Origin of the sequence: Nitrosomonas nitrosa, from assembly GCF_003051105.1 — a bacterium.
Classification (GTDB): Bacteria; Pseudomonadota; Gammaproteobacteria; order Burkholderiales; family Nitrosomonadaceae; genus Nitrosomonas; species Nitrosomonas nitrosa.
In genome coordinates this window covers 57672-115342 of record NZ_QAOO01000005.1, presented here as the reverse complement: position 1 = coordinate 115342, position 57671 = coordinate 57672, and the positions used below count along the sequence as shown (strand labels likewise).

Sequence of the window (57671 nt, the reverse complement as noted above, 5' to 3'; positions counted from 1 at the left end):
GCTAGAATTTGTGGATGGAATTTCGGCACCCGGCAAATATGTCGAAATGCGTGCAGAGATGGATGTATTGGTTTTGATCTCGAATTGCCCGCAACTGAACAATCCCTGCAATGCCTACAATCCAACTCCGATCCGCTTATTGGTTTGGGATACACAAACCACTTGATGGCTTATCTCGTAAAGGAGTAAACGATGTTTAAAAAAGTGCTGATAGCCAATCGTGGCGCAATTGCCAGTCGCATTATCCGTACTCTGCGCCGAATGAAGGTAACAAGCGTAGCTGTTTATACCGAGGCTGATGCCTTATCGCGGCATGTAACCGAGGCAGATGAGGCTTATTGTATTGGCAGTGGTCTTGCAGCGGAGAGTTATTTGCGCACGGATAAAATATTGGAAATCGCACAACGCGCTGGTGCGCAAGCTATTCATCCAGGTTATGGTTTCCTCAGTGAGAAAGCCGATTTTGCAGAACAATGTGCTGCTCATGGAATATGTTTTATCGGCCCTACCCCGCAACAAATGCGCGCTTTTGGTCTGAAACATACGGCCCGCGCTTTAGCATTGGAAAACCGGGTACCGCTGCTACCCGGCACTGATTTGCTGGAAAGCCTCGACGTTGCCTGCCATCAAGCTAAGCATATTGGCTATCCCGTGATGCTGAAAAGCACTGCCGGTGGCGGGGGTATCGGTATGCGTCTTTGCTGGAATCAAGACGAACTAATCAGCGCCTATGAATCGGTTAAAACGCTTGCACAAAATAATTTCAAAGATGCAGGTTTGTTCCTGGAAAAATATGTCGACCGCGCACGGCATATCGAAGTGCAGATTTTTGGCGACGGAAAAGGTCAGGTCGTCGCATTAGGTGAACGCGATTGCTCGATGCAACGGCGTAATCAGAAAGTGATCGAAGAAACCCCTGCCCCCAATCTTCCTGCAGTACTGCGTGAATCCCTTCTGGAAACTGCCGTACGCCTGGGACAAGCGATCAGCTACCAATCTGCAGGTACTGTCGAGTATATTTATGATGCGGCTAATGGTCAGTTTTATTTTCTCGAAGTTAATACCCGTCTGCAGGTCGAACATGGCGTAACCGAAGAAGTCACGGGCATCGATTTGGTAGAATGGATGGTGCGGCAGGCGGCAGGCGATCTCCCACCGCTCGACACTTTCACGATCCAGCCAAGAGGTGTCTCCATTCAAGCAAGGGTTTATGCTGAAAATCCGGCAAAAGACTTTCAACCTTCCAGCGGCACATTAACTGCGGTCGATTTTCCTGCGACAGCCCGCGTAGAAACCTGGATCGTCCAAGGCGTTGAGGTCTCAGCATTTTATGATCCCATGCTGGCAAAAATCATCGTGCATGCGCCCACCCGAGAAAAAGCGATTGCCGATCTGCTGACAGCGCTCGATCACACCTCGCTTCATGGCATCGAAACCAACTTGGCTTATCTGAAACAGATTTTAGCCAGTACCGCTTTCCGCAGTGGCCAACCAAGCACGCAATTCCTCAATGGATTCCATTATCAAGCGTACAGCATCGATGTGCTGAATGCGGGCGTCCAAACGACGATACAGGATTATCCGGGGCGGATTGGCTACTGGAATGTAGGTGTTCCGCCATCTGGGCCGATGGATCATTTGGCGTTCCGCTTCGCTAACCGGTTGGTAGGCAATGCCGAAGGTAGCGCAGGGCTCGAAATCACTTTGGCAGGACCGACACTTCGTTTCAATTGCGACAGTATTATCGCTATCTGTGGCGCGCCTATCGAGGTTTCATTGGACAGCGAACCTTTATCCCAGTGGCAATCCCACTTCGTCAGAGCGGGTGCGTTACTCCAATTTGGCAAAATCAAACAAGTAGGTAGCCGAGTCTATTTGGCGATACAAGGCGGCTTTCTAGTGCCTGATTATCTTGGAAGTAAAGCTACTTTCACGCTCGGTCAGTTCGGCGGACATGCAGGCCGTGTTCTACGTGCTGGCGATGTTTTACATGTGCAGCCCGTGCAACCCACCAAGCCCCCTCTTTCACAGCACTTACCCCAGGAGTGGATTCCTCATTATACCGACCGTTGGAATATCGCTGTATTGTATGGCCCTCATGGTGCACCTGATTTTTTTACTAAAACGGATATCGAGCAATTTTTTACTGCGGAATGGAGAGTCCATCATAACTCCAGTCGCACAGGCGTGCGCCTGATTGGCCCTAAACCTAAATGGGCGAGAAGCGATGGCGGCGAAGCGGGTTTACACCCCTCCAATATTCATGACAATGCGTATGCGATTGGTGCAGTCGATTTTACTGGGGATATGCCCATCATCCTGGGACCGGACGGCCCCAGCCTGGGAGGCTTTGTGTGTCCAGCGACCATCGTTCAGGCTGAATTATGGAAAATTGGCCAACTTAAGCCAGGAGATAGTGTCCGGTTTTATCCAATATCGATAGAAGACGCACTTGCATTAGAAAAGCAACAAGATTCACTCATCCAGCATCTTCATATTGATAGCAGCGGCTCAATTCACCCGCCTTCAAGAAAAGAAATTGATCCCATTCTGCATCGTATTCCTGAGCAAGCAGGCCAAGTGCAAGTGGTTTATCGTCAATCGGGCGATAAATATCTCTTGATCGAGTACGGGCCGCCTGTACTCGATCTCAATTTGCGCTTTCGTGTCCATGCTTTAATGACTTGGCTCCAACAACGCATCGACGATGGCGAATTGGATGGCATTCTGGATCTGACTCCTGGCATTCGCTCACTGCAAATTCATTTTGATTCGTGCCGATTAGCACGCACGCGATTAATGGATATCTTGATTGAGGGGGAACGCCTACTTCCTCTGATCGATGACATGGAGGTACCCACCCGTATCATCCATCTCCCGCTATCGTGGGATGATGCCGCCACACGTCTCGCCATCGAGAAATACATACAATCCGTTCGCAGTGATGCACCCTGGTGCCCAAGCAATATTGAGTTCATACGCCGCATCAACGGCTTGGAATCTATCGAAGATGTTCAGCGCATTGTGTTTGAAGCTCGCTATCTGGTCATGGGACTGGGTGATGTTTATCTAGGTGCACCGGTTGCAACACCGCTCGATCCCCGTCACCGTCTTGTTACGACCAAGTACAATCCAGCACGTACCTGGACACCGGAGAATGCGGTGGGTATCGGTGGCGCTTATCTCTGCATCTATGGAATGGAAGGCCCTGGCGGCTATCAGTTTGTCGGCCGTACCGTACAAATGTGGAATCGTTATCGCCAAACGGCTGATTTTAAGGAGGGTAAACCCTGGTTATTGCGCTTCTTTGATCAGATCCGTTTTTATCCCGTAAGCGAAAGCGAACTGCTCGAACTGCGTAAGGATTTCATTTCTGGGCACTTCAAGCTACGTACGGAAGAAACGGTTCTCAATCTGCGGCAATACAATACCTTTCTGCAACAGCACGCGTCCAGTATCAATGCATTCAAAGCAAGACAGCAAGCTGCCTTTGAAGCTGAACGCCAACGTTGGGCGGAAAACAATCTAGCCCAATACATTGATGAAGACATATTGGAAGAAGCCGATACACAAAGCGAGCTTGATTTGCCGACAGGTGCACAAGCTGTCAGTTGTCAGGTAACGGGCACGGTCTGGAAGTTATTCGTCAAGGAAGGCGATCGGGTTGAAGCCGGAAAACCGCTCATTCTGATCGAATCCATGAAAATGGAATTTCCGGTTGATTCGCCTGTGACGGGGACAGTGCGCCAACTGCTCTGCAAACAAGGTAGCTACGTATCCGCTGGACAAGTATTAGTCATCGTTCAGGAATGAGGTGACACTATGGCAAAATTTATCCCGCTTGGAGATATTTCTTCTTTGTTGCAGCGCTACGCCAGCGGAGAAATAGCCCCCACAAGATTGGTTGAGATGATTCATGCGGAAATTCAGAACGATCCGAACCATGTCTGGATTTCCGTACTCCCGCTTGAATCACTGCGCTATTATGCTCGCCAGGTAGAAGTAAAGGACATGTCATCGCTCCCGCTATATGGCATTCCTTTTGCCATCAAAGACAATATCGATCTTGCCGAATTACCAACCACAGCAGCTTGCCCGGCCTATACCTACACGCCAACTCACAGTGCCATGGTTGTGCAAAAACTGATAAAGGCAGGTGCCATTCCTATCGGTAAAACCAATCTCGATCAGTTTGCCACTGGTTTGAATGGCACACGATCACCTTATGGTGTTTGCCGCAACGCTTTCAACCCTGATTACATTTCCGGTGGCTCGAGCTCAGGCTCAGCTGTTGCGGTTGCCAAAGGCTGGGTATGCTTCAGCCTCGGCACCGATACGGCAGGCTCCGGTAGAGTGCCCGCTGCATTCAATAATTTGATCGGCTACAAACCCACCAAGGGGTGGATTTCGACTCGAGGCGTGGTACCTGCTTGCCGTTCCCTTGATACTGTGTCGATTTTTGCTTTTACTGCCGCCGACGCCGCACGCGTCCTGATGATTTCTGCAGGCTACGATACTGAAGATATCTATTCCAGGCAAAAAGAAGCCTACGGTTTTGACTTTGCTGCAGCCTCCCATTTTCGCTTTGCTATTCCGCGCAAGCAACATCTGCAGTTTTTTGGTAACCAAGAAAGTGAGCGATTATTTACCGAAGCGGTTAGGCAACTTGAAACACTGGGTGGAAAAGCCATTGAAATCGATTTTGAGCCTTTTCTCGAAGCAGCCCGCTTATTATACGAAGGCCCCTGGGTCGCCGAACGCTATGCGGCCATTCAGTCGTTTTATGAATCGCAAAGCGATCAAATCGTTGCCCCGGTTCGTGAAATTATTGCTAAAGCGAAATGCTATTCAGCAGCGGATGCCTATAAAGGGCTCTATCAATTACGCAGTATCAAGCAGCACGCAGATGAAATCTGGAGGGATGCTGATTGCCTCGTCACGCCCACCGCGGGAACAATTTATCCCATCCCGGCAATGCTAAAAGAACCCATTCGTCTTAACACGCATCTGGGTTATTACACCAATTTCATGAATCTACTTGACTATGCTGCCATCGCTATACCAGTGGGTTTTCAGAATGACGGATTACCTTTTGGCATCACGCTGGCTGCCCCGGCTCATCAGGACGAGCCGCTCTTGCGCCTTGCACACGCTTTGCAACAGGCCTATTGCCTCCCTTTAGGTGCAACCGGTATTGCTTTCCCTATAAATAATGATTTTCCTGAATTACCTGACCCGAATCACGTACGTATTGCTGTTTGCGGTGCACATTTATCAGGCTTACCTTTGAATGAGCAATTGACCTGCCGTCAAGGCCGGCTGGTAAAAAGCACAACAACATCGGCAAACTATCGCCTTTATGCACTGCCCGGTAATCCGCCGCAACGTCCTGGATTAATTCGAGTCGATCATCATGAACAAGGTGTTGCAATCAAAGTGGAAGTTTGGGAATTGCCAACGCGTGAACTCGGCAGTTTTGTCACGGGTATCCCGGCACCATTGAGTATCGGCACGCTCACGCTGGCGGACGGCGAAATGGTTAAAGGCTTTCTCTGTGAGCGCTATGCTATCGGCAATGCATTGGATATCAGTCATTTTGGCGGATGGCGTGAATATCTCCAACAAATACCGGCACACTAAAAGCACGTAATCAACCCCTTTCGTTGCCGAGTCGTCATTGTAGGCTGATCAGCTAAAAGATTTGGCCGATTCATGTTCGATATATGATGCCGTGCGCTTCGCTACGCGAAACGCTCACTGAAAGTTAATCAGCACCCTGTAAATACATGGCTTTCGAAAAGCTAACCTACTATACTCATCGATAATTCCCTTTCAAATTTATTCTCAAGACAAGGAAATACGCATGATAGCCAGCATGACAGGTTATGCCATTACTTCCAAAGAAATTTCGGAAGGCTCACTAACACTCGAGCTCCGCTCAGTCAACAATCGCTATCTTGATATTCAATTTCGCTTGCCGGATGAATTCCGCTCATTGGAATCGGCCATGCGTGAAATGTTAGGCACGCAGCTGACACGAGGAAAAATCGATTGCCGATTAACTTTCACGCCCTATGTAAACCTAACCCTGCCTCAGCAACTTAATGAGCAGCTATTAGCTAAATTAATGAAACTAAATGATATGGTCAAATCGGCTCTTCCAGAGGCAAAGAATTTAACTGTGGCAGATATTCTTCGATGGCCCGGGGTAGTGAGAAGTGAGATTCTATCTACTAATGAATTGCACGAACCTTGCATGGAATTACTCAAAAATACTTTGCAGGAGCTTACCGCTGCACGCATTCGGGAAGGTGATAAACTTAAAAACATGCTGCTTAATCGCTTGCAAAAGTTACGGCAATTAACCACGGAATTATCGCCCCGTATTCCCGTCTTACTGGCCAATTTCCAGGAGAAACTCATCGCACGATTACAAGAAGCAAGAATAGATGCTAACGACGAACGTATTCGACAAGAACTCATCTTGTTTGCTAGTAAAATCGATGTGGATGAGGAACTGTCGCGTCTCCAGACGCATCTAGACGAGGTTGAACATACTTTACTCAAGGGCGGATGTGCGGGCAAACGCCTCGATTTTTTGATGCAAGAGTTGAACCGTGAAGCCAACACACTGGGCTCTAAATCGGTAGACGTGGAAGTCTCAAAAATTTCCGTAGAACTAAAAGTATTAATTGAGCAAATGCGCGAGCAGGTACAGAATATCGAGTAGCATGGCATGCTGATTGTTTCGGCACCCTACTGCTACGCATTTGAAGCCAGGCGAAAAATTACAAAAGAGCGATCTGTATGAAACGCGTCCCCGCACAGAACGCTGAAAAATAATTGAATGTTGCCTCAGCCAGATCTTAATTACAGAGATAGCGTTTAGATACCCTTGAACGATAAAAAACCATTTATAGGGGTACGTACGTCAGAACATACCAAGCTATTCATTTATTGTGCTTTTTAGCCTGAAACCAAGCGATTATCAATCGGTTATTCTAAATTGAAATTCACTTTATTTTTGAAGCTGTTTACCATACTTACGATTGAACTTCTCAACCCTACCAGCCGTGTCGACAATTTTTTGCTTACCTGTATAAAATGGGTGGCAGGCTGAGCATACCTCAACATGTAAAGGTTTGTTTAAGGTTGATTTGGTATTAAAAACGTTCCCGCAACTACATGTTACTGTTATTTCTTGATAATCTGGATGAATGTCTGCTTTCATAATAAACTAACGTCCCTAATCTCCATACTAATTTAAGGGTGGATTCCCACAAAGCCGCTTATTATGCTTCAATATAAAATATGAAGCAACTTTACGGATACTGATAACAACCCTGTTCATCTTTCGAGTTTCAATGTGAGTAAGAAGCTAGCAAGCCTTTTATACACGCCGCATCGAATCAAAGAAATCAGCATTGTTTTTTGTAGCTTTAATTTTATCCAGCAAAAAAGACATCGCATCCATTTCGTCCATGGGATAGAGCAGTTTTCGCAATATCCATATTTTCTGGAGGATTTCTTGCGGAAGCAGCAATTCTTCTCGACGAGTGCCAGAACGATTCACATTGATTGCTGGATAAATACGTTTTTCTGCCATACGCCGATCAAGATGGATTTCCATATTGCCCGTTCCTTTGAATTCTTCGTAAATCACGTCATCCATTCTCGAGCCTGTGTCGACTAAGGCAGTTGCAATAATGGTGAGAGAGCCGCCCTCCTCTATATTCCGTGCGGCACCAAAAAACCGTTTAGGCCGTTGCAATGCGTTCGCATCCACCCCCCCTGTCAATACCTTACCAGAGGCCGGTGCCACCGTATTATACGCACGCGCGAGTCGGGTAATCGAATCAAGCAGTATCACGACATCTTTTTTATGCTCAACGAGGCGTTTAGCCTTTTCGATTACCATATCGGCTACTTGAACGTGCCGCATGGCGGATTCGTCAAATGTTGATGAAATAACTTCACCCCGAACCGAGCGGATCATTTCTGTAACTTCCTCCGGTCGTTCATCTATCAGCAATACCATCAAGATGACGTCAGGATGATTCGCAGCAATGGAATGTGCAATATGCTGCAGCATGACAGTTTTACCCGATTTCGGACTTGCCACCAGCAGGCCGCGCTGCCCTTTTCCGATAGGCGCAATCAGATCAATTATTCTTCCTGTGATATTCTCTTCAGACTTGATATCTCTCTCGAGTACAAGGCGTTCGGTTGGAAATAAAGGTGTCAGATTCTCGAATAAAATTTTCCGTTTGGAATTTTCGGGAGGCTCATTATTGACTTTGTCAACCTTGACTAATGCAAAATAACGCTCACCATCTTTAGGTGGACGAATCTCTCCATCAACTGAATCACCGGTATGGAGATTAAAACGCCTTATCTGGCTCGGTGAAATATAAATATCATCGGGTCCAGCCAGATAAGACGTATCTGGAGATCGTAAAAAACCAAAACCATCTTGCAAAATCTCTAGGGTTCCTTCACCAAAAATACTTTCATTCTTACGCGCTTGATTTTTTAGCAAGGCAAAAATCAGGTCTTGCTTTCGCAAACGATTTGCGCCTTCAATTTCATTAGCAACTGCCATTTTTATTAATTCAGAGACGTGAAGGCTTTTAAGATCGGATAAACGCATGAGGAAACTCGTAAAAAGATAGAGAAAAGAATAAAGATGCTAAACACTCAGAATGAAGAGTATTGCCAAATGGGAAAAAGGGAAATATCGATACGGTAGATAGCTCTTATAAGTATAAACTTACTCGAGCCAGTTTATGGGCAAACCAAATAATTTTACAGATGACTATCAATAAATGCTGTCAATTGCGACTTTGAAAGCGCCCCCACCTTAGTCGCTTCGATATTACCATTTTTGAATAGCATCAAAGTGGGTATTCCTCGAATGCCATATTTTGGGGGTGTGATTTGATTCTCATCAATATTAAGTTTCGCAACTTTCAGTCGGCCATTATATTCATTTGCCACCTCATCTAAAATCGGTGCAATCATCTTACACGGCCCACACCATTCCGCCCAATAATCAACTAAAACAGGTAATTGTGATTGTAATACTTCCGCTTCAAAAGTTGCATCTGTAATATAGTGAACGTGCTGACTCATGAAATCCCCATTCAAATTTAATATTTAATAAATTGGTCATTGGCGCAATTCGCCAATGAAATTATGATTCGGTCAGAATCGACAGCTGATCAAACAAAAGCTGAAATTGAAATGTGTAACTCGCGATTGTTATACTATAGAAAATTCCTGCAAATGGGAAGTATTGTCGTACACTAGATACCCAATCATATAAATCTATTAACGATCAGCTCAGATTTTCAGAACCCACCCGAATTTCTTATCGCCTTAACCTTACCTTATTTCCAAGACTAGCTTAATAATCAACTTATCAATAGAATCCATGCTTAGTTAAATGAGATCATGCCGCAATATCCATTAACTGAATAACTCTTTCCATGCGAGGCGAGGCAAGTCATCATGCAATTTATACAGCGTAATAAACTTCTACGTTTTATTCTTGCCACATTCATCGGTATCATATCGGTATCCTGGAGTACGGCATTTGCTTCGGCTACACTCCGTCCAGAAATCAAGCATTTTATTGATGAAATGGTTACAGAGCATGGTTTTATTCAATCGCAACTTGAAGCTATCTTTGGCCAGGTTCAATTCCAGCCTGCTATCATTAAATTAATTTCTACGCCCCCTTCATCTATTTCCTGGAATCAATATCGCGCACGTTTTGTCAATGCTCAGCGTATCAAAAATGGTGTCAGTTTTTGGAATGCGCATGCGCAAAAGCTTCAACAAGCAAGCCAGACATTTGGCGTCCCTGAAGAAATTATCGTGGCGATTATCGGTGTCGAAACAGCTTACGGCGCCACGACCGGCAATCACCGTGTAATTGATGCACTTACCACGTTGGCATTTGATTATCCAAGACGCGCAGAATTTTTTAGAAGTGAGCTAGCGCAATATTTACTCCTTGTTCGGGAGCAAAACTTTGATTTATTTAGTCTCAAAGGTTCCTATGCGGGCGCAATCGGCATCCCCCAATTTATGCCTGGAAGTTACCGGCGCTATGCAATCGATTTCGATGGCGACGGAAAAATTGATCTCACGACCAATACCGCAGATGCGATTGGAAGCGTGGCTAACTACCTTAAAGAATATGGATGGGAAGCTGGCGGACCCATTATTACTCGCGCACATGTTGGCGTAATGAGCGAATTTTATCAAGAAATTTTACAAGCGGGTATTGAGCCCATTCATCCAATCAAAAAGCTTCGACAAGCGAATATCATACCGCTGAAAAAAATAGATGAAGAGCGTTTAGCAACGCTTATAGAATTAAAAGATGATGATAACATGCAGTACTGGCTTGGATTCAACAATTTCTATGTTGTTACGCGCTATAATCGCAGCACTTTCTACGCCATGTCGGTTTTGCAACTAGCGGACGCAATCCGTTCGGCACGAAATGCAAAAAAGTAATTTCGAAACTTTTATATGCGCTATTACTTACCACGATTTAACCAAGCAGCCTACCTTAGCTGGTTAGATTTGTACAAAAAGTTGCTGTGCAAGGCTCGCACGCGATTCGGCGGACGAAGGGATTTCAGCTAATCGGTCAATATATTCGAGGCGTTTTTGTATACCCTGCCCATTCGCAATTTGAATCGATAATCCCGGTCTTGCATTGAGTTCTAATACCAATGGTCCCAATTTCTGATCCAATACAACATCGACACCGAGGTAACCTAATCCGACCAATTCATAGCATTGCGCCGCCAGGGTGAGCAGCTTATTCCAATGAGGAATCTGAAAACCACTGATACTCGCACCGGTATCTGGATGATGTTCGACAGGACGATTTTGCCAAACAGCCCGCGTCGTGCAGCCCGTTGTCAAATCAATGCCCGCACCCACTGCACCTTGGTGCAAATTAGCTTTGCCATCTGACATTCGCGTAGGCAAGCGAACCATCGAAGCAACAGGAATGCCTCGGAAAACGATCGTACGAATGTCAGGAACGCCTCGATAACTGATGGGTTCAAATATGGGATCAAATTTGACTCGATACTCGATGAGCGCTTGATCAGGTTGCCCACCTAAACTGTACATCCCGCTCAGAATATTGGAGATATGGTACTCAAGCTCCTCTTCAGTCAACAAGTTTCCATTGTTATATTGGTACCGGTCATTGATGCGCCCTACGATCACAGCAATACCGTTCCCTCCTGATCCATGCGCTGGCTTGATTACAAAATCCTGATGCCCACGTACGATCTCAGGAAGGCTGGCAATATCATGTTCGATCTCGATGACGCCATACAAATCGGGCACTGCAATACCGGCAGCAATGGCTAATCGCTTGGTATGTAATTTATCGTCGACTAAAGGATATAACGCACGTTGGTTATAACGTAAAATATAATCAGCATTTCGGCGATTGATCCCAACGATACCCGCTCGCTTTAGCTTCAGCAGAGTTTTAAACATATATCATCACTTGGCAAGCGCTCTAAATCGCCAAAGCTCCATCAATCGATATCCTGAGTAGCGACCAAATAGTAACGTAGCCGCCAAAACAAGAAGCAGTAATTCCGGGAAAACGAACAATAAATGCTGCATAGCATCTATATTCATGACAAGATAACCAATCGTTGCCACCAGTAAACTGCCTATTCCTTGCTTAAATGCTTCTGCTGGCCCAGCTTCTTCCCACGTCAAAGACATTCTTTCAATTGTCATTGTCATGATAACCATTGGAAACAGCGCAACCGACAAGCCCATTTCCAAGCCTAGTTTATGCATGATGACGCTGGTGCCTGCCATGATCAACACCACCAAGGTCAACACCGATGCCAATCTTGGGATAAGTAATAATTTCAATCGATCGACGTAAGCGCGCAACAACAGACCTAGCCCAACAATCAAGCAAAACAAGATGATTCCCCAAGCTAATTCGGTTTCCCGAAAAGCCAGAGCGATCAATACAGGCATGAATGTCCCAAAAGTTTTTACGCCAATCAAATTGCGCATCAACACCACGACAAAGGCACCCAATGGCACCACGAGCAGCACTTTGTATACATTTTGAGTCTGCACTGGCAATGAGTACAAAGAAAACTCCATGATGCGCGACCCTTTTAACGCTGCACGCGACTCCGCGATATCCACCAGCTCACGCAGTGTTTTCGCAACAGAGAATTGAAGGCTCATTTCGCTTCCACCCTCAATAGAAAAAGTCTTTTGGTCACCATATTGCCAGACAACAAAATTTGCTGGTAAACCTTCCTGGCCATCTTTAATATTAAGTGTACGCCATTGACTGCCATCATAAACCTGCAGCCAAGATTCCAGTTCTGTATAGCGTTTACCATCCTCCAGACGAAGTCCTTGAATAATTCTTGAAGGAATACGCGCACCTGCCAGTATCCAACTGATATTTTTAGCAAGATTACGCGGACTACCAATATGTTCAAGTAACAAACTTAGCTCAGGGGCGGGAGGAGAAGCATTTAATTGTTGAATGACTTGTTGAGCGAAAGTTACGGTATCGGCTGAATGCTGGCGCGCTTTATCGAGTAAACCTTTAATCACCAGAACAAAATTTTCAGGATAATTGGGAGCTGAGGGATAAGCAGGTGGCTTGTCAGATTCGGTTACTTTGTTCCCTTCATCGTAAATTACGGCACGATAAAATAATAGCTGTTTTTCTTGCGCACGCCGCTTTGCCCATAGGGCGACTCGCCCATTTTCATCTTGCTCGATCGCGAGCCCATAATTAGCACCGACAAAATCCTCTGCGATAATCGAATAGCCAGGAGGATTGAGTGGAAGTGGTAGGCTTACTTTGATACCCGTGTCAGGTTTTGCTCGAAAACTGATTCGCGCTTCGACATTCCAAACCTCTGCCTGTTCAGATGAGGTAAGCGGCAACCCTAATGTTGTTACTTTATAATAAAATAAGCCCAGCCCAGCCGCGCAAAGTGCTATCACCAAAACAAATAAATGGAGTTGTCTCATTCAGATATTACCGGTTCACCCAGCGGATCACTTTTTTTCTTCTTTTTCTTTACATGCCCGCAATCTGCTTTACCTAGATAAGCCTGCCCTGAATCGACTAGCGCAAAGCCCGCAAGTGCTTTACGGCCTAGTAGGATCGGGTAATTAAGCGCCCGGCGGTCGATAAGATTAAACTCGACATTACGCACCTCATTCGCAATACAGATATCCATGGTTATGACTGGTCGCTCTTGTGAGATTCCGTTATGTCGTTTGATTTTAAGTGTACGGAGTACGGGACGTTCAATTTCGATAGTACGATGGGGTTTATCCTTATCGGTTCTGAAATCGAGAATGAACCGGACCCAATCTTTATTCCCTTTCTTGAAGAATTGCGTATCGCGCGCACTCATCGATGATGTATTCGCCCCTGTATCCAAGCGGGCACGCATTTTCAAACCCCATGGCTCTAATCGCATGGGCTCAACCCATCCAAGAATATGTTGAGGCTTAGGAAGATCAGTTTTCTCACTACTCGATACGGTGTCACTCACAATCAACAAAGTAACCAATAAAAAAAAGCAAAACTGTCCCCTATTGATTTTTATCATCAGACGATCCGGGATTATTTGATCAAAACATCAATATTATAGTATCAATAAGCTATGGCCCACCATGTTTTATTTTTGTCAGAGCGCGATTAATGGAGCGGGTGAAGGGAATCGAACCCTCGTCTTAAGCTTGGGAAGCTTCTGCTCTACCATTGAGCTACACCCGCATGCTAAAATAGGCCGATAAAAAATATCGCTATAAAGTTTACCTTACGCCAAGTCTTTTTTAAATGATACAGCTCATCATTAATGGTCAGCCCCGACATTTCGACAACCTGCTTAATCTCCAGCAGCTTCTTGAACAAATGTCATTACAGAATAAGCGTCTTGCTGTGGAACGGAATGGCGAAATCGTGCCACGCAGTCAATTCACAGAACAGCCCTTGTTTGACGGTGATCGACTTGAAATTGTAGTTGCAGTAGGCGGAGGATAAGCGTTCTCGCTTACCTCAAACACTATCAACCTTATTTTAGCTTTCTCTACGGCTTACGATACTCGGTAAAAACTCTTTCCATGGATGATTTCATTATAGCTGGCAAACGTTACAGTTCCCGTCTTTTAGTCGGCACTGGTAAATATAAAGATTTCAATGAAACACGAACCGCTATTGAGGCCAGTGGCGCACAAATCATCACTGTGGCTATTCGCCGTACCAATATCGGTCAAAGTCCCAGTGAACCCAACTTGCTCGATATTTTACCTCCTACCCAATATACCCTATTACCCAATACTGCCGGTTGCTACACCGCTGATGAAGCCATTCGCACCTTAAGGCTTGCGCGAGAATTGCTTGATGGACACTCTTTGGTAAAACTCGAAGTTCTGGGAGACGCCAAAACGCTATTTCCGAATGTGGTAGAAACCATTAGAGCAGCAGAAATCCTTGTCAAAGAAAATTTTCAAGTGATGGTCTATACCTCGGACGATCCGATCGTTGCCAAGCAATTAGAAGAAATTGGTTGCGTTGCGATCATGCCGCTGGCATCATTGATCGGCTCAGGTATGGGCATTCTCAATCCATGGAATTTGCAAATCATTATCGACAATACGCAAGTTCCTGTATTAGTCGATGCTGGTGTCGGCACTGCCTCAGACGCAGCAATCGCGATGGAATTAGGTTGTGACGGCATTCTGACAAATACGGCTATCGCTTGCGCGCAAAATCCGATTTTGATGGCCCAAGCGATGCGAAAAGCAGTTGAAGCAGGGCGCGAAGCCTATCTTGCCGGTAGAATGGCAAAAAAACTTTATAGCGCAAGCCCCAGCTCACCAGCTGAAGGCATACTACCTGCACAAGCCAAGTAATTGATTATTTGCACCCATTAAAAACTCATTCTAGTTGCACGTTACTTTGACATCATCACGTTCTATTCGCAGTTTTGTGATTCGTCAGGGTCGATTCACAAAAGCACAACAGCATGCTTACGAAACATGGTTTCCTCAATATGGTATCCCCTATTCTGAGGAACCAATTGATCTCATGCAGATTTTTGGGCGTAATGCCCCCAAGATATTGGAGATCGGCTCTGGCATGGGGGAAGCCACCGCAGTCATTGCTAGACAGCACCCACAAAATGATTATCTCGCTATAGAAGTCCATACACCTGGTATCGGCAGCCTTTTAAACCAAATCAATCAGCTCGGTTTAACCAATTTACGCATTATTCAGCATGATGCCGTCGAAGTTTTGCAATCCATGTTGCCCAATGAATCGTTAGATGGTGCACATATCTTTTTCCCAGATCCCTGGCCTAAGGCACGCCATCATAAGCGTCGCTTAATTCAACCCGCTTTTATTGCGCTTTTAAGTCAGCATCTGAAAACAGGGGGGTATCTCCATATCGCGACTGATTGGCAAGACTATGCTGAACAAATCCTATCCGCGCTAACAAACGAAACATGCCTAGTCAATACGACAAATGATTACGCGGCCCGCCCAGATTATCGTCCCCTCACAAAATTTGAGCAACGTGGTTTACGGCTCGGACACCCTGTCTGGGATTTAATTTTCGTCAAAAGATAGTCTTTTTTAATCTATTCTTCTTTTTTAAATTCTTTGTAACATTGCCGTTAAGGTAAGTTAATCAAGAAAATTAAAAGGAAAACAGTCATGGATATCGTTATCTATATTTTTCTTATAGCTACCATCATTGTGTCGGTCTATAGCATATTGATTTATAACAGCCTAGTAGATCTAAAGCACAGTGTCTCGCAGGCCTGGTCCAATATCGATATTTTGCTCAAACAGCGCCATGATGAACTTCCTAAGCTGGTTGAAACCTGCAAGCAATATATGGGCTTTGAACAGGAAGCACTCAAGCAGATCATCTCAGCGCGGGCACGCGTTGCGCAGGCAAGGGAAGCAGGTGATATCGGCGCACTTGGCCTCGCCGAAAACATGCTAAGAACAGGCTTAGGTAATCTTTTCGCGGTAGTGGAGGATTATCCTGAACTCAAAGCCAGCGAAAAATTCCAGCACTTACAAGCGCGCATCACCCAATTGGAAAATAGCATCGCTGATCGCCGTGAATATTACAACGAGGCGGCGAAAATCAATAATGTACGTATTGAGCAATTTCCAGACGTCATTATTGCCAACTGGTTCAGGTTCAAGCCACGAACATTACTCGAATTCAGCGATGCCGATAAGCAGGATGTCGATATGAGAAAATTATTCAGCTAGCGTTCTGTCAAGCTGTGTACAATTTTTCTACCCAACTCGCTGTTGAAGAATTTGAGCTAGCGCTCGTAGCATCTGTCCTAGCTGCTTTGATCAGCTTCTATTTTTTCTACCGCAGTTGGAAGCGATTACGCTTCATTGAAAATACGCCCACTGCAAAACTGCGTTCAGCGCACCAGGGCTATATCGAAGTGGAGGGCAAGGGACAATGTATCGATGGTCAGCTTATTTATGCGCCCTTATCCAACCACCTCTGTATTTGGTATCACAGTAAAATCGAGCGCAAAGAAACCTTTGTTCATAAGGGCCGTACACAGTCTCGCTGGAATCTCATCTATCAAAATACCAGCCCGCATCAGTTTAAATTAACAGATGGAACCAGTAGTTGCTTTGTTGATCCTACTGGCGCAGAAATACATAGCAATGAACAATTGGTATGGTATGGCGACAACGAATGGCCCACATTGACCAAAATACTGGCAAGCCAATCTATCCTACTGAGCAGTTTTAACCGCTATCGATACAGTGAAAAACTCATCCTACCCGGACAATCGCTTTACATTATCGGTCAATTCACGACGCTCTCTGCGGTCACTCGCCAGTCAGTTCGTGATGCCATGTACCAACTGATCACCGATTGGAAACAAGATCCAGCGCAACTACTGAAGCGCTTCGATAGCAACAAAGACGGCCAAATTGATCAACTGGAATGGGAAGCCGCGCGCCAACAAGCTTTTGAACAAGCGCAAACAATCTATCATGAGCAGGCCATGGAACCGGATACCCATCTCATGATGAAGCCCACGGACAACACACGCCCTTTTATTATCTCGATCCATTCACAAGCACGTCTTATCAAAAAATATCGCTATTATACCTACGCAGCTTCAACTGCATGTTTAACGGTAATGGGCTATATGCTATGGCTCATCCATGCGTACGAATAATTCTCTATACCCATCCGCTTCCATGCGCATGAAATCGTATGCGACCCAACGGGTTGCGATACAATTACATTTAAGCTCTTGCCATCCATTTTTATAGCAATAGCATGCATGAATGTTTATACAGTTGACGTGTACAGGTAATTAAATGACCAGAATTGTAAAATGTATCAAGTTAGGACGAGAAGCCGAAGGCTTGGATTTCCCGACCTTTCCAGGAGCGCTAGGAAAACGAATTTATGAGAATGTATCCAAAGAAGCTTGGAATCAGTGGATTCAGCATCAAACAATGTTGGTTAATGAATATCGGCTCAACCTTGCCGATATTAAAGCGCGCAAATATCTAACAGCTCAAATGGAAGCTTATTTTTTTGGAGAAGGCGTAGCTCAGCCCGCGGGATATGTTCCGCCCGATAAAAAAGAGGATGAGTAAACCAACATCAGATATGCACCCTTGATCAATCGCCCTAACACTTAGTTAGTGAGACACACGAAGACAATCGAATATGCCTGACTCAGCCAATGTGACAGACTTGACGCGCTCAACTCATTTTCTTAACCGAGAATTGAGTCAGATCGAATTCAACCGGCGTGTGCTTGCTCAAGCTGAAAACAAAGATACGCCATTGTTAGAAAGGCTTCGCTTTCTCTGCATCGTCAGCAGCAATTTCGATGAATTTTTTGAAGTGCGTGTTGCGGGACTAAAAGAGCAAATAAAACTGGATACGCCAGGTTTTGGGCCGGACGGTATGCTCCCACGTCAGACTTTCAAATTGGTTGCCGAAAAAACGCATCAAATCATTTCACGCCAATATCAATTACTGAATGAAAGTATCCTGCCTGAATTAGCACTCCATGGTATCCGCTTCCTACGCAGAAGCGACTGGAATGATGCCCAGCGTGAATGGATTAAAGCTTTTTTCTTTCGAGAGCTGATGCCTATGCTCACGCCCATCGGATTGGATCCGTCCCATCCTTTCCCGCGCGTTCTGAATAAGAGCCTTAATTTTGCAGTTGAGCTGGAGGGAAAGGATGCGTTTGGCCGCAATTCCAGAATGGCCATAGTCCAGGCACCCCGCATACTGCCGCGCATCATCCGGCTCCCACAAGAAGTCAGTACCGAAGAATATGATTTCATTTTCTTATCCTCGATCCTGCATGCGCATGTAGGGGAATTGTTTGTTGGCATGCAGGCAATTGGCTGTTTCCAATTTAGGGTAACCCGCAACAGCGATTTGTTTGTAGATGAGGAAGAAATCAAAGATTTAAGAATTGCCTTACAGGGCGAATTACCTCAGCGCCATCTTGGTAACGCTGTCCGCCTTGAAGTAGCGGATAATTGCCCACCGCATATGTCTGAATTCCTTCTCGGACAATTTGGGCTTACGCAAGAGGATTTATATCAAGTCAACGGACCGGTCAACTTAGTCCGTCTTATGCAAGTCCCAGGGCAAATTGATCGCCCCGAGCTTAAATTCCCATTGTTTATTCCTGGGCTGCCCTTTTCTACGCAGAAAAAGAAAATCTCCGATATTTTCCACATGATTCGGAAGAACGATATTTTATTGCATCATCCGTTTCAGTCTTTTCAACCGGTCATACAATTTATCCAGCAGGCTTCCATTGACCCCGATGTTGTCGCCGTCAAGCAAACTGTCTACCGAACAGGCTCGGACTCGACCGTAATGGAAGCATTGATTGCAGCCGCCAGCAGAGGAAAAGAAGTGACCGTCGTCGTTGAATTGTTGGCACGCTTTGACGAAGAAGCGAATATCAATTGGGCCGGTCGCCTTGAAGAAGTTGGCGCACATGTCGTCTATGGCATTGTAGGGCACAAAACACACTCTAAAATGGCAATGGTGGTTCGACGGGAGGAAGGCAAACTTCGTCGCTATGCACACCTAAGCACAGGTAATTATCACCCAGGAACAGCCCGGCTCTATACTGATTTTGGATTGCTCACCTGTCATGAAGAAATCTGTGCGGACGTCAATGAAGTTTTCTTGCAACTGACTAGCCTAGGCAAAGCCAGCAAATTAAAGCATCTGTGGCAATCCCCTTTTAGTCTTCATAGTCAGATCTTAACTGCAATCGGAATTGAAGCGGCAAATGCCAAAGCAGGTAAACCGGCCGCTATTATTGCCAAAATGAATGCACTGCTGGAACCCAACATTATTCAGGCATTGTACTCAGCTTCGCAAGCAGGGGTCAAAATTCAATTGATCATCCGTGGCGCGTGTGCTTTACGTCCAGGTGTTCACGGTTTGTCGGATAATATAAAAGTGCGTTCCATCATTGGCCGCTTCCTAGAACACACACGAATTTTCTATTTTTGCAGCAATAATAACCATAATGTGTATTTATCCAGCGCTGACTGGATGGATCGAAATTTCTTCCGTCGAATTGAAATTTGCTTTCCTGTTTTAGATCCACGGCTAAAGAAACGTGTCATCACCGAAGGACTGAAACCCTACCTTAGAGATAACACACAAGCGTGGGAAATGAATGCGGAGGGCCATTACAAGCGTAAATCCGTGCGCCCCAGCAGACGTTTCAGCGCTCAGGAAACGTTACTCACAAAGCTTGCTGCTGCAAAACAATACTAGACTACTGAGGCCAGAATGAATGCCTAAAGAGATCGAGCTCAAACTATCCTTACCCGCTCACTGCGTAAAGCACTTGTTGCATATACCGTTGCTCGATAACTTGAGTATTTCTGCACCGCCCCGACAAAAGTTACATACAGTTTACTATGACACACCTGAGTTAACCTTAAAGAATCAGCGTTGCGCACTTCGTCTACGCCAATCTGGCAATGTATGGATACAAACTATTAAGACCGAGGGCAGTGCTGCATCAGGATTGCATGAGCGTGACGAATGGGAGGTACCCTTAGCCGGCAATCAACTCGATTTCTCGCAATTAAGCGACCCTGTTATACCGAAGTTTTTCAGTGATCCAGCCTTACGTGAACAGCTCCGTCCAATATTCAGGACCGAGTTTACTCGTCAGATACGCATACTTCAGCCCAATAAATCCGATCAAATCGAATTATGCATCGATCGCGGTAAAATTATCACCGATCATTTAAAAGAGCCTTTTGCTGAGATTGAGCTTGAGCTGAAAACGGGTAACCCTGTCGCATTGTTCAAATTTGCGCTGCTACTTGCTCAATCGTTTACATTCCCAATTAGACTGGAAAATAGGAGCAAGGCCGAACGAGGCTACAGTCTCTATACCGGACATCAGACACCACCGGTAAAGGCGCAACCCATTGTCCTCACGGCAGATATGGATCCAACAGAAGCTTTTGTCTTAATTGCTCGGAACTGCCTAGCGCATTTGACCAAAAATGAGCAGGGTACGTTAGCCGGTGACGATATCGAATACCTTCATCAAATGCGCGTTGCGCTACGTCGGCTCCGCTCAGCTTTTGATATTTTCTCCTCGGTACTCCACGATCCAGAGCCTCTTGTACACGAGCTGAAATGGCTAACCCGCCAGTTTAATCCGGCTCGCGATTGGGATGTATTCGTTATGGAACATCTCTCGTTAATACAGAAAAATTTCGCAAAACATTCCGGTATATTATCGATCAGGAAAGTTTGCGAAAAGCTGCGGCAATCGCACAATAAAACCGCATGTTACAGCATTCGCTCAAAGCGTTATTTAGAATTAATATTACAACTCAATCTATGGCTTGCCGAATTACTCCCCTACTCGATCCAATTGAGCGCGCAGCAGCGTGCCAAAACCACGTTGAAAAAATTTACCACTTCATTGCTGACCGAACGCCATGAACACATCCTTGGTGTCTGCCAGAAAATTGAGGAACTAGACGCATCTTCGCTCCATGCATTACGTATCAGTATAAAAAAACAACGTTATGCCGTTGATTTTTTACAGACACTTTACTCACCGAAAGCAGCTAAACAATATATAAAGACATTGTCTACATTACAAGATATTTTAGGCGCACTTAATGACAGCACAACTATCAACAAGCTCCTGGGAGAAATCCCTAAATCAAAAGCAAATACACTAACAATTCGTGAAGCGATAGGGATTATTCTAGGTTGGAATAAACAGCAGATACGGCAAAAGAAAACAGAATTGAAGCATGCACTGCCTGCTTTCTGTAATAGCTTACCTTTCTGGAGAACCCACAAAAAATATATCTGCATCTAACAAAATGATAAATGCAGATATCCTTATAGCAGGTAAGGCTGCTGTGCTAGATGACACTGAAATGTTCAGTTATTGGCCAGCAGCCTAGTTGCTTATTTTTGACAGTAATCAGGTAATGATGGGGTCCAATTCACCTTTTGCATAACGATTGGCCATTTCATCCAACATTATCGGCTTAATTTTGCTCGCTTGTCCTGCACTACCAAAGGCTTCGAATCGTGCTTTACAAATTTCCTTAGCCGCAGCTGTTGCATCCTTCAAGAATTTTCTTGGATCAAATTCACTCTTATTTTTTGCCAGATGGCGGCGAATTGCGCCTGTCATCGCAAGTCGTATATCCGTGTCGATATTCACTTTTCGCACACCATACTTGATACCTTGCTGGATTTCTTCCACAGGCACTCCGTAGGTTTCTTTCATTTCGCCGCCGTATTCACGGATAATTTCAAGCCACTCTTGCGGAACTGAGCTTGAACCATGCATCACTAGGTGTGTATTGGGAATACGTTTATGAATTTCTTTGATACGCTCGATCGCAAGAATATCTCCTGTTGGCTTCCGCGTAAATTTATAGGCGCCATGCGAGGTGCCAATTGCAATGGCAAGCGCATCTACACGCGTTTTTTTCACAAAATCAGCGGCTTGCTCAGGATCGGTCAGTAATTGATCGTGTGATAGCACACCTTCAGCACCATGGCCATCTTCTGCTTCGCCCATTCCTGATTCGAGCGAGCCAAGACACCCTAATTCACCTTCAACAGAAACACCGACAGCATGCGCAATTGCCACTACCTTAGCCGTGACATCGACGTTATATTCGTAAGATGAGGGTGTTTTTGCATCCTCTTCGAGAGAGCCATCCATCATGACACTCGAGAAACCACTCCGAATCGCATTAACGCAAACTGCGGGCGAAGCACCATGATCTTGGTGCATTACAATGGGAATATGAGGATAGGCTTCTACCGCGGCCGCAATTAAATGACGCAAGAAAGGTTCGCCTGCGTATTTCCGTGCACCAGCCGAGCCTTGCATGATTACCGGGCTGTCGCATTCAGCAGCGGCTTGCATAATTGCATGGATTTGTTCAAGATTATTGACATTAAATGCGGGTAGTCCATAACCATTTTCTGCTGCATGATCTAACAGCTGTCGCATTGATACAAGTGCCATTTAGGTCTCCTTAAATTTTATTTTTTGTATCTGATTTATCAAAAATGCACATATTAATAATAGCTTTTCTTTCAGTAGAAAACCCATGAATTATAGGAAAAACAATGCACAATCAAAACTAAACACTCGCCGGTACCGAACCCACTTCAACATTTTCAGGTTCATCTGGTTTTTTGTGATTCCCTACCCTAACAATTTTCATCGTGTTAGTGCCACCCGCAATGCCAACGGGCTCGCCTATTGTCATAACGATCAAATCACCATCACGCACGGCACCGCGTTTAAATAATTCGTCTTCCGCCATATTGAGGATAATCTCTGGCTCAAATACATCCTGACCAAACTCTATGGGATATACACCCCGAAACAAAGTCATTTTACCAAGTGTGTCCTCTTGTGGGCTTAAAGCGAATATAGGTACTTTCGAGCTTCTTCGTGACATCAATAATGCCGTTACCCCGCTTTGAGTAAGTGCTGCTATTGCACGAATTTTAAGTCCCCCCGCCGTATACATGGTAGCCCGGGCAATTGCCTCTTCGATACTAACCGGCTGGGTTTCGGGTGAACGTCTCAGCATCTGGTTGACCGTGTACTCTTTTTCTGCTTCAAGACATACTCTTGCCATCGCCTCAACTGACTCAACCGGGTATTGCCCAGCAGCAGACTCAGCAGATAGCATCACAGCATCGGTTCCGTCTAATACGGCGTTGGCGACATCAGACACCTCGGCACGTGTAGGAATCGGATTAATAATCATCGATTCCATCATTTGCGTTGCAGTCACGACGAGCTTATTCTTGGTACGTGCTGAACGTATCATCCGCTTCTGTAATGCCGGGACTGCCGCATCCCCCACTTCAACCGCTAAATCACCCCGCGCAACCATAATGGCATCGGACGCATCCAAGATATCGTCCAAAGCCAAAATAGCTTCTGAGCGCTCGATTTTTGCCATGATAAGACTATTCCCTCCCGCCTCTTGCATGAGGGTCCTGGCTTGTCGTATATCCTCTCCAGAGCGGGGAAAAGAAACTGCCAAATAGTCCGCTTTCAAAGCAGCTGCAGTTTTGATGTCTTGCAAGTCTTTATTTGTCAGGGCGGGTGCGCTCAACCCTCCCCCTTTGCGATTAATGCCCTTGTTATTTGATAACACCCCACCTTGTTTGACTTGACAAAATATTTCGCTCCCAACCACTTTGGTGACATTGAGTACAATCCGTCCGTCATCGAGCAGCAAAGTTGCGCCTTCTTCGACATCGTTGGGCAATTCTTTGTAATCAAGCCCTACCCGCTCCTCGTTACCCAATTCACACTCGGCATCAAGTATAAATTCGTCGCCCACTTTTAACCAGATCTTACCATGATCAAATTTACCAATACGGATTTTGGGCCCTTGCAAGTCAGCCAACACCCCTATCGTACACCCTGTCGCTCGGGCAAGGTTACGAGTAAGATCTGCGTAAGCGATATGTTCTTCTCGGGTACCATGAGAAAAATTGATTCTTACCACGTTCACTCCGGCAAGAATCATATTTCGCAAAACAGATGGGTCACTGCAAGCGGGTCCCAGTGTTGCGACGATTTTCGTTCTTCTAATCATTCCTGAAATAAACTTTCAGCCTAGCTGCTAGCGTGCGCGCATTTCCAAAATTTCAACGGCTGGCAGTTTTTTTCCTTCTAAAAATTCAAGAAAGGCTCCCCCTGCAGTCGAAATATAGGATACTTTGTCATAAATATCATATTTTTGAATAGCGGCGATCGTATCGCCTCCCCCGGCCAAAGTAAACGCTTTCGTATCAGCAATGGCTTTTGCTATGGTACGAGTACCCTCGCCAAACTGATCAAACTCAAACACGCCAACAGGCCCGTTCCAAACGACCGTACCTGCCTTCATAATAATATCAGCCAGTTCCTGAGCACTTTTTGGTCCAATATCGAAAATCATGTCGTCATCCGAAACTGCATCAGCATCTTTTAATACGGCAGGCTCATTTGCATCGAATTTCTTACCGACTACAACATCAACAGCAATCGGAATAGTTGCATTACGCTGTTTCATTTTTTCCATCAGTTGCTGCGCGGTAGGAACCAAATCATCTTCACACAAAGACTTACCTACGTTTTTGCCGGATGCCTTTAGAAAAGTGTTGGCTATTCCGCCTCCCACCACAAGCTGATCTACTTTCTCTGACAATGACTCCAACACAGTCAATTTAGTGGATACTTTTGATCCTCCCACAATCGCAACCATAGGTCGCGCGGGACTCAGCAGCGCTTTAGTCAAGGCATCCAATTCTTCTGTCAGCAGTATGCCTGCGCAGGCGACTGGAGCATATTTCGCGATTCCATGGGTCGATGCTTCGGCTCGATGTGCTGTCCCAAAAGCGTCCATTACAAATATGTCACACAATTTGGCATAGCGTTGGGCCGTAGTATCCTCATTTTTCTTCTCGCCTTTATTGATACGGCAATTTTCCAAGATGACCAGTTCACCTTGCGCGACTTCAAACCCACCATCGACCCAATCTTTGATCAACCGCACTGGCTTGCCCAAGCGATCGGCAATATTGTCGGCAACGGGCTTAAGCGAATTTTCCTCACTCCACACCCCTTCCTCAGGGCGCCCCAAATGAGAAGTCACCATGACTCTTGCGCCCCGGTCCAAACAATATTTTATAGTAGCCATTGATGCAGTAATACGCGCATCCGATGTAACCTTGCCCTCTTTGATAGGTACATTGAGATCAGCGCGAATAAAAACGCGTTTATCTTTCAAATCCAGGTCGATGAGTTTGATAACAGACACAGTCACTCCAATACAGACGCTAATTTAACGGGAATAGCTTGACAATCTCGTCTCGGTCGATTGCATGCTATCTCAAAGGAAAAAATATTACCCACAAGGCATAAAGTAAGAGCTCGTTAATTTCCAGAACAAAATCATCACCGCACTCGGTATCCGTTTCTTGATACCCTAAAAAGAGACTTTACTCCAAAAATTCCTGCTCTTACTTTAAGTTTGCAGATTATTTACTCGCAATAACGCGGGCCATCTCCAATACTTTACAAGAATAGCCCCACTCGTTATCGTACCAAGCAACGACTTTAACGAAATTTTTATCTAAGGATATGCCCGCTTCAGCGTCAAAAACAGAGGTACAGCTTTCACCGCGAAAATCCGTCGAGACTACTTTATCTGCCGTATAGCCAAGTATGCCCTTCATCGGGCCTTCCGATGCGGCTTTCATTACATTACAGATTTCTTCATAAGTAGCATCTTTATTCAATTCAACGGTAAGATCCACGACAGAAACATCGGAAGTAGGTACTCTGAACGCCATACCAGTCAACTTTTTATTCAATTCAGGAATGACCGCGCCCACTGCTTTTGCTGCACCCGTTGATGAAGGAATGATATTTTCGAGAATACCACGCCCGCCTCGCCAATCTTTATTAGAAGGGCCATCCACGGTTTTTTGAGTCGCCGTTGCTGCATGAACCGTCGTCATCAGCCCGCGTTTAATTCCCCAAGTATCGTTTAATACTTTCGCAATTGGGGCGAGACAGTTGGTGGTACAAGATGCATTGGAAACAATGGGTTGTCCACTATATGTTTTATCATTTACGCCATAGACAAACATGGGCGTATCGTCTTTAGAAGGGGCAGTCATGATGACTTTCTTGGCGCCGGCAGCCAGATGTTTTTCACATGTTTCTTTAGTCAGAAAAAGTCCTGTCGCCTCAATGACCACATCGACCCCGGCCTCATTCCACTTCAATTCTGCCGGATCTTTAATCGCGGTTAGGCGTATGCGTTTGCCGTTTACGACGAGTGTATCGCCCTCTACCGTAACGGATCCATTGAATCGCCCGTGTACTGAGTCATGCGTCAGCATGTAAGCTAGATAATCAGGCTCTAGCAAATCATTGATTGCAACTACATCGATATCATTGAATTTTTCAACTGATGCACGAAACACCATCCGCCCAATACGACCAAACCCATTGATTCCAACTTTAATTGTCATTACACAGACTCCTTAAACAAAAAAATCTTAATTAAGCATTTCCATTCTGCATGAATGGGCAGCACGATTTATATTATTCTTTTAACTGCATTCACAACATTTTCAACCGTAAACCCGAAGTATTTAAACAATTCTTCGGCGGGTGCTGATTCACCAAATGTATCAATACCGATGATCTCGCCTTCGAGTCCGACATATTTGTACCAGTAGTCTGTGACACCCGCTTCTACTGCAACACGTCGAACGCCTTTCGGTAATACACTTTCCTGATAAGCCTGATCTTGGCGATCGAACAAGCTTGTGCAAGGCATGGATACCACACGAATATGAATACCCTCATCGGATAACGCTTTCTGCGCAGCCATCGCTAAACCAACTTCTGATCCTGTTGCGATAATGACCGCTTGTGGCTTTCCATCGGCCGCTTCTGATAGGACATAACCTCCCTTATCAATCAGCTTAATCGTTGCCGCATCCCTTTTTTGGAATGGTAAATTTTGACGGCTAAAAATAAGTGATGAGGGTCCGTTCTTACGCTCGATCGCGCGGGCCCAGGCAATTGTTGATTCAACCGTATCGCAGGGACGCCACACATCCATATTGGGTATCAACCTCAATGTCGCTGTTTGTTCAACGGGTTGATGTGTCGGCCCATCTTCACCCAAACCAATTGAATCATGTGTAAATACAAAGATATTACGAATTTTCATCAACGCTGCCATGCGTAAAGCATTGCGCGCATATTCCGAAAACATCAGGAAAGTGCCACCATAAGGAATGATACCACCATGCAGCGACAATCCATTCATAATCGCGCTCATACCAAATTCGCGCACGCCGTAATAAATGTAATTCCCACCCGATTCAGAACTGACCCCTTTTGAACCCGACCACATCGTCAGATTCGATCCCGCCAAATCCGCAGATCCCCCAACTAGCTCGGGTAAGATTGGCGCGAGTCCCTCTATTGCGTTTTGAGAAGCTTTACGCGTAGCAATGGTTTCTCCCTTCGCATTCACCCGGTTAATAACACCTTCTACATGCTCTGACCAGCTTGCTGGCAATTCACCCGCCATACGACGCTTAAATTCAGCAGCCTCTGTAGGATATTTATTCTCATATTCTGCAAATTTTTGATTCCATTCGCTTTCAAGCTTCTGGCCTTTGGGGCGTGCATCCCATGCCTCGTAAACGTCTTGTGGGATCTCAAAAGGAAGATAATTCCATCCAATATGAGGACGTGTCGCAGCAATTTCTTCATCGCCCAATGCTGCGCCATGAACCGCATGAGTATTGGCTTTATTAGGCGAACCCATACCGATCACTGTTTTACAGCAAATCATTGTAGGTTTGTTGGGTACTTTTTTAGCGGCTTCGATTGCAGCTTCAATTGCATCAGGATCATGACCGTTTACATTTGGGACGACATGCCACCCGTAAGCTTCGAAACGTTTAGGCGTATCGTCGGTAAACCAACCTTCTACATGCCCATCGATCGAAATTCCATTATCATCATAAAAACAGATGAGCTTACCCAGTCCTAACGTTCCTGCCAGCGAGCACGCTTCATGCGAAATACCTTCCATCAAGCAACCATCGCCGAGGAATACATAAGTATAGTGATTGACAATATCAAAACCCGGGCGGTTAAATTCATCCGCAAGGATTTTCTCAGCCAATGCCATGCCGACTGCGTTGGTGATGCCCTGCCCCAAAGGGCCGGTTGTTGTCTCTACCCCTGGGGTATAACCGTATTCAGGGTGTCCTGGGGTTTTAGAATGTAATTGCCGAAAATTTTTGATATCTTCAATGGACAGATCGTAGCCAGTCAGATGCAATAACGCATAAATCAGCATGGAACCATGTCCATTGGATAAAACGAAGCGGTCTCGATCAACCCATTTAGGATTACTTGGATTATGGCGTAAATGATGAATCCAAAGTACCTCAGCAATTTCTGCCATACCCATGGGCATGCCAGGGTGACCAGAATTCGCTTTTTGCACTGCGTCCATAGCCAAGGCGCGAATGGCACTCGTCAAATTCTTGAATACTGGCGCGTTAAAATCCTCAAATGCTCCCATCTACACTACTCCCCAAAAAAATCAAAAAACAGAATATCCATCTTCCGCGCCTCATGACATCAAAAGTGGGCAAAAACGGCTATTATCTCCTAAGACGAAGTGCTCTACAATATCGATTCATTACAACAATCGAGAAGAGCATTCTGTATTCACTTAGCCATTCTGATTACGAAGCTTAATCCCTAAGGTTTTAATCTTGCGATAAAGGTGCGTACGCTCCAATCCGGCACGCTCTGCTACCCTTGTCATATTTCCGCCTTCTTGGTCGATAAGTTTCTCAAAATAATTTTTTTCGAATAGATCGCGTGCTTCACGCAACGATATATTCAAAGGAATATCAGGAGCGATAGAGATTGATGACGGTAACGGAGAAGCCAGCGCCTGCTGGACAACCTCCGCTGAAATCTCATTACCCGTACAAGTAAGCGCCAAGGAACGCACGACACTCGTCAGTTGCGACAAGTTTCCAGGCCAATCATAATTTCTAAGCGTATTTAATGCTGCAGTACTAAAATGAATAAAAGGGGCTTCACCCGATTCAATACAATTCGAGAGTATCTGGTTGGCTAATTCAGGAATATCTTCACGGTGCATTCTCAAAGATGGCACACTGATACAAAGACTACTCAAAATCTCATATAACCTAGGATTATAGCTGCCTTGTGCCGTTAACTCTGCTAATGGATGGGTCGTTGCGCACACGAGACGAACATTGTATTTTTCCAGCTTACTCAGAAGCAATAACAACCCTTTTTGTTCCAATTTATTGAGTTCACCTATTTCCCTTAGAAATAGCATGCCATCTTTTGCTTGCTCCAGTAAATTAAGTGGATTCTCTGCAAGAAAAGAAAAGGATTCCGGCTCAATCCAAGGTGTATTGACACGATGTAAGAAATGAGCGCAGTGCTCCATACCAACCCCCGGTTCACCCATCAACAACACAGGCGTCTTCAAACCAGCGATTTGTTCAAGTTTCTTTTTTAGCTCCATGACCAATGCCCCTCTTCCCAGACTGACCAAGGAAAAGGTCTGAACCGGCTTACTTTGCCCGCCACGCAAAGCTTGTCCTACAGTACTCAGTAATTTTTGTAAGGGTATGGGTTTTTCCAAATAACCGACAGCCCCGATGCGCGTCGCTTCAACCGCGGTATCGATGGTGCCATGACCTGACATCATGACTACTGGCATCGTCAGTAACCCGCTATTAGCCCAATCCTTCAGCAGTGTTATGCCATCCGTATCTGGCATCCAGATATCCAGCAACACTAAATCAGGGCGAGTCTGATTACGCCAATTACGCGCCTGCTCTGCGTTCTCAGCTAACACGACTCGGTATCCTTCGTCACTCAAGATTTCAGATAAGAGCTCGCGGATGCCAACCTCATCATCAACAACAAGAACCGTATTGTTGGCCATTATAGTGTGATTAACCTCCAAAACTGGAATGCAACTAAGTGCTTTACGGCAATATCATCAAGTCAACAATCGCTATGTTACTTGATAAGGACTGGATATTGTGTGATCTGATAATAATCTCGGTAATACAATCGTTACCTTGGCTCCCTGTGGCTGAATATTTTCGATTTGGATTGTACCATTATGTTCATCCACAATTTTCTTGACAATAGGTAAGCCAAGGCCTGTTCCTTTTGCTTTCGTCGTGACATAGGGCTCGAATACCTGCGCTTTGATTTGTTCAGCGAATCCTTTTCCGTTATCACTTACACTAAATTGCACACCATTGGGAAGTATTTCGGTACAAACCGTAATGATAGGATTGGGTACATCAACCAGGGCATCCTGGGCATTTTGCAACAAGTTATGGATAACTTGCCGCAATCTTGCCGGGTCGCCGCGTATCAAAGAAGGTTCTTTCGAAAGCTTGATATTAATTCTTGGGATGCAGCCTCGTTCTTGAGTGCCTGCAGTTTCGTAAAGGGCCAAAACTTCACGAATTAATCGATTAAAATCCAGTTGATAGAGTTCGAGTTCAGGTATGCGAGCGTATTCACTGAATTCGTTGACCATTTTTTTAAGCGCTTCAACCTGGTTGACAATCGTCTCTGTAGAACGTTGCAAAATTTTTGCATCTTGCCCGTTCAGTTTTTCTAGCAACTTATGCTGCATACGTTCAGCAGAAAGCTGAATAGGCGTCAAAGGATTCTTGATTTCATGCGCCAAACGACGCGCAACTTCACCCCATGCTACCGTTCGCTGAACTTGCAGTAAGCCGGTGATATCATCAAATACAACCACGCCGCCTCCTGAGACTTGTGGAAGCCGCGATCCACGAAGAAGCAACACCTGATCTTTGCTCTCGGTAAAATGCAGGACCTGACGCTGCCATTCCCCCATTTCCGCTGAATTAAATCCTCTCCGTATTTCGGTTGCGAGCATACGTAACTTCGGCTCTGTTTCCGCACATTCTTCAATGGTAAGACCAACAAGGTTAGCCATCGGAATTTGCAAAATTTGCTCTGCGCTACGATTAACCGTACTCATGCGTAATTTTTCGTCAAACACCATGACACCCGAAGAAAGATTGGCCAAAATACTTTCGAGGTAAGCACGTGCATTTTCTATTTCTTGTTGATTGCGCTGCGCCATAGCACGCGCCACTTCAAGCTGCTCCGTCATGAGATTGAACGACTCGGTGAGTATGCCAAGCTCATCATTGCTTTGTACCTGATGACGTCTACTGAAATCTCCCTGCGCTACTGCCCGGGTTCCCTCAGCCAGCATGCCTAAGGGCGCGCTTAATTTCTCGCTAATGAGAAAAGCTGCCGCGAGTGCAGAAAAAAGTGCTAAAAATAGCGCCAATGTCAGCGTAATGCTGTAAAGCCGGGTCAATCCTTGCCGGGATAAAGTCAATTCTTGGTAATTACGATAACCTGTCTGTACTATCTCGGCATTCTGTGCGAGCAATTTGGGCACTTGCTGCAAAACTTGCAGCACCCTAATATCCTCATCCAGATTCAACACATTCACGGGGACGAGCACCCGTAAATATAACCCCTTGTCTGGAATCGACTCGACAGCGCTATAGCTTTTCTGCATCCGTATATGCCGCATCGCGGCGGCGTTGGGGATTTCTGGAAATAGCGCGATATCGTCAATACTGGAAAAGGCAATTGCCTTGCCTTCCTGGTTGAACAACGTCACTTCTTGGATTTGTGACTGCACCAGCAGTTGATTCAATGCCGATAAGGGTGATGCAGAAGAATCAGATAACGTCAAAGCAGTGGCTTTAGCTTTTTTTTCGAGTTCCTCGAGCAAATTATCGAGCATGGTTTGCCCTAAATTTAACCCCCCCTCTAACGCTTGATCAACCTTCACATCAAACCATGATTCAATGCTCTTCCCTAAAAATTGAACTGAAATACCATATACCAGCACACCAGGAAGAATGGCCATCAACGAAAACACCATCAATAGTCGCAGCGCTAACCGGGAACCAAATACACGTGCTTTTAGCCGCCTGCTTAATCGCCATAATAAATACCCGACCACGCCCAGCAGGAACAAAACAAAAACCACATTGGAAACGATCAACCACCGGTAAAGGCGTTCAAGGAACTCAGTATTGGCACCTGCCGTTGCGAGTAGAAACAACATAGCAACACTGAGTGTCGTAACGATGGCGATAACGTACTTCATCAGGGATCTATTTAATTAGGCTTTGAGAAGGGACCACAGGCAATCTAATGCGCCATTCTTGCTTTTCTGAACTCAAATTCCAATCTTTTGAGCTAAACCACTCCAACTGAAAAGGCTTGGCCAATCGGGAAATATCCAGCCATATTTGCAAAGTTGCCGTATATTCCGCGTCCTGCTTGAGAGAAGGCCTCACTTCAAGTGGTATGTTATGCTGCTTGCCTAAAGCATGTAACGCATCTTGCAGTGTGTCAAAACTCTGCGACGTTATTATCCTGCCACTTAAGCGATATTGACGCGTCAGCGCGTGATAGCTCAGCCCTATGCGCAGTTTACTGCGTGCCACCTCTTCATCCAGCCAGAACCAACGGGAATCGATAATTGCAAATTTTGTAACGAAATAAAGCACAATCCCTTTTTCTAGCGCTTGCTCTAAAGTGCTATTCAGTACGATCTCAGCATCGAGGCTTGTTTGATAGCCTTCATCGACTGCATCAAGCGAAAAAGATTTGATCTCAATACTGCCTTCGCTACGTGCTTGAGACACAGACAGCATCAACACCGCCAATGTCGCAGCAATCATAAAAGAGATCAGTTTTATAAACCTTGCCATTAAATCAACGTTTACCAAACAAGGCATAAAAAAAACCATTGTAGGACGCGTTCGGTAGCAGCTGCCCCTGATCCATGGCCGGATGTGAAAGAGGAAGCACATAGGCATCGCTTTGCTTCTGTAAAAAACGTTTGATCAACTGTCCATTTTCCTCTTTAAACACAGAACAGGTTATATAAAGTAATTTTCCGCCTCTCTTCAGGAGTTGCCATAATGTTTCGAGAATTTTTTCTTGATTATCTGCAAAAGCAGTCACATCCGTCAGACGACGCAACCATTTAATGTCAGGATGACGGCTTACCACCCCGGATGCGCTGCAAGGGACATCCGCCAAAATTCGATCAAATAACTCCCCATCCCACCACTCTGCTGGATGTAACGCATTACCGCATATCACACGATCAGGTTTGTTACCCAACCGTTCAAAATTGTCTATGACCCTTGTCAGTCGCTGTACATCGCTATCCAATGCTGTCAATCTTATTTTTGCCAATTCCATTAAGTGAGCACTTTTTCCCCCTGGCGCCGCACAAGCATCCAGCACATGCATGCCATCCTGTATATCCAGAAATGGCGCAGCCAATTGCGCGCCGGCGTCTTGTACCGATACCAGTCCTTCACTAAATCCAGGCAGTCGCTCTATTGGCAACGGTTGAACAAGCTTCAACGCGCTACCCCACACCCAGCCTGCTCCAATGCCATGCTCATCGAGCATTTTTTGATAAGCTGCAACCTCGATTTTCCGAGTATTCACCCGCAAGGTCATACAAGGGTGTTGGTTGTCAGCGTTTAGAATGGCTTCATAATGTTCCGGGTATTGCTTGCGCAGTTTGTCGATCCACCATTGTGGATGGGAATATTTTCCGACATCGTCTCTTTCTGCCTCCCCCCATAATGCCGTACTTCGACGTAAAAAATTCCGCAAGATGGCATTAACCAATCCAGGGGCACCTCGTTTTTCGCTCAGCAGCCGAGCGGTGGTTACGGCATGATCTACAATGGCATAGGGGGGTGCTTTACTGTAGTGTAGCTGATATAAATTTATCAGGAGTAGATAGCGCAAATTTAAATCATGTAATGCCTTTGCGAGTAATAGATTGAGTATAGCGTCGAGTTGTCCATAGTAACGCAATGCACCATATGTTAAATCTTGAATTGCGCCGCGCTGCTGGGGCGTTAACAGTGGATTCGACCGCCATGTTTCTTGTAAGACCTCGGTAAGACTCGCACCTGAGAATACACGCCCCAATACAGTCACGGCAAGGGACTGGACTTTAACCATTCGTCAAATTCATCGTCTTCGCTGTCGAAAACACATGTCCAGGTTGCAATCTATGTCCAGCCAAAAATTCTGTGATCGGCATTTTCTTCCCTCCTGCTTGTTGCACAAGCTCCAGAATCAACGCATCTTTTCCGCAGCCCACGACGACACCCTCACTTCCCACCGCGATAACTTCCCCCACTTTGCCCGATACATTTTTTACAACGCGTGCTTGCCATATTTTCAGCAAATCACCTTGAAAGTAAGTATAGGCGCCAGGATAGGGATTAAAAGCACGAATACTTCGATCGATCTGCATGGCATCCAACTGCCAATTGACTTCCGATTCTTTTTTCTGAATCTTAGAGGCATAACATGCCAATGTTTCATCTTGCGGCATCGCAGTCAAATTACCGCGCTGCAACGACTCTAATGCTTCAACTATGCTTAGTGCCCCCAGATCTGCAAGCTTATCGTGGAGCGTTTGGGCGGTATCGTGACAATCAATAGCAAGGCTGTGCTGCAGCAAAATCGCGCCAGTATCGAGTCCCTCATCCATTTGCATAATCGTAATGCCTGTTTGCTGATCACCTGCCAACAGAGCGCGCTGTATCGGTGCAGCGCCTCGCCAGCGGGGCAATAGCGAAGCATGAATGTTCAAGCAGCCATAGCGAGTAATCCTCAGTACCCCCTGCGGCAAAATAAGCCCATACGCAGCAACTACCATCACATCAGCGTCAATTGATGCAAGCTGTGATTGAATAGTCTCCGATTTCAATGAAGCTGGTTGCAACAAAGGAAACCCGTATGCGTCCGCAGCTTTTTTGACATCGCTTACTTGGAGTTTCATCCCGCGCCCTGCCGGTCGATCCGGTTGAGTCAACACCAATACGATATGGTGCCCAGCCTCCAACAATGCGATCAGAGATTTAGCTGCGAAACTAGGCGTGCCCGCAAAAATGATTCTCATGAATAATTTCAGGTCAATACATTCTCAGGACAAAAAAACAAAATCCAAAATGACTACTATGAGGATCAAGCATTTCTCTGTCGTTTTTTTAATTTTGCTCGAATACGTGATTGTTTGAACTGCGATAAATACTCTACAAAAACTTTCCCCATCAAATGATCCATCTCATGCTGTATGCACACAGCAAACAATCCCTCAGCCTCTAACTCAAACGGACGGCCGTCAAGCCCCATCGCTCTCACCGCTATCCATTCGGATCGTTTTACTTTCTCATAGATACCAGGCAACGATAAACAGCCCTCCTCGTAATCAAACCCCCCGCGACTTGCTATGATTTCCGGGTTGATGAATACATGGAGTTGATCACGTGCACTTGTAATATCGATCACCAATACGCGTTGATGAACATCAACTTGAGTTGCAGCCAAACCAATCCCAGATGCGGCGTACATGGTCTCCGCCATATCCTGAACCAGGCCATGGATTTCATTTGTAATCTTTGGCACAGGGGCCGCTATCGTATGCAATCTTTCATCAGGGTACTGCAGTATTTTCAGAATTGCCATGACAAACTAACGTAATTCCATTCAACAAATTCTATCGTTAGACCTTAAGATTAAAAAATCGATTAATCCAAGTTTAAAATAATGTATTCAACAAAGGTCCTGCCATATACCATATATATTGGCAATCAAATTATGCGTATTCTAATTATTATAGCCTCGATTTTACTTATCAACTCATTTTCTCATGGTACTATCCAAGCAGCAGAAATTGAGCTACACCCCCATGCACCCGCCCGCTACGTCGTTGTTCAAGGTGATACGCTCTGGAGTATCGCTTCACGTTTCTTAAAAGATCCCTGGCGATGGCCAGAAATCTGGGACAAGAATCGCGGCAAAATTAACAATCCGCATGCGATTTACCCCGGCGACATCATTGTGCTTGAAAAAACGATCCACGGCAGCCAATTAACACTTGCTCATGAAAAAGCAACGGTGAAGCTATCTCCCAAGATGCGTATCGAAAAACTGGATACGCGCCCCATCCCCAACATCCCTATCAACAAAATCAGACCCTTCTTGAGTCAACCCATGGTTGTCGAGAAAAACGCACTCAATAAAGCGCCACTTATACTGGGTTCGAGCGATAATCGGGTAATACTCAGCACTGGCGATACGATTTATATTCGTGATTTACCCAGTGACCAAGGCAATGCCTGGCAAATTTTCCGCACAGGCAAGGCGTTGATGGATCCTGATGACAACAACCGGATTTTAGGGTACGAGGCAGTTTATTTGGGAGATGCGCAAGTACTGAATTTTGCCGAAATCAGTGCAGTAAAAATAACCCATTCCGTTCATGAAATATTGGTTGGCGATCGTTTGGTTCCCGCAGTCATGGATAAATTTGGAGATTATGTTCCGCATGCACCGGAATTTGATATTAAAGGGCGTATTATTTCGGTATATGGCGGTGTGACCGAAATCGGTGAAAATGCGATCGTTACACTGAATAAAGGTATTGAACATGGTCTGAAAGAAGGCCATGTACTCGCTGTTTTCCGCAAAAGTGAAGTAAAATCGCCTACAGGAAAAGTTGTCGCATTACCCGAGGAACGCATCGGCCTAGTATTGGTCTTTCGTGTATTCGATAAAGTATCTTATGCGTTAGTCACCCAGAGCATGAAAGCGATCAAAGTGTTAGATGCGATACAGACACCCGATTAAATTTATAAAAAACCTGGAATGATTCAGGTCAAAATGATGATGAGCACTGTTTCAGGTTTTATTCACATAAAAAATCTTTTCTATCATTAGCCACGCTTAAGCTGTTTTGTACAATTTCGCTAAGTACTTTTTTAAGTCATGAAAGCTTCGCCAGACATCGAGTCCTGGTTAAATCTCACCCTCATCGAGGGTTTAGGTGACGAGTCTATTCGCAAATTGCTAGTTGCTTTTGGCAACCCAACCGAAATTCTCTCTGCGAACACCAACCTCCTGGAGCGCTTTGTAAAAAAACAGACTGCCCACAACATTAGTCGAGGAGCCGACAGAAGCAAAATCGAAGCAACACTCAAATGGCTAGAAGATCCTATCAATAGTGTCGTTACCCTAGCGGATCACGATTACCCCGCACTATTGTTAAATATTTCTGATCCTCCCCCGCTACTCTATTTAAAAGGACAACGCAAACTTCTAAATGTACCTACCCTCGCCATCGTCGGCAGCCGCAATGCAACTCCCCAAGGCATTGCAAATGCCAGCGCTTTTGCAGAAGCTGCCAGTAATGCAGGGTTTTGTATCGCGAGCGGTATGGCACTAGGTATAGATACGGCTGCTCACCACGGAGGCTTAAGGGGTCCTTCAGCCAGTATCGCTATTGTTGGAACGGGGCTCGATATCGTTTATCCAGCGAGAAACCGCGAGCTTGCGCACCTACTCGCCAAGGATGGCGCACTCATCTCCGAATTTCCGCTTGGCATGCCGGCCTTGGGGAGAAATTTCCCCCGGCGCAACCGAATTATCAGTGGCCTGAGTCTGGGATGCTTAGTAATTGAAGCCACTTTGCAAAGTGGCTCCTTAATTACTGCCAAACAGGCGCTTGAACAAGGCCGAGATGTAATGGCTATCCCGGGCTCCATTCATTCACCCTTATCAAAAGGCTGCCATGCGTTAATCAAGCAAGGCGCTAAACTGGTTGAGAATTTCCAAGATATTTTGGATGAGCTCAATTACCGTTCAACCTCGGCTCAAGCAGCTCCCCATAAAACAAATAATGATATTGACACCACTCGAGAAAACGCCGTATTGCTCAGCCATTTAGGCTACGATGTGACAGATATAGATACCATTTGTATGCGAAGCGGCTTGACGGTTGAAGCGGTATCCGCCATGCTATTGGCGCTAGAGCTTGATGGAATGATTGCTAGTTTACCCGGTGGGCGTTACCAGCGAATTCGCTAACCAAATTATATACAATTTATAGACAAATAATCCTTTACCGTTACCGTGCAGCCGGCAAACGAGAATATCTCATATGTATGAAATCCTAATCTATTTATTTGAAAACTACTTTGACAAAGGAGATTGTCCAGATTCTGCCACACTCACACATAAACTGACCATGGCTGGCTTTGGAGAGAATGAAATTTGTCAGGCGCTGACCTGGCTATCGGACTTCACATCTCAAAAAGATAGCGAGCACTACTCAGCGGCGCTTGCGGATAGCACTTCGCTTCGATGGTATGCGCCTTCCGAAATGGAAGCGATAGATATTGAAGGACGGGGTTTCATACTTTTCCTTGAACAAGCGGGCATTCTCAATCCGCTACAGCGAGAGTTATTAATCGATCGTGTGCTCAAAATGGATGGGAGCAATGCTAGTCTGGAGAAAATTAAACTCGTCGTTCTGCTTGATCTTTGGACACAAAATCAGCTAACAGACCCTGATATACTGGAAACATTGTTCATAGCAAGCAACACACATCTCCGGCACTAGAACTTGAAATTATTCAAATCTCTTTCGGTTCGGCAAATGGACAAAGTGCGCATTATCTGTAGTTGCGCTTAGCAGCAAGTCGCATTAAAAGCATAGCCAGCTACTTACTGTACCCAGCAATCCGAACGCCCTACTATCGTCATTGGCAACCAACTAATATCGTCACCTCATCAAAATTCATGACCAAGAAATTGATCATCGCTGAGAAACCTTCCGTAGCAGCTGATATTGCCCGTGCTTTGGGTAACTTTAAAAAAGAAGCCGATTACTATGAAAACGATGAGTATGTCTTATCCTCGGCGATTGGGCATCTACTGGAGCTGACTGTACCAGAAGATTACGAAGTTAAGCGGGGCAAATGGAGCTTTGAACATTTACCTGTCATTCCGCCTTTTTTTGATCTTGCGCCTATCGAAAAAACTGCAGCGCGGTTAAAACTATTGACCAAGCTCATTAAGCGTAAAGATATCGATGCGTTGATCAACGCATGTGACGCCGGGCGGGAAGGAGAGCTGATTTTTCGTTATATCGTCCGACATGCCGGAGTAAAAAAACCAATAAAACGCCTATGGCTTCAATCAATGACCCCGGGAGCCATCCGAGAAGCTTTTTCAAAATTACTCGACGATAGCGATGTTCAGCCCCTCGCAGATGCTGCTGTTAGTCGATCCGAGTCCGATTGGCTAGTGGGCATTAATGGAACGCGTGCCATGACCGCGTTTAATTCACAAGAAGGCGGTTTCCACAAAACGACTGTTGGGCGCGTTCAGACGCCAACGCTCGCCATATTGGTCGAACGGGAAGAAGCCATCAAGAAATTCACTCCCAAGCATTATTGGGAAATCCATGCTACCTTTTCTACCGGGCAAGGCCGCTATAAAGGAAAGTGGTTTGACGAAAAATTCGTAAAAGACAAAGAAAATAATGAAACCCGGGCAGATCGGCTATGGGACCAGAGCAAGGCCGAAACGATCAAATCCAAATGCCAGGGCAAACCGGGTATTGTCAGCGAAGAAAGCAAGCCCGCAAAAGAAACCTGTCCCTTGCTATACGATCTTACCAGCTTGCAACGCGACGCCAACAGCCGCTTCGGATTTTCTGCAAAGACAACGTTGGGTTTGGCGCAAGCGCTTTATGAAAAACATAAAGTACTGACTTATCCGCGTACTGATTCACGGGCGCTTCCTGAAGATTATATTGCGACTGTCAAAGACACGCTCCAAACCCTTGAGCAAACTCAGTACGGTTTATTTGCCAAGCAAGTTCTGGAATCGGACTGGGTAAAACCCAACAAGCGAATTTTCAATAACGCAAAAATTTCCGATCACTTCGCCATTATTCCGACTTCGCTCGAACCCAAAAAACTCAATGAAGCCGAAACTAAGCTTTACGATCTCGTTACAAAACGCTTTCTTGCCATTTTTTATCCTGCCGCCGAATTTCTAATTACGACACGGATAACCCGAGTCGAAGACGAACCGTTTAAAACGGAAGGAAAAGTGATGGTCAATCCCGGATGGCAAACTGTTTACGGCAAGACTCTCACACAAGATGCCAATACTGAAAGCACAGTATTGGCAGCGATCAACGTGAATGAGCCGGTTGCTACGGAGGAAATTTCCATCGTATTCAATCAAACCAAACCGCCTGCAAGATTCAATGAATCGACCCTTTTGTCGGCAATGGAAGGTGCAGGAAAATTGGTCGAAGATGAGGAGTTACGGGCTGCAATGAGCGCAAAAGGTCTCGGCACACCCGCCACGCGCGCAGCGATCATCGAAGGGCTCGTTTCTGAAAATTATATACAACGTGTCGGGCGGGAGCTGCATCCCACTGCCAAAGCATTTTCACTTATTACCCTATTGCGCGGCCTCAAAATCCCTGAATTGATCTCTCCGGAATTGACGGGTGATTGGGAATTCAAATTACGTCAGATCGAACAAGGCAAACTGAAACGTGAGGCATTCATGGCCAAAATTGCCGAAATGACACAACATATTGTGGAGCAGGCAAAGAACCATCGCGGAAAAACCATTAGCGGTGACTTTGCCACGCTGAAGGTTCCTTGTCCTAAATGCGGTGGTGTGATACACGAAACCTATAAGAAATTTCAGTGCCAGCAATGTGATTTTTTCCTATGGAAAATCTTGGCAGGACGGCAATTTGAAGTAGATGAAATCGAAACGCTGATTTCTCAGCGCGAAATAGGGCCGCTTCAGGGATTTCGCAGCAAAATGGGACGTCTATTCAATGCCAACATAAAACTGACCGATACATTTGAAATGAAATTCGAGTTTGGCGCCAATGATACAGAGGACGCAGAATCAATCGATTTCTCGGCTCAACAGTCACTGGGCAAATGCCCTAAATGCGGGCATTCCGTTTATGAGCACGGACTATACTATATTTGCGAAAAGGCGGTTGGCACTGAACATTCTTGCGATTTCAAAACAGGGAAAATTATCCTTAATAGGCCGATCGAACAAGAGCAAATCGTAAAACTGCTACAAACCGGCAAAACCGATCTGCTGAATAAATTTATCTCTAAAAAGGGACGGCCATTCTCCGCTTATCTCGTAATCGGAGCCGGTGGAAAAATTGGTTTCGAATTTGAACAAAAAGCGGTCAAAGCAAAAGAGGCAAGCTCTGACAAACCCAAAATACTCTAAACTTCAGAAAGAGCATTCAGTTTCAAAGAAGATGCTATGCTGGATGATTTTACAAAAGTGAATACTGAAACGGTATTAGGATACTTCCAAATATTGCAAGCTTTAAACAAGACGAAGCCAGAACAAAAATTGCTGACGCAATAGCGCATCAATATGCAAGGAAACATTTTTTCAAACAACGGCTTATTGTAACAAAACAAAGCTTTTTAGTGGCCCCTATTAATTTGTTAGCACAGTATTCACTTTTTCCCCCTAGCTGATTTTTTTCCTGAAAAAATGCTAACCAAAGGTATGAATGAAATATCGGGCAATCCCGGATGTTGCCACAATTAAAATGGCCAATCCTCCAACCACGGCAATCCCTTCGATAAAAAAGGAAAATATTGCTTCACGCGTCGTCTTAAATTCTTCCTCTCCCTCTTTATTACGCCGGCGGTCTTTCCGCTCTTTTACCCAGAGCTGTATTGCAATGACAAATGGAATAGCCAGCACAGAAATAATCAGAGTATTTAAAGAATCGTCTTCCATTGATCAGCCTCGTTATTATTTATCAGTTGTGATATTTAAGTTAAAAAAAATGAATTCTACGAATTAAATTTTATCTAGTATAAAATCGCTAGAAATTTAGTGATTATAGCAGGCGCAGCACATTTCAGTTCCACCTCTTTATTGCTTGCCCGGTATATATAAGCAGCACCTCGATCATTTAATCCACCACGAATAAAGACGCTATCTTAAATAAATATAGAAACCTATGAACTGGCTCGACCTTCCAGTAGCAACGGCTTCCCAGGGCATCGTGCAACTTCCCGGCTCCAAAAGTATCTCCAATCGAATTTTGCTGCTCGCAGCACTTGCAAACGACGTCACACGAGTACGCAACCTCCTGATTTCCGACGATACGGCCCGAATGCTCAATGCACTCGGTATTCTTGGCGTGATCATCGATACGATAGATCAAAGCGATTACGACGTAAAAGGATGTAACGGATCATTTCCGATTAAACAAGCTGATTTATTTTTAGGTAATGCAGGCACGGCGTTCCGCCCCCTTGTCGCAGTTCTTTCGATACTTGGCGGGCATTATCGGCTCTCGGGCATACCACGTATGCATGAGCGCCCTATTGCCGATCTCGTCAATGCTTTACGACAGTTGAACGCAGAGATTACTTATCTGGGCAATGAAGGATTTCCGCCATTGGAGATCAAACCCGCCAAAATTCAGAATACGCCCGTTACGATCAAGGGTGATGTTTCCAGCCAATTTCTCAGTGGCTTGTTAATGGCACTGCCGTTGACAGGCCAGACCTCAACAATCAATGTCGTGGGAACGCTGATTTCTAAACCCTATGTTGAACTTACGCTTGCGCTGATGGCGCGCTTTGGTGTGCATGCAATCAATGAAAATTGGCAATCCTTTATTCTGCCAGGCGCACAAGCCTATCAAAGCCCAGGCGAAATTTTTGTTGAGGGAGACGCCTCCTCTGCCTCTTATTTTTTAGCTGCGGGCGCCATTGGTGGAGGTCCGGTACGCGTTGTCGGCGTGGGTACCGAAAGTCTCCAAGGAGATGTTCATTTTGCCGATGCATTAGAACAGATGGGCGCTTCTATCAAAATGGGAAAAAATTGGATTGAATCCTCTTTACCTGGAAATGAAAAGATCGCTTCCAATAGGCGATTGAAAGCGATCGAACTCGATTGCAACCATATTCCCGATGCAGCCATGACTTTAGCCACTACCGCATTATTTGCACAAGGAACGACGACATTAAAAAATATTGCAAGCTGGCGAGTTAAAGAAACCGATCGCATCTCTGCAATGGCGAAGGAACTACGGAAATTAGGTGCACACGTCGAAGAAGGTGAAGACTTTATTCGGATTACCCCCCCTGCCACCACTTTGACTCCCCATGCAAGTATTGATACCTATGACGATCATCGCATGGCGATGTGCTTTTCGCTCGTTTCCCTAGGCGTGCCTGTACGCATCAATGATCCAGATTGTGTTGCAAAAACTTTTCCAGATTACTTCGAGAAGTTTGCGACGATCGTGTGTACCTGACAGCTATTTTTTCTATTTATACCAAGGGGTATTTTATGGATTCGGATTCAATTCCGGTCATTACTATCGATGGTCCCTCTGCTTCGGGCAAAGGCACCATCGCACAGCTTGTTGCTAAAAAGTTGGCATTTCATTACCTTGACAGCGGTGCGCTCTACCGTCTCGTTGCATTATCTGTAATACAATCAAACGTAGATAGCACTAATGAGTCAGCCTTGGCAGATATCGCGCTCAACTTGAATGTGCGCTTCCATGATTCTTCCCTTCAACTCAATGGAGAAGATGTCACAAACAGTATTCGTACTGAAGAGTGCGGTAAACTCGCCTCTATCATCGCCCGTCAACTCAAGGTCAGAGCAGCATTATTGCAGCGCCAGCGAGCTTTTCGCCAGCCTCCTGGTCTCGTTACAGACGGAAGAGATATGGGTACAGTCGTATTTCCGGACGCGACCCTGAAAATTTTTCTTACAGCAAGTGCTGAAGAACGAGCACAACGACGCTATAAGCAGTTGATAGAGAAAGGAATAAATGCTAACATCCAAACCCTGTTGCAAGACATTTACGAGCGTGATGCACGTGACAGCACTCGTGACATCTCCCCTTTGAAGCAGGGAGAAGATACCAAGCTTTTAGATACCACATCGCTGAGTATCGAAGAAGTCGTCAACGAAGTGCTCCGTCTGTACAATGCATGTCGCTAGAATTGAGTAACAACCAATTATTATTCGGACTTTTATTTTTAATCAACTAACCATCCTCTTACAGGGATGAAATACAAATCGGGTATTTTTTTATAATGACTATTGCTTCCAACGTAACATCTTCCTCAGAAAATTTTGCTCAACTTTTCGAAGAGAGCCTTACACGTAAAGAAATGCGTGTAGGAGAGGTAATTACTGCAGAAATTGTCCGTATCGACTATAACTTTGTGGTTGTCAATGCAGGGCTCAAATCTGAAAGCTATATTCCCATTGAGGAATTTAAAAATGATCGAGGCGAAATTGAGGTTAAAGTGGGCGATTTTGTCAGTGTCGCCATTGATGCACTTGAAGATGGTTATGGTGAAACACGGTTATCCAGAGATAAAGCGAGAAGATTGAATGCCTGGCATGACCTAGAAGAAGCCATGGAAAAAGGCACAATAGTCAGCGGCATGGTCAATGGCAAGGTCAAGGGAGGCTTAACTGCCATGGTTAACGGCATACGCGCATTCTTGCCAGGTTCTTTGGTAGACATCCGGCCTGTAAAAGATACGACTCCTTACGAAAACAAGGAGATGGAATTCAAAGTTATCAAGCTTGACCGCAAACGCAACAATGTTGTCATCTCGCGGCGCGCTGTCCTGGAAGAGACGCAAGGTGCCGATCGCGAGTCTTTATTGGCAAACCTGCAAGAAGGCGCCGTTGTGCATGGTATCGTTAAAAACATCACCGACTACGGTGCGTTTGTCGATCTGGGTGGAATCGATGGCTTATTGCATATCACGGACCTAGCTTGGCGGCGTGTAAAACACCCCTCCGAGATTATCAATGTTGGCGATGAAGTCACCGCCAAAGTCCTCAAGTTCGATCAAGAAAAAAATCGCGTTTCACTCGGGATGAAACAATTAACCGAAGACCCATGGGTCGGTCTTTCACGACGCTATCCTCCCGGCACTCGCTTATTTGGCAAAGTAACGAATCTTACGGACTATGGCGCTTTTGTAGAAATTGAACAAGGTATTGAAGGTTTGGTGCATGTCTCCGAAATGGATTGGACCAACAAAAACGTCTATCCATCCAAAATTGTCCAGCTGGGCGATGAAGTAGAAGTCATTATTATTGAAATAGACGAAGAACGACGCCGTATTTCGCTTGGAATGAAGCAGTGCAAGCCTAATCCATGGGAAGAATTCGCAATGAGCCATGAAAAAGGCGATAAAGTTACCGGCCAAATTAAATCTATTACTGACTTTGGCGTATTTATCGGATTGCCAGGCAATATCGATGGATTGGTTCATCTTTCCGATCTCTCTTGGACGCAACCCGGAGAAGAAGCAATTTGTAATTACAAAAAAGGCGATGAAGTAGAAGCAGTTGTATTATCGATTGATGTCGAGAAAGAGCGAATTTCTCTCGGTATCAAACAACTGGAAGGTGATCCTTTCACCATATATGTAGCGTCGCATGATAAAAACAGTATTGTCAAAGGAACTGTAAAATCACTCGATGCTAAAGGCGCTGTCATTGCGTTGACCGATGAAGTAGAAGGTTACCTTCGCACTTCAGAGATATCGCGCGATAAAATTGAAGATATTCGCACCTTGCTCAAAGAAGGTGATGAAATCGAAGCAATGATTATTAATATAGATCGAAAAAACCGTAGTATTAATCTTTCCATCAAAGCAAAAGATCAACAAGAAGAAAGTAGTGCATTACAGATGGTAGCGACGAAAACACCTGCTAGCACAGGCACTACCAACCTAGGCGCGTTGCTCAAAGCCAAAATGGATAGTAAAAACTCAGAAGAACAATAAAAAGGACATTGATGACGAAATCTGAATTGATTTCCAAGCTTGCCGCCCGATACCCCCAGCTCTTGGCAAAAGATACTGAACTGGCCGTCAAGATGATTCTTGATGCAATGGCTGAAAGCCTATCTAGGGGAGAGCGTATTGAAATCCGTGGATTTGGAAGCTTTGATTTGAATTACCGGCCTGCGCGAGTCGGCCGTAATCCCAAATCAGGGGAAAAGGTGCATGTTCCTGAAAAATATGTTCCACATTTCAAAGCTGGAAAAAAGATGCGAGAACGTGTTGATTTTAAGAATAATGATAGCAAGCATGAGTAATTTTTCATTATCGTTCGATAGATAGCTTGCTCATCTTTAGGGTGCCTCTAAAAATTCAGCGTTTAAAACAAGACGGGATGGGAACAAAAATATGTTGACGCAACCAATGGGTAATAGGTCAGGAAACATTTTTTGTGAACAGCGCTGTATTGTGACTAAATAGGGATTTTTAGAGGTACCCTTTACAGGAATTGCAATTTTCTAACTTCAAACATACTGAAATCATGCGTATTTCTATCTGGATCCTTAGAATAGTAATATTCTTACTATTAGTGAGCTTTGCTGCTAAAAATACTGAAATAGTCTCCGTTAATTACTATCTCGGTTTCGAGTGGCAAGTACCAATGATAATTGTCTTGCTGGCCTGTTTTGTATTAGGAACTGCTTTTGGCTTTCTTGCGTGCGCTATTAAGAAAGTTAAAAAGCAATCCTAATATTACAAGTACTATTACGTGGTTGATCCTCGTATTATCGTCGCTTTTGATTTTCCTAATCAAAAGCAAGCGCTTGAGCTTGCGGCCAAATTAGACAAGGACCTATGTAGAATCAAAATAGGTAAAGAACTTTTTACCGCAGCCGGTCCGCAACTCGTCGAAAAGCTGATGGCTTCGGGTTATGAAATTTTTCTCGATCTCAAATATCATGATATCCCGAACACTGTGGCCAGTGCATGCAAAGTAGCATCGGATCTTGGCGTATGGATGATCAATATCCACGCACTAGGCGGAAGAAAAATGCTTCTTGCCGCACGAGAGGCGCTCTCTGCCAAAATAACCAAACTGATCGCTGTAACACTATTAACCAGCCTGGATAGGAATGCGCTTCAAGATATGGGTTGGAATGATGAGCCCTTTGAAATTGTTCGTCGCTTAGCATTACTCGCTCGTGACTGCGGACTTGACGGCGTCGTTTGTTCAGCCAATGAAGCGAAACCACTAAGAAAAATTATCAAGAATGACTTTATACTAGTCACCCCTGGCATCCGTCCTGCTAACTGCGATGCTAATGACCAGTTAAGAATAGCCACTCCACAACAAGCCATTCGGGATGGTGCGGACTACTTAGTTATTGGGCGGCCTATCACCCAATCGCCGAACCCGCTTCTAATGCTGCAACAATTGAACCAAGAAATTCAAGGGATGGAATATACCGCGTAATTTTTGAAGTCAATCTTCCGTTACTTACTACAAAATCGTTATGCATAATCACACATTAGACCAATGAGTATAGACTACACCAGTCTATTGTGGATTACTTCTAACAGGAGGAAGAGATAAAAATCCATCGTAAAAATTCAAAATCCATAAGATAGTCAATCAAACTCGCTTAATAGTAGATTACTTCAAAGACTATGCTTGCTAATTTATTATGGCCTCATAGCATTCAGGCCGCATGCTCATGATCGCCGTGCCCCATATCTACAGTTTCCACAGCCTCCACTTTCTTGGTTTTGCCTGCGCGGGAAGGTACGTGACATAATCCGCAAACATGGTGGGAATGGATTTCCAGGCTATGAACGATGAAATTGCCATTACATTCGACGCAAGTCGCTACGGACAACACTTTGCTTTCCAGGAAACGCACCAAGGTCCAAGCCCGTGTCAAGCTCAGAACACGTGGAAGCTGATTGATTTCAATATGCTCCAGGTAGAGCTTGTAGCTTCTTATGATGGCATCGATGCCCTGCACATGTGCATACTTAACCATATAGTTGTATATATTGATGAATAGCGAAGAATGCACGTTAGGTTGCCAGCTGGTAAACCAGTCCTCGGAATACGGCAGCATGCCTTTGGGGGGTGAAACCCCTTTAATTTCTTTGTATAGCCTTACCAGCCGCTCACGGCTCAATTTCGTATTGGCTTCCAAAACCTGCAATCTAGCACCTAGCTTGACCAATTCGGTTGCAAGCTGAATTTGACGTGCTTCTGACAAGAGGCTCTTCTCTTTCATGTTCTTCTCCTTTTACGCCATCTCAAATCAAGCTACCGCTTCTGCGGGTAATCCAGCCATCAATATCGTGGCGTGAGATTGCGCCAACGCGCGATCACGGTGATGACTCGACAGTATCTCGGCAATCAGTTGATCGTCAAAGCGGAAACGGCATAACAGCATATTGGAAGCCGCCATTTTCAGCAACTGGCTGGAGGTCAAGTTTTCTAAAATATTGGCCACATCTTCGCCAATGCCTAGGCGGTACATTGCAGTCGCTTTATCTTCCCGTAGCAACTGTTGCGCTAGCAACATGTAGCCAAGGTTGATTTCTCTGATTTCATCTAGAATCTGGTTTGTTTCCATTTCAGCGCTCCTTGTCAAACGATTAAAGGTTGGGATCGAGTCTGTATGGGTACATTCTCAATCTTGGCGCTTGACAAGTAAATGGCGCACCCGCCAAATGCAATGTCAGGATTTTGCTAACAAATTTGTAGGAATTTTTCCTACAAGGAGGAAAATGACTGTGATATCAGAAAGATAAATAGGCAATTTATCAGATGACTTACTCATTGCTGCTGATTCTAGCACTATAGGTAAATATTCAAAACGACAAGAAAACGCCTAAATTCCATGATTAAGACTAATTAGCAAAAAGCGATGAATCGGTTATTTAACGACACTGGCTGGATAAAATTTACATAAATTTTACGTAAAAGTGCCGGTTTTTCGCAGTTTGATAAAGGATAGTAATTTCTCACCAGTGACGGGTTCGCTAAAAATAAACCCCTGAACTTTATTACAATTCATCTTAGTCAACAAATCGAGTTGCTCTTGAGTCTCTATCCCTTTGGCGAGCACGAGTATGCCTAGGTTTTTGGCAAGCCCAACGATGGCATTGACAATAGATAAGCTGTCTGCACTCGTCGTCATATCGTTGGTTAGCGACCTATCCATTTTTAAAATATCGATTGGATATTTTTTAAGGCAATTCAGGGAAGTAAAACCAATACCAAAATTATCTATGGCAATTTTGATCCCCATTTGCTTTAATTCACGCAATACCTTGATGCTCGTATCGGCATCTCGCATCAGAACAGATTCGGTAATTTCTAATTCCAGGAGAGCCGGATCGAATCTTTCCTTTTTTAATACCTCAGTGATGTAATTGAGATAGGGGGATTGGCCCAATTCAATTGCCGAAGTATTTACAGCAATAGAAATAGGCTCTCCTCCCGCATCTTGCCAAGATCTGGCCTGTTTACAAGCTTCTTGCAATACCCATTTACCAATTTCAACGATTAGACTTGTTTCATCTGCAAGCGGAATAAATTTATCCGGCTGTAACAATCCAAATTCCGGATGATCCCAGCGCACTAATGTTTCTACACCGGTTATTTGTCCACTTTTCACATCAATGATGGGTTGATAGTACAAAACAAATTCATTCTTCTCCAAAGCCCTTCTCAATGAAGCGCTTAGAAGCGTACGTCGCAGAGAGATTTCGCTAACCTCTTTAGTATAGAATTGATAACTGTTTTTCCATGAACCCTTATTGACCGCCAACGTGCTTTCTGAGTTTGTCAATAAAACTTCGATGTCACTGCCATCATCAGGGTAGATCGTAATTGCGATATTCAATGAAATATAAAATTCCAAGTTTTCAATCATGAAGGGCATCGAGCCAAGTTTCAGGATTTGACTTGCAAATATTTGCACTTCATCAAGCGTATTCACTTCGCCATTGAGAAAGGTGAACCGCCCTCCCTCCAAACGTGTAAGCAAACAATTTCTTCCCGTATGAACGGAAAGCCGATAGACAAATTGCTTAATCAAGGCATCTGCGATGTTATAGCCCCTACTGTTGCCAACCGTTGGCAATTGGTCTATTTTGATCGAATAGACGGCAGCAATCTTCCCTTGTGCGCTCCGGTTAGATAGGACTTCAGAAGCCTTTTCACAGAATAATTTATATTTAGGCAACCCAGTAAGTTCATCATAATACGCCAGATGAAAGAACTGACTTTCAGTCTGCCGCTGCTTGCGTTTCAAGTCGATAAGTTTCAATTCCCGCTCTAGCGCAAATACGAGACGAAATGAACATCCCTTGTATAGATAATCACATGCACCATGGCGTATCGCTGCCAAAGCATTATTTTCGTCGGTATTTTTTGAATAGATGAAAAAAGGAATCTCTTTACCACTTCTTTTTAACAGGTCCAGCGCATTCAATGCGTCAAATTGCGGAAGCGAATATTCAGCAATAATTGCATCCCAGCTTGAATCATATAGGGCTGCTAGAAACTCGGAAATACTGCTAACACGTTTATAAATTAACTTTTTCCAGTATTCTGTAAGATTTATATATAAACTCTTATCATCAATCTCACAGTCATCAATGATCAGAAGCTTAGGATTTCTAGGTACCATCTAGTAAAATCGACTTTATTAATTGTCTGATCTTTTTTTTATCGGCTAACTACGCTAAAACTTTAAGCTAGCGGAAAGTCGGAATACAATGACAAATTCTGCACTAATTAAACGTTAAGAATATAACGACAAATTGCGGTGTTTATTTTTACCTTAATTTATTCCTAATACCTACTTCACAATTCTCAGCTTATTTTTCACAAGGTTTAATTTATGTTCATCAGCGTCCTTGATCTCTTTAAAATCGGAATTGGCCCATCTAGCTCACATACCATGGGGCCAATGATGGCTGCCAACGATTTTCGCAATCGTATTAATCGGCTTGTCGAATTATCGCCAAGTAATAAAGGGGCTCATGTCAATTGTGTATTAAAGGGTTCTCTGGCTTTTACCGGAAAAGGACATGCTACCGATCGTGCCGTTGTATTGGGCCTGCATGGCTATACGCCAGAAGCGCTTTCGACACAGGACGTCAACGCATTGATTTTAAAGCTATGGAATAGGCCCTCCTGCACATTGGATAACGGCATTGAAATCGGCTTCAATCCGGCTAGCGACGTTATCTTCGACAAGCAAGAGACCTTGCCCCAGCATCCAAACGGCATGATTTTTACCTTATCCAATGAAACAGGTGAATGCTTATTGACTGAAACCTATTTCTCGATTGGCGGTGGATTTATCAATACGCTTGCCGAAATCAGCCAACTGAATGCCCCTATCAAAATGGAATCGGCCCGAACTTTTCCTTACCCTTTTGATTCGGCCCAAAGCATGCTGAACATGTCTCAGCAAAGCAATCTTTCGATTGCCGATATGAAACGCGCTAACGAGATTACAAAAATCTCTGCCGATGAGCTTAATCTTGGGCTAGATAAAATTTGGCACGCCATGCAACGGTGTATCGAGAATGGCCTGACGGCAGAAGGCGTATTGCCGGGTGGTCTTAAGGTATCACGCCGGGCCAAGAAACTCTTCAATCAGCTTAGTCAGAATACCGAAAAAGCAACATTAAATGATTGGCTATGCGCCTATGCAATGGCCGTCAATGAAGAAAACGCGGCAGGCCACATGGTCGTCACTGCGCCTACCAATGGCGCTGCAGGCGTGATCCCAGCCGTTCTTTATTATATGGTCAAGCATGAAAATGGCAGCAACGAGGACGTCAGGAATTTCTTGCTCACGGCAGCAGCCATTGGGGGCATCATCAAACATCGCAGCTCAATATCCGGAGCCGAAGTAGGTTGCCAAGGGGAAGTCGGATCGGCTGCTGCGATGGCTGCCGCAGGATTATGTGCGGCGCAAGGGGGCACTGCAAAACAGATAGAAAACGCTGCAGAGATTGCTCTGGAGCATCATTTGGGCATGACCTGCGATCCGGTCGGTGGCTTGGTTCAGGTTCCTTGTATCGAACGTAATGGCTTTGGTGCCATTAAAGCACATACCGCCGCGGCACTCGCACGCAGAGGCACAGGAGAACATTTCATGCCGCTCGATAACTGTATCGCCGCTATGAAGCAAACGGGTCTCGAAATGTCCCACAAATACAAGGAAACATCACTGGGCGGCTTGGCCGTCAGCATCACAGAATGCTGATCATGACGGCGCTGCAACTATAAATAAACAGGCCATACCGGCTTTCTCGCCAAACAAAAAGCCGGTCATTGTTTTCTGGCTTTGCTTACTTGGCACACCCCATGTGCAATGCGTCGATTACCTTCATAGAGCGCCTATCTCATCAATCCTCTCGTCGGGTAACATGTATACACAGCAAGCGAATCGATTGTAAAACACTCATTATCTGTTTTATCGGCTATACTGCTTATTTCATTATCGTGTAACAAACGATATTTTTGATCAAATTGATCCTAGATTCATAATGCTAGCATCATAAACCAGCGATCAGCGCGGGAATCTAGGTTGAAACTTTCAACGCGGCATATATCAGAATCAGATGCGCATTTTTTGCCTGTTAAAATGATTTTGCCTAAAGTTATTCGGGAAAGCTAAAACAATTTATGTCTGAAATAAAGCAAGCAAACGCTACCTCAATCGCTACATCAATTTCGTCGCCTATCACACTAACTAATGAATTTGAGCAAGAGCCCATCAGGACACTTGAAGTTGATGGTCATAAAATTACCCTCCTTGGCACAGCCCATATTTCGCAAGCAAGCGCAGATAAGGTAAAAGAATTGATTGCGACTGGCGAGTTTGATGCTGTTGCAATCGAATTATGCCCAAGCCGCCATAAAGCAATCGTCAATCCTGATTTGTTAAGCAAAATGGATCTCTTTCAGGTTATCCATAAAGGTCAGGCAAGTATGGTCACTGCGAGCCTAGCCTTAGGCGCTTTTCAGCAGCGTATGGCGGAACGACTGGGCATCGAGCCCGGCTTGGAAATGCGCACTGCGATCAAAGATGCTGCAGAAGCCAAGCTTCCCATTTTACTCATCGATAGAGAAATCGGCATCACGCTCAAGCGTATTTATCGCAATGTTCCATGGTGGAGACGAATAGAATTATTCGGCGGTCTGCTCGCGAGTATAATGTCCCGGGAATCGGTCAGCGCAGAAGAAATTGAAAAACTGAAAGAAGGCGACGTCCTGGAAAGTGCTTTTTCACAGTTTGCGGAAAATCAAAAACATTTATTCATCCCGCTCATCAGCGAGCGTGATGAATACATGGCGGCATGCCTATTGAAAGAAGTCATCGAAAACGATTACCGGCATACGCTCGCTGTCGTGGGCGCAGGTCATCTAAAGGGAATCGAGCAAATCTTGCAGTCGCGCAGTATCGATAATCCAGAAGAAACCATCAAAAAGCTCGACACGATTCCCGCATCATCCAATTGGTTCAAATACATACCATGGCTTATCGTGCTCGCCATACTGTTTGGTTTTACAATTGGTTTTAACAAAAGTACCGAGATGGGTATGGCAATGGTCATCGATTGGGTATTGATCAATGGCGGCCTTTCAGCGCTGGGCGCATTGATCGCGCTCGCTCATCCGTTGACGATCCTGACCGCTTTTCTGGCGGCGCCCATTACTTCGCTCAACCCAATGATTGGTGCCGGCGTAGTCGCTGGCGCAGTCGAAACCCTGCTGCGCAAACCGCAAGTTGGCGATTTTAGCCGGCTCAGAAGCGATGCAGCTAGTTTAAAGGGATGGTGGAATAATCAGGTCACCCGAATTTTACTGATATTTTTGCTCTCTTCGCTGGGTTCAGCTATCGGGACTTATGTAGCAGGCTTCAGAATATTCGAACGGCTCAGTGGCGGCTAAACATGCGGGGGGCAATCTAAGCTAGTTCGCTCAAAGCGTAACCATTATCGCACCCCTCTTATTCCAATTATAACGACGACATGCTTGGTTTTTTCGAACGCCTCATCAACCCCTTTCCACCCGAGCATCCAACGGAACCCCCTAAGGGGCTATATCAATTCTGTCGGCACTATACTCGGGGAATCGAACCCTACCTGCTAATGATGTCGATACTTACGGTAGGTGTCGCCATTGGCGAGGCGATGCTCTATGGCATACTGGGTCAAATCATCGACTGGCTTTCAGAAAAAGATCCCCAGACTTTTCTTGAAGAAGAAATCGTCTCGTTAATAGGCTTGTCGATTTTCATTTTGGTACTAATGCCTATACTGGTGTTATTGCATTCGGTCTTTATGTATCAAACCTTAGCAGGTAATTTTCCGATGATCGTGCGTTGGCAGGCGCATCGCTACCTGCTCAATCAGAGCTATGCTTTTTTTCAGAATGAATTCAGCGGCCGGATCGCGACCAAAGTAATGCAAACAGCCTTGGCCGTGCGAGAATCCGTCATGAAAACACTCGACGTCATGCTGTTCATCATCGTCTATCTCGTGACGACCGTGTTTCTGGTTGCCAATGCCGATCCTCGTCTATGCATCCCTTTATTCATCTGGTTGGGCATTTATTCGATCACGCTGTCTTACTTTCTTCCGAGATTAAGGCATATTTCCAAGCAGCAAGCTGACGCGCGCTCCGACATGACTGGGCGCATCGTCGATAGCTATACCAATATTCTGACGCTCAAATTGTTCTCGCATACCCAGCGCGAATCGGCATACGCCAAAGCAAGCATGGAAAAATTTCTGTTCACTGTTTACCCGCAAATGCGACTGGTCACAAAGCTGCATGCCTACGTGTGGAGCAGCAACATGCTGCTGGTTTTCAGCATCGGCGCACTTGGCATTTACTTGTGGATCACCGGAAATGTCACTGCTGGCGCAATCGCTGTCGCACTGAGCCTCGCGATTCGTCTGACCGGCATGTCGCACTGGATCATGTGGGAAGTGAGCGATCTATTTGAAAATATCGGGATCGTCCAAGACGGCATCAATACCCTCTCGCAACCGCAAACAGTGGTCGATGCGCCCGACGCGATTCCGCTCAAGGTGACCGCCGGCGCGATCACTTTCAATCACGTTGGGTTTGTCTATCATCAGGTCGACCAGAATCGGAGCGAGCAAGTTTTTAGCGACTTCAACTTGCATATTGCGGCAGGCGAAAAAGTAGGTATCGTCGGCCGTTCAGGTGCCGGTAAATCCACCCTGGTAAGTCTGCTGCTGCGCTTTTACGATGTGCAGCAAGGCAGTATTCTCATCGATGGGCAAGACATACGCCAAGTCACGCAAGATAGCCTGCGCGCCAATATTGCGATCGTGACCCAAGACACCTCCTTGCTGCATCGATCCATTCGGGACAATATCCTCTTCGGCAAACCTGATGCCACCGAAGAACAGATGCTTGAAGCAGCGAAACTCGCGCATGCGCATGAATTCATCCTGCCGTTACTCGATAGCAAGGGACGGCGAGGGTATGACGCTTATGTTGGCGAACGCGGCGTCAATCTGTCAGGCGGGCAGCGCCAGCGCATCGCCATTGCGCGTGTATTGCTGAAGAATGCACCCATTCTGATTCTGGATGAAGCCACTTCCGCGCTCGATTCCGGTGTCGAAGCCAGTATCCAGCAAAATCTGCACCAACTCATGCAAGGCAAAACCGTCATCGCGATCGCCCATCGCCTCTCGACCATCGCAGCGATGGACCGGTTGATCGTATTAGAGAAGGGACGTATCGTCGAACAAGGCACCCATGCCGAGCTGCTCTCTCATAACCGCCTTTATGCCAAACTCTGGAATCATCAATCAGGCGGTTTTCTCGGCCATCTCGATCATCAGAAAAACAGAAAAGAGCAAAATTCCAAAAAATTAACAGGTTGACATCCCTAACACGGTGACGCCCCCGCTTCTTTCATGACAGGCCTGACACGAAAAACGCCCACTTCGACCGTGCTCACCATGACACGCTGCCCTGCTGGGATCTCACCGATTCCCGCTTCGGGGTCGATTTCAATGCGCCAATCGACACCGGAATAACGCAATTTGCCTGGCGCCCGTAGCCTGATATCCTGTTCGACAACAAACTCCAACCCAATGAAATCGCTGCTCTTATCGGGTTTGGGGGCGCGTTTTCCTTGTAAATGACGCAATGGCTTCCAAAGCGATATAGTGATGATCGCCGAATTGATGCCAAAACCCGAAATACCCGCCAACCACGTCTCGGGCAGCAAGCCCGCCAGCATCATCAAACCGGTCGCCAACGCACCCAATCCCGCGAATATCAGCACGATCGTCGTCATGGCAAAAAATAACACCTCGACCGCCAGCACGGTAAAACCCAAAGCAATCCAGAATTCACCCTGATGTCGGTTAATATAATCGATGATCATGTCCATAACTTTTCCAATTCATCCATTTCTAGATCGATGATGGCCTAGGATCAATCGCGTTCGCTTTTATTGAGCGTATTGATGATCGTCATGGCTTCCGCAACCATGTGAGCGGCTTGTGTTTGATTGTCCGATAGCAGCACGACGGACGATTCCTTGGCAATCGCTTTTTTCGCTTCAATCGCATTTCCCGCCAATTCAAGCTGAATCGCGCGTTGCCCTTCCGTAGTATTGGCAATATCACCGACAATCTTCAGTGCCTGCGCTTTTGCTTCAGCAACCGCCAGAATGGCCGCAGCTTCGCCTTGCGCTCGCAAAATCTGCTCGGCCTTATCCGCTTCGGCCGAAAGCACTTTGGACTGCTTATCCCCTTCTGCGACATTGATTGCCGATTGACGCTGGCCTTCCGATTCCAGAATCATCGCGCGCTTGTCCCGCTCCGCTTTCATCTGCCGCTCCATGGCTTCCAGTACTGAACGGGGCGGCTCGATATCCTTGATTTCGTAACGCATCACCTGTACGCCCCAAGGACTGGCGGCTTCATTGATGGCCGCTACGATATTGGCGTTCAGGCTTTCGCGTTCCTCAAAAGATTTATCGAGATCCATTTTGCCAATTTCACTCCGCATGGTTGTTTGCGCAAGCTGTGTCACCGCGTAAGCATAATCATCGACACCATAAGAAGCCTTGTAAGGATCGAGCACTTTCATATATAGCACGCCATCGACCACCAAGGAAATATTGTCTTTGGTAATGGCACTCTGGCTTGGGACATCGATGGCCTGCTCTTTCAGGCTACGCTGGTAAGCTACCCGATCAATGAAAGGCACCAACACATTGAGCCCCGCTTCCATCGTTTTATTGTACTTGCCAAAACGCTCGATGATATAAGCCATATTCTGCGGAACGAAGCGAACCGCAGTCTTGATCAAAATCACCAATAGAATCGCCAAACCCACCCAGAAATTAAAAGCGATATCCAATGCTGGCTCTAAATCTTCCATGCTGAAAAAACTCCTCTAGTTGTGTTATAAGCGTAAATAGCGACCGATCGTGCGGATTGACCGGAAATAAACTTCAAATCCGCATTTTAACTTTCACGATCCAACGACAAACTTGGAGTAGAGGCAGAACAATGGCTCTCATCAATCGATCTAATCACAAGGCGATGCCATCCAAATATTGAACTTATTATGGCAAAAGTTATTTTTATAATTCACTGCTTGAAAAC

General features: G+C 45.3%; 49 protein-coding genes and 1 tRNA gene (1 of these 50 only partly in view). 26 read left to right on the top strand and 24 right to left on the bottom strand.

All coding sequences use genetic code 11. The features are described 5' to 3' along the window. The 4 genes from C8R30_RS03915 to C8R30_RS03900 all read left to right on the top strand — a co-directional run. On the top strand, positions 1-166 hold the 3' end of the coding sequence (locus tag C8R30_RS03915) for an urea amidolyase associated protein UAAP2 (RefSeq protein WP_090666221.1). The gene continues 506 nt to the left of window position 1, outside the view; the window shows 166 of its 672 coding nt (coding positions 507-672); its start codon lies beyond the left edge, outside the window; the stop codon is at positions 164-166. Positions 167-192: 26 nt separating this feature from the next. Then, the gene (gene uca / locus C8R30_RS03910; protein WP_107783955.1) at positions 193-3813 is read left to right on the top strand and encodes an urea carboxylase; all 3621 of its coding nucleotides are present in this window, start codon (positions 193-195) and stop codon (positions 3811-3813) included. A 9-nt stretch (positions 3814-3822) separates the two neighbouring features. Further along, positions 3823-5640 carry an allophanate hydrolase gene (gene atzF, locus C8R30_RS03905; RefSeq protein WP_090666218.1) on the top strand — a complete coding sequence of 606 codons (1818 nt, stop codon included), beginning with the start codon at positions 3823-3825 and terminating at the stop codon, positions 5638-5640. 223 nt (positions 5641-5863) lie between these two features. Beyond that, positions 5864-6730, top strand: a complete 867-nt coding sequence (locus tag C8R30_RS03900; RefSeq protein WP_090666216.1) for a YicC/YloC family endoribonuclease — start codon at positions 5864-5866, stop codon at positions 6728-6730. 288 nt (positions 6731-7018) lie between these two features. On the opposite strand, the gene rpmE is transcribed toward C8R30_RS03900, so the two are convergent. The 3 genes from rpmE to trxA form a co-directional block, all read right to left on the bottom strand. Then, positions 7019-7231, bottom strand: coding sequence for a 50S ribosomal protein L31 (rpmE, locus tag C8R30_RS03895; protein WP_090666214.1), 213 nt, complete (start codon positions 7229-7231; stop codon positions 7019-7021). A 159-nt stretch (positions 7232-7390) separates the two neighbouring features. Further along, on the bottom strand, positions 7391-8650 hold the full coding sequence (gene rho / locus C8R30_RS03890; protein WP_090666212.1) for a transcription termination factor Rho: 1260 nt from the start codon (positions 8648-8650) through the stop codon (positions 7391-7393). A 155-nt stretch (positions 8651-8805) separates the two neighbouring features. Further along, positions 8806-9132: a thioredoxin TrxA gene (trxA, locus tag C8R30_RS03885; RefSeq protein ID WP_107783957.1), complete on the bottom strand. Its 327-nt coding sequence runs from the start codon at positions 9130-9132 to the stop codon at positions 8806-8808. Between the two features lie 378 nt (positions 9133-9510). Here trxA and mltB point away from each other — a divergent pair, with 378 nt between their 5' ends. After that, the gene (gene mltB, locus C8R30_RS03880; RefSeq protein WP_107783958.1) at positions 9511-10527 is read left to right on the top strand and encodes a lytic murein transglycosylase B; all 1017 of its coding nucleotides are present in this window, start codon (positions 9511-9513) and stop codon (positions 10525-10527) included. A gap of 63 nt (positions 10528-10590) precedes the next feature. Here mltB and C8R30_RS03875 read toward each other — a convergent pair whose 3' ends face one another. From C8R30_RS03875 to C8R30_RS03860, 4 genes are all read right to left on the bottom strand, one after another. Continuing rightward, complete coding sequence (locus C8R30_RS03875) at positions 10591-11535, bottom strand: alpha-L-glutamate ligase-like protein (protein WP_107783959.1); 945 nt, start codon at positions 11533-11535, stop codon at positions 10591-10593. A 6-nt stretch (positions 11536-11541) separates the two neighbouring features. Next, positions 11542-13065 (bottom strand): inactive transglutaminase family protein, encoded by a 1524-nt coding sequence (locus tag C8R30_RS03870; protein ID WP_107783960.1) that lies wholly within the window; start codon positions 13063-13065, stop codon positions 11542-11544. Continuing rightward, positions 13062-13655: an ATP-dependent zinc protease family protein gene (locus C8R30_RS03865; RefSeq protein WP_090666202.1), complete on the bottom strand. Its 594-nt coding sequence runs from the start codon at positions 13653-13655 to the stop codon at positions 13062-13064. The genes C8R30_RS03870 and C8R30_RS03865 overlap by 4 nt, the downstream gene beginning before the upstream one ends. Before the next feature lie 93 nt (positions 13656-13748). Beyond that, positions 13749-13822 (bottom strand) — tRNA-Gly (locus C8R30_RS03860). Positions 13823-13885: 63 nt separating this feature from the next. On the opposite strand from C8R30_RS03860, the gene thiS reads away from it, so the two are divergent. From thiS to C8R30_RS03820, 8 genes are all read left to right on the top strand, one after another. Next, positions 13886-14089: a sulfur carrier protein ThiS gene (gene thiS / locus C8R30_RS03855; RefSeq protein WP_090666201.1), complete on the top strand. Its 204-nt coding sequence runs from the start codon at positions 13886-13888 to the stop codon at positions 14087-14089. An 80-nt stretch (positions 14090-14169) separates the two neighbouring features. Beyond that, complete coding sequence (locus C8R30_RS03850; protein ID WP_090666200.1) at positions 14170-14961, top strand: thiazole synthase; 792 nt, start codon at positions 14170-14172, stop codon at positions 14959-14961. 46 nt (positions 14962-15007) lie between these two features. Continuing rightward, positions 15008-15679: a tRNA (guanosine(46)-N7)-methyltransferase TrmB gene (trmB, locus tag C8R30_RS03845; RefSeq protein ID WP_090666199.1), complete on the top strand. Its 672-nt coding sequence runs from the start codon at positions 15008-15010 to the stop codon at positions 15677-15679. Positions 15680-15766: 87 nt separating this feature from the next. After that, the gene (locus C8R30_RS03840; RefSeq protein ID WP_090666197.1) at positions 15767-16339 is read left to right on the top strand and encodes a LemA family protein; all 573 of its coding nucleotides are present in this window, start codon (positions 15767-15769) and stop codon (positions 16337-16339) included. A gap of 14 nt (positions 16340-16353) precedes the next feature. Then, the gene (locus tag C8R30_RS03835; RefSeq protein WP_107789584.1) at positions 16354-17283 is read left to right on the top strand and encodes a GIDE domain-containing protein; all 930 of its coding nucleotides are present in this window, start codon (positions 16354-16356) and stop codon (positions 17281-17283) included. A gap of 145 nt (positions 17284-17428) precedes the next feature. Next, positions 17429-17713, top strand: a complete 285-nt coding sequence (locus C8R30_RS03830) for an oxidative damage protection protein (RefSeq protein ID WP_090666192.1) — start codon at positions 17429-17431, stop codon at positions 17711-17713. A gap of 73 nt (positions 17714-17786) precedes the next feature. Then, complete coding sequence (gene ppk1 / locus C8R30_RS03825) at positions 17787-19886, top strand: polyphosphate kinase 1 (RefSeq protein WP_090666190.1); 2100 nt, start codon at positions 17787-17789, stop codon at positions 19884-19886. Between the two features lie 19 nt (positions 19887-19905). Next, entirely contained in the window at positions 19906-21468 is a 1563-nt protein-coding gene (locus tag C8R30_RS03820; RefSeq protein ID WP_107789583.1) for a CYTH and CHAD domain-containing protein, read from the top strand. 108 nt (positions 21469-21576) lie between these two features. Here C8R30_RS03820 and fba read toward each other — a convergent pair whose 3' ends face one another. The 11 genes from fba to def form a co-directional block, all read right to left on the bottom strand. Further along, complete coding sequence (gene fba / locus C8R30_RS03815; protein WP_090666187.1) at positions 21577-22641, bottom strand: class II fructose-bisphosphate aldolase; 1065 nt, start codon at positions 22639-22641, stop codon at positions 21577-21579. 118 nt (positions 22642-22759) lie between these two features. Beyond that, positions 22760-24241 (bottom strand): pyruvate kinase, encoded by a 1482-nt coding sequence (gene pyk, locus C8R30_RS03810; protein WP_107789582.1) that lies wholly within the window; start codon positions 24239-24241, stop codon positions 22760-22762. 27 nt (positions 24242-24268) lie between these two features. Next, positions 24269-25447: a phosphoglycerate kinase gene (locus C8R30_RS03805; RefSeq protein ID WP_090666182.1), complete on the bottom strand. Its 1179-nt coding sequence runs from the start codon at positions 25445-25447 to the stop codon at positions 24269-24271. Between the two features lie 220 nt (positions 25448-25667). After that, the gene (gap, locus tag C8R30_RS03800; RefSeq protein ID WP_090666180.1) at positions 25668-26669 is read right to left on the bottom strand and encodes a type I glyceraldehyde-3-phosphate dehydrogenase; all 1002 of its coding nucleotides are present in this window, start codon (positions 26667-26669) and stop codon (positions 25668-25670) included. A gap of 68 nt (positions 26670-26737) precedes the next feature. After that, positions 26738-28753, bottom strand: coding sequence for a transketolase (gene tkt / locus C8R30_RS03795; RefSeq protein WP_090666178.1), 2016 nt, complete (start codon positions 28751-28753; stop codon positions 26738-26740). A gap of 153 nt (positions 28754-28906) precedes the next feature. Further along, entirely contained in the window at positions 28907-30169 is a 1263-nt protein-coding gene (locus C8R30_RS03790; RefSeq protein WP_090666176.1) for a sigma-54-dependent transcriptional regulator, read from the bottom strand. A gap of 72 nt (positions 30170-30241) precedes the next feature. Next, complete coding sequence (locus tag C8R30_RS03785) at positions 30242-32410, bottom strand: sensor histidine kinase (RefSeq protein WP_090666174.1); 2169 nt, start codon at positions 32408-32410, stop codon at positions 30242-30244. Positions 32411-32417: 7 nt separating this feature from the next. Beyond that, complete coding sequence (locus C8R30_RS03780) at positions 32418-32990, bottom strand: DUF4390 domain-containing protein (RefSeq protein WP_244887963.1); 573 nt, start codon at positions 32988-32990, stop codon at positions 32418-32420. Between the two features lie 34 nt (positions 32991-33024). Further along, positions 33025-34302 (bottom strand): 16S rRNA (cytosine(967)-C(5))-methyltransferase RsmB, encoded by a 1278-nt coding sequence (gene rsmB / locus C8R30_RS03775; RefSeq protein WP_107789581.1) that lies wholly within the window; start codon positions 34300-34302, stop codon positions 33025-33027. Then, a complete protein-coding gene (gene fmt / locus C8R30_RS03770) occupies positions 34295-35251 on the bottom strand; it encodes a methionyl-tRNA formyltransferase (RefSeq protein WP_090666170.1) in 957 nt (318 codons plus the stop codon). Before fmt ends, rsmB begins: the two co-directional genes overlap by 8 nt. Positions 35252-35316: 65 nt before the next feature. Beyond that, positions 35317-35817 (bottom strand): peptide deformylase, encoded by a 501-nt coding sequence (gene def / locus C8R30_RS03765; protein ID WP_090666168.1) that lies wholly within the window; start codon positions 35815-35817, stop codon positions 35317-35319. Positions 35818-35949: 132 nt separating this feature from the next. On the opposite strand from def, the gene C8R30_RS03760 reads away from it, so the two are divergent. From C8R30_RS03760 to C8R30_RS03745, 4 genes are all read left to right on the top strand, one after another. Beyond that, positions 35950-36981 carry a LysM peptidoglycan-binding domain-containing protein gene (locus C8R30_RS03760; protein ID WP_090666167.1) on the top strand — a complete coding sequence of 344 codons (1032 nt, stop codon included), beginning with the start codon at positions 35950-35952 and terminating at the stop codon, positions 36979-36981. Positions 36982-37119: 138 nt separating this feature from the next. After that, on the top strand, positions 37120-38217 hold the full coding sequence (gene dprA / locus C8R30_RS03755; protein WP_090666165.1) for a DNA-processing protein DprA: 1098 nt from the start codon (positions 37120-37122) through the stop codon (positions 38215-38217). 73 nt (positions 38218-38290) lie between these two features. Then, on the top strand, positions 38291-38752 hold the full coding sequence (locus tag C8R30_RS03750; RefSeq protein ID WP_090666164.1) for a Smg family protein: 462 nt from the start codon (positions 38291-38293) through the stop codon (positions 38750-38752). 179 nt (positions 38753-38931) lie between these two features. Then, positions 38932-41421, top strand: coding sequence for a DNA topoisomerase III (locus C8R30_RS03745; RefSeq protein WP_107783969.1), 2490 nt, complete (start codon positions 38932-38934; stop codon positions 41419-41421). 279 nt (positions 41422-41700) lie between these two features. Here the strand turns inward: C8R30_RS03745 and C8R30_RS03740 are convergent, their stop codons facing one another. Further along, the gene (locus tag C8R30_RS03740) at positions 41701-41949 is read right to left on the bottom strand and encodes a hypothetical protein (protein ID WP_090666160.1); all 249 of its coding nucleotides are present in this window, start codon (positions 41947-41949) and stop codon (positions 41701-41703) included. 226 nt (positions 41950-42175) lie between these two features. On the opposite strand from C8R30_RS03740, the gene aroA reads away from it, so the two are divergent. The 6 genes from aroA to pyrF all read left to right on the top strand — a co-directional run bounded on the left by aroA (position 42176) and on the right by pyrF (position 47469). Further along, complete coding sequence (aroA, locus tag C8R30_RS03735) at positions 42176-43483, top strand: 3-phosphoshikimate 1-carboxyvinyltransferase (RefSeq protein ID WP_107789580.1); 1308 nt, start codon at positions 42176-42178, stop codon at positions 43481-43483. Positions 43484-43518: 35 nt separating this feature from the next. After that, a complete protein-coding gene (gene cmk / locus C8R30_RS03730) occupies positions 43519-44184 on the top strand; it encodes a (d)CMP kinase (RefSeq protein ID WP_090666156.1) in 666 nt (221 codons plus the stop codon). A 95-nt stretch (positions 44185-44279) separates the two neighbouring features. Next, on the top strand, positions 44280-45998 hold the full coding sequence (rpsA, locus tag C8R30_RS03725; RefSeq protein WP_090666154.1) for a 30S ribosomal protein S1: 1719 nt from the start codon (positions 44280-44282) through the stop codon (positions 45996-45998). 11 nt (positions 45999-46009) lie between these two features. After that, the gene (locus C8R30_RS03720; RefSeq protein WP_090666152.1) at positions 46010-46312 is read left to right on the top strand and encodes an integration host factor subunit beta; all 303 of its coding nucleotides are present in this window, start codon (positions 46010-46012) and stop codon (positions 46310-46312) included. Between the two features lie 224 nt (positions 46313-46536). Next, entirely contained in the window at positions 46537-46746 is a 210-nt protein-coding gene (locus C8R30_RS03715; protein WP_090666150.1) for a LapA family protein, read from the top strand. Between the two features lie 18 nt (positions 46747-46764). Next, positions 46765-47469: an orotidine-5'-phosphate decarboxylase gene (gene pyrF, locus C8R30_RS03710; RefSeq protein WP_090666148.1), complete on the top strand. Its 705-nt coding sequence runs from the start codon at positions 46765-46767 to the stop codon at positions 47467-47469. 226 nt (positions 47470-47695) lie between these two features. Here pyrF and flhC read toward each other — a convergent pair whose 3' ends face one another. The 3 genes from flhC to C8R30_RS03695 form a co-directional block, all read right to left on the bottom strand. Next, on the bottom strand, positions 47696-48265 hold the full coding sequence (flhC, locus tag C8R30_RS03705) for a flagellar transcriptional regulator FlhC (RefSeq protein WP_107783973.1): 570 nt from the start codon (positions 48263-48265) through the stop codon (positions 47696-47698). Positions 48266-48292: 27 nt separating this feature from the next. After that, positions 48293-48610 carry a flagellar transcriptional regulator FlhD gene (gene flhD / locus C8R30_RS03700; RefSeq protein WP_107783974.1) on the bottom strand — a complete coding sequence of 106 codons (318 nt, stop codon included), beginning with the start codon at positions 48608-48610 and terminating at the stop codon, positions 48293-48295. Between the two features lie 342 nt (positions 48611-48952). Continuing rightward, positions 48953-50674: an EAL domain-containing protein gene (locus C8R30_RS03695; protein ID WP_107783975.1), complete on the bottom strand. Its 1722-nt coding sequence runs from the start codon at positions 50672-50674 to the stop codon at positions 48953-48955. 213 nt (positions 50675-50887) lie between these two features. Here C8R30_RS03695 and C8R30_RS03690 point away from each other — a divergent pair, with 213 nt between their 5' ends. From C8R30_RS03690 to C8R30_RS03680, 3 genes are all read left to right on the top strand, one after another. Beyond that, a complete protein-coding gene (locus C8R30_RS03690; protein ID WP_090672529.1) occupies positions 50888-52267 on the top strand; it encodes an L-serine ammonia-lyase in 1380 nt (459 codons plus the stop codon). A gap of 422 nt (positions 52268-52689) precedes the next feature. Beyond that, positions 52690-53958: a TraB/GumN family protein gene (locus tag C8R30_RS03685; protein WP_090672526.1), complete on the top strand. Its 1269-nt coding sequence runs from the start codon at positions 52690-52692 to the stop codon at positions 53956-53958. Between the two features lie 80 nt (positions 53959-54038). Continuing rightward, a complete protein-coding gene (locus C8R30_RS03680; protein WP_090672523.1) occupies positions 54039-55931 on the top strand; it encodes an ABC transporter ATP-binding protein in 1893 nt (630 codons plus the stop codon). 5 nt (positions 55932-55936) lie between these two features. Here the strand turns inward: C8R30_RS03680 and C8R30_RS03675 are convergent, their stop codons facing one another. Continuing rightward, complete coding sequence (locus C8R30_RS03675) at positions 55937-56446, bottom strand: NfeD family protein (RefSeq protein WP_107789579.1); 510 nt, start codon at positions 56444-56446, stop codon at positions 55937-55939. Between the two features lie 44 nt (positions 56447-56490). Beyond that, positions 56491-57444 (bottom strand): SPFH domain-containing protein, encoded by a 954-nt coding sequence (locus tag C8R30_RS03670; protein WP_107789578.1) that lies wholly within the window; start codon positions 57442-57444, stop codon positions 56491-56493. Positions 57445-57671: the final 227 nt, after the last annotated feature.

Excerpts from the sequence above, each read along its gene's own strand:
- uca (WP_107783955.1), top strand. The coding sequence starts at position 193 with ATGTTTAAAAAAGTGCTGATAGCCAATCGTGGCGCAATTGCCAGTCGC.
- atzF (WP_090666218.1), top strand. The coding sequence starts at position 3,823 with ATGGCAAAATTTATCCCGCTTGGAGATATTTCTTCTTTGTTGCAGCGC.
- C8R30_RS03900 (WP_090666216.1), top strand. The coding sequence starts at position 5,864 with ATGATAGCCAGCATGACAGGTTATGCCATTACTTCCAAAGAAATTTCG.
- rpmE (WP_090666214.1), bottom strand. The coding sequence starts at position 7,231 with ATGAAAGCAGACATTCATCCAGATTATCAAGAAATAACAGTAACATGT.
- rho (WP_090666212.1), bottom strand. The coding sequence starts at position 8,650 with ATGCGTTTATCCGATCTTAAAAGCCTTCACGTCTCTGAATTAATAAAA.
- trxA (WP_107783957.1), bottom strand. The coding sequence starts at position 9,132 with ATGAGTCAGCACGTTCACTATATTACAGATGCAACTTTTGAAGCGGAA.
- mltB (WP_107783958.1), top strand. The coding sequence starts at position 9,511 with ATGCAATTTATACAGCGTAATAAACTTCTACGTTTTATTCTTGCCACA.
- C8R30_RS03875 (WP_107783959.1), bottom strand. The coding sequence starts at position 11,535 with ATGTTTAAAACTCTGCTGAAGCTAAAGCGAGCGGGTATCGTTGGGATC.
- C8R30_RS03870 (WP_107783960.1), bottom strand. The coding sequence starts at position 13,065 with ATGAGACAACTCCATTTATTTGTTTTGGTGATAGCACTTTGCGCGGCT.
- C8R30_RS03865 (WP_090666202.1), bottom strand. The coding sequence starts at position 13,655 with ATGATAAAAATCAATAGGGGACAGTTTTGCTTTTTTTTATTGGTTACT.
- thiS (WP_090666201.1), top strand. The coding sequence starts at position 13,886 with ATGATACAGCTCATCATTAATGGTCAGCCCCGACATTTCGACAACCTG.
- C8R30_RS03850 (WP_090666200.1), top strand. The coding sequence starts at position 14,170 with ATGGATGATTTCATTATAGCTGGCAAACGTTACAGTTCCCGTCTTTTA.
- C8R30_RS03840 (WP_090666197.1), top strand. The coding sequence starts at position 15,767 with ATGGATATCGTTATCTATATTTTTCTTATAGCTACCATCATTGTGTCG.
- C8R30_RS03830 (WP_090666192.1), top strand. The coding sequence starts at position 17,429 with ATGACCAGAATTGTAAAATGTATCAAGTTAGGACGAGAAGCCGAAGGC.
- ppk1 (WP_090666190.1), top strand. The coding sequence starts at position 17,787 with ATGCCTGACTCAGCCAATGTGACAGACTTGACGCGCTCAACTCATTTT.
- C8R30_RS03820 (WP_107789583.1), top strand. The coding sequence starts at position 19,906 with ATGCCTAAAGAGATCGAGCTCAAACTATCCTTACCCGCTCACTGCGTA.
- fba (WP_090666187.1), bottom strand. The coding sequence starts at position 22,641 with ATGGCACTTGTATCAATGCGACAGCTGTTAGATCATGCAGCAGAAAAT.
- pyk (WP_107789582.1), bottom strand. The coding sequence starts at position 24,241 with ATGATTAGAAGAACGAAAATCGTCGCAACACTGGGACCCGCTTGCAGT.
- gap (WP_090666180.1), bottom strand. The coding sequence starts at position 26,669 with ATGACAATTAAAGTTGGAATCAATGGGTTTGGTCGTATTGGGCGGATG.
- tkt (WP_090666178.1), bottom strand. The coding sequence starts at position 28,753 with ATGGGAGCATTTGAGGATTTTAACGCGCCAGTATTCAAGAATTTGACG.
- C8R30_RS03790 (WP_090666176.1), bottom strand. The coding sequence starts at position 30,169 with ATGGCCAACAATACGGTTCTTGTTGTTGATGATGAGGTTGGCATCCGC.
- C8R30_RS03785 (WP_090666174.1), bottom strand. The coding sequence starts at position 32,410 with ATGAAGTACGTTATCGCCATCGTTACGACACTCAGTGTTGCTATGTTG.
- C8R30_RS03780 (WP_244887963.1), bottom strand. The coding sequence starts at position 32,990 with ATGATTGCTGCGACATTGGCGGTGTTGATGCTGTCTGTGTCTCAAGCA.
- rsmB (WP_107789581.1), bottom strand. The coding sequence starts at position 34,302 with ATGGTTAAAGTCCAGTCCCTTGCCGTGACTGTATTGGGGCGTGTATTC.
- fmt (WP_090666170.1), bottom strand. The coding sequence starts at position 35,251 with ATGAGAATCATTTTTGCGGGCACGCCTAGTTTCGCAGCTAAATCTCTG.
- def (WP_090666168.1), bottom strand. The coding sequence starts at position 35,817 with ATGGCAATTCTGAAAATACTGCAGTACCCTGATGAAAGATTGCATACG.
- C8R30_RS03760 (WP_090666167.1), top strand. The coding sequence starts at position 35,950 with ATGCGTATTCTAATTATTATAGCCTCGATTTTACTTATCAACTCATTT.
- dprA (WP_090666165.1), top strand. The coding sequence starts at position 37,120 with ATGAAAGCTTCGCCAGACATCGAGTCCTGGTTAAATCTCACCCTCATC.
- C8R30_RS03750 (WP_090666164.1), top strand. The coding sequence starts at position 38,291 with ATGTATGAAATCCTAATCTATTTATTTGAAAACTACTTTGACAAAGGA.
- C8R30_RS03745 (WP_107783969.1), top strand. The coding sequence starts at position 38,932 with ATGACCAAGAAATTGATCATCGCTGAGAAACCTTCCGTAGCAGCTGAT.
- C8R30_RS03740 (WP_090666160.1), bottom strand. The coding sequence starts at position 41,949 with ATGGAAGACGATTCTTTAAATACTCTGATTATTTCTGTGCTGGCTATT.
- aroA (WP_107789580.1), top strand. The coding sequence starts at position 42,176 with ATGAACTGGCTCGACCTTCCAGTAGCAACGGCTTCCCAGGGCATCGTG.
- cmk (WP_090666156.1), top strand. The coding sequence starts at position 43,519 with ATGGATTCGGATTCAATTCCGGTCATTACTATCGATGGTCCCTCTGCT.
- rpsA (WP_090666154.1), top strand. The coding sequence starts at position 44,280 with ATGACTATTGCTTCCAACGTAACATCTTCCTCAGAAAATTTTGCTCAA.
- C8R30_RS03720 (WP_090666152.1), top strand. The coding sequence starts at position 46,010 with ATGACGAAATCTGAATTGATTTCCAAGCTTGCCGCCCGATACCCCCAG.
- C8R30_RS03715 (WP_090666150.1), top strand. The coding sequence starts at position 46,537 with ATGCGTATTTCTATCTGGATCCTTAGAATAGTAATATTCTTACTATTA.
- flhC (WP_107783973.1), bottom strand. The coding sequence starts at position 48,265 with ATGAAAGAGAAGAGCCTCTTGTCAGAAGCACGTCAAATTCAGCTTGCA.
- flhD (WP_107783974.1), bottom strand. The coding sequence starts at position 48,610 with ATGGAAACAAACCAGATTCTAGATGAAATCAGAGAAATCAACCTTGGC.
- C8R30_RS03695 (WP_107783975.1), bottom strand. The coding sequence starts at position 50,674 with ATGGTACCTAGAAATCCTAAGCTTCTGATCATTGATGACTGTGAGATT.
- C8R30_RS03690 (WP_090672529.1), top strand. The coding sequence starts at position 50,888 with ATGTTCATCAGCGTCCTTGATCTCTTTAAAATCGGAATTGGCCCATCT.
- C8R30_RS03685 (WP_090672526.1), top strand. The coding sequence starts at position 52,690 with ATGTCTGAAATAAAGCAAGCAAACGCTACCTCAATCGCTACATCAATT.
- C8R30_RS03680 (WP_090672523.1), top strand. The coding sequence starts at position 54,039 with ATGCTTGGTTTTTTCGAACGCCTCATCAACCCCTTTCCACCCGAGCAT.
- C8R30_RS03675 (WP_107789579.1), bottom strand. The coding sequence starts at position 56,446 with ATGGACATGATCATCGATTATATTAACCGACATCAGGGTGAATTCTGG.
- C8R30_RS03670 (WP_107789578.1), bottom strand. The coding sequence starts at position 57,444 with ATGGAAGATTTAGAGCCAGCATTGGATATCGCTTTTAATTTCTGGGTG.